This window comes from Tardiphaga sp. GW822-FHT04G09 (genome assembly GCF_058800725.1).
The window spans coordinates 1-56,456 of sequence record NZ_JBXAMO010000002.1 but is presented as its reverse complement, the minus strand read 5'-3'; the positions used below and the strand labels follow the sequence as shown (position 1 = coordinate 56,456).

General features: G+C 62.7%; 54 protein-coding genes and 1 rRNA gene (1 of these 55 running past the window's edge). 28 read left to right on the top strand and 27 right to left on the bottom strand.

The window, feature by feature from the left end; all coding sequences use genetic code 11:
• A protein-coding gene (gene hutC / locus AC1RLZ_RS04020) for a histidine utilization transcriptional repressor HutC (RefSeq protein WP_493187576.1) crosses the window boundary here: on the bottom strand, positions 1–387 show its 5' portion. 381 nt of this gene lie to the left of the window's left edge; the window shows 387 of its 768 coding nt (coding positions 1–387); it begins with the start codon at positions 385–387; its stop codon lies beyond the left edge, outside the window.
• Entirely contained in the window at positions 387–1,784 is a 1,398-nt protein-coding gene (locus AC1RLZ_RS04015; RefSeq protein WP_493187575.1) for a formimidoylglutamate deiminase, read from the bottom strand. The genes hutC and AC1RLZ_RS04015 overlap by 1 nt, the downstream gene beginning before the upstream one ends.
• A 101-nt stretch (positions 1,785–1,885) precedes the next feature.
• On the opposite strand from AC1RLZ_RS04015, the gene hutI reads away from it, so the two are divergent.
• The 6 genes from hutI to AC1RLZ_RS03985 all read left to right on the top strand — a co-directional run bounded on the left by hutI (position 1,886) and on the right by AC1RLZ_RS03985 (position 6,587).
• Entirely contained in the window at positions 1,886–3,112 is a 1,227-nt protein-coding gene (gene hutI, locus AC1RLZ_RS04010) for an imidazolonepropionase (RefSeq protein ID WP_493187574.1), read from the top strand.
• Positions 3,113–3,123: 11 nt separating this feature from the next.
• On the top strand, positions 3,124–4,797 hold the full coding sequence (hutU, locus tag AC1RLZ_RS04005; RefSeq protein ID WP_493187573.1) for a urocanate hydratase: 1,674 nt from the start codon (positions 3,124–3,126) through the stop codon (positions 4,795–4,797).
• A gap of 9 nt (positions 4,798–4,806) precedes the next feature.
• Complete coding sequence (locus tag AC1RLZ_RS04000) at positions 4,807–5,103, top strand: HutD/Ves family protein (protein WP_493187572.1); 297 nt, start codon at positions 4,807–4,809, stop codon at positions 5,101–5,103.
• On the top strand, positions 5,040–5,399 hold the full coding sequence (locus AC1RLZ_RS03995) for a HutD family protein (RefSeq protein WP_493187571.1): 360 nt from the start codon (positions 5,040–5,042) through the stop codon (positions 5,397–5,399). The genes AC1RLZ_RS04000 and AC1RLZ_RS03995 overlap by 64 nt, the downstream gene beginning before the upstream one ends.
• A gap of 131 nt (positions 5,400–5,530) precedes the next feature.
• Entirely contained in the window at positions 5,531–6,412 is an 882-nt protein-coding gene (locus tag AC1RLZ_RS03990) for a LysR family transcriptional regulator (protein ID WP_493187570.1), read from the top strand.
• On the top strand, positions 6,405–6,587 hold the full coding sequence (locus AC1RLZ_RS03985; protein WP_493187569.1) for a hypothetical protein: 183 nt from the start codon (positions 6,405–6,407) through the stop codon (positions 6,585–6,587). Before AC1RLZ_RS03990 ends, AC1RLZ_RS03985 begins: the two co-directional genes overlap by 8 nt.
• Positions 6,588–6,615: 28 nt before the next feature.
• Here the strand turns inward: AC1RLZ_RS03985 and AC1RLZ_RS03980 are convergent, their stop codons facing one another.
• On the bottom strand, positions 6,616–7,959 hold the full coding sequence (locus AC1RLZ_RS03980) for a TAXI family TRAP transporter solute-binding subunit (protein ID WP_493187568.1): 1,344 nt from the start codon (positions 7,957–7,959) through the stop codon (positions 6,616–6,618).
• A 301-nt stretch (positions 7,960–8,260) separates the two neighbouring features.
• On the opposite strand from AC1RLZ_RS03980, the gene AC1RLZ_RS03975 reads away from it, so the two are divergent.
• Complete coding sequence (locus tag AC1RLZ_RS03975; protein WP_493187567.1) at positions 8,261–8,548, top strand: FeoA family protein; 288 nt, start codon at positions 8,261–8,263, stop codon at positions 8,546–8,548.
• Positions 8,545–10,431: a ferrous iron transporter B gene (gene feoB / locus AC1RLZ_RS03970; protein WP_493187566.1), complete on the top strand. Its 1,887-nt coding sequence runs from the start codon at positions 8,545–8,547 to the stop codon at positions 10,429–10,431. The genes AC1RLZ_RS03975 and feoB overlap by 4 nt, the downstream gene beginning before the upstream one ends.
• A 20-nt stretch (positions 10,432–10,451) precedes the next feature.
• On the opposite strand, the gene AC1RLZ_RS03965 is transcribed toward feoB, so the two are convergent.
• Both AC1RLZ_RS03965 and AC1RLZ_RS03960 read right to left on the bottom strand, forming a co-directional pair.
• Positions 10,452–12,044, bottom strand: a complete 1,593-nt coding sequence (locus tag AC1RLZ_RS03965) for a gamma-glutamyltransferase family protein (RefSeq protein WP_493187565.1) — start codon at positions 12,042–12,044, stop codon at positions 10,452–10,454.
• Positions 12,045–12,233: 189 nt separating this feature from the next.
• The gene (locus AC1RLZ_RS03960; RefSeq protein WP_493187564.1) at positions 12,234–13,487 is read right to left on the bottom strand and encodes an acetyl-CoA C-acetyltransferase; all 1,254 of its coding nucleotides are present in this window, start codon (positions 13,485–13,487) and stop codon (positions 12,234–12,236) included.
• A gap of 430 nt (positions 13,488–13,917) precedes the next feature.
• Here AC1RLZ_RS03960 and AC1RLZ_RS03955 point away from each other — a divergent pair, with 430 nt between their 5' ends.
• Entirely contained in the window at positions 13,918–14,832 is a 915-nt protein-coding gene (locus tag AC1RLZ_RS03955) for a 3'-5' exonuclease (RefSeq protein WP_493187563.1), read from the top strand.
• Positions 14,833–14,964: 132 nt separating this feature from the next.
• On the opposite strand, the gene AC1RLZ_RS03950 is transcribed toward AC1RLZ_RS03955, so the two are convergent.
• Positions 14,965–15,954, bottom strand: a complete 990-nt coding sequence (locus AC1RLZ_RS03950) for a Bug family tripartite tricarboxylate transporter substrate binding protein (RefSeq protein WP_493187562.1) — start codon at positions 15,952–15,954, stop codon at positions 14,965–14,967.
• A gap of 233 nt (positions 15,955–16,187) precedes the next feature.
• Here AC1RLZ_RS03950 and AC1RLZ_RS03945 point away from each other — a divergent pair, with 233 nt between their 5' ends.
• The gene (locus tag AC1RLZ_RS03945) at positions 16,188–17,246 is read left to right on the top strand and encodes a ketopantoate reductase family protein (RefSeq protein WP_371420293.1); all 1,059 of its coding nucleotides are present in this window, start codon (positions 16,188–16,190) and stop codon (positions 17,244–17,246) included.
• Positions 17,247–17,336: 90 nt separating this feature from the next.
• Here the strand turns inward: AC1RLZ_RS03945 and greA are convergent, their stop codons facing one another.
• The gene (greA, locus tag AC1RLZ_RS03940) at positions 17,337–17,819 is read right to left on the bottom strand and encodes a transcription elongation factor GreA (RefSeq protein ID WP_493187561.1); all 483 of its coding nucleotides are present in this window, start codon (positions 17,817–17,819) and stop codon (positions 17,337–17,339) included.
• A gap of 354 nt (positions 17,820–18,173) precedes the next feature.
• Here greA and AC1RLZ_RS03935 point away from each other — a divergent pair, with 354 nt between their 5' ends.
• Positions 18,174–20,042: a dihydroxy-acid dehydratase domain-containing protein gene (locus tag AC1RLZ_RS03935; protein ID WP_493187560.1), complete on the top strand. Its 1,869-nt coding sequence runs from the start codon at positions 18,174–18,176 to the stop codon at positions 20,040–20,042.
• A gap of 59 nt (positions 20,043–20,101) precedes the next feature.
• On the opposite strand, the gene AC1RLZ_RS03930 is transcribed toward AC1RLZ_RS03935, so the two are convergent.
• The gene (locus tag AC1RLZ_RS03930) at positions 20,102–20,527 is read right to left on the bottom strand and encodes a hypothetical protein (RefSeq protein WP_493187559.1); all 426 of its coding nucleotides are present in this window, start codon (positions 20,525–20,527) and stop codon (positions 20,102–20,104) included.
• Between the two features lie 451 nt (positions 20,528–20,978).
• On the opposite strand from AC1RLZ_RS03930, the gene AC1RLZ_RS03925 reads away from it, so the two are divergent.
• The 7 genes from AC1RLZ_RS03925 to AC1RLZ_RS03895 all read left to right on the top strand — a co-directional run bounded on the left by AC1RLZ_RS03925 (position 20,979) and on the right by AC1RLZ_RS03895 (position 31,901).
• Positions 20,979–21,692 (top strand): outer membrane protein, encoded by a 714-nt coding sequence (locus tag AC1RLZ_RS03925; RefSeq protein ID WP_493187558.1) that lies wholly within the window; start codon positions 20,979–20,981, stop codon positions 21,690–21,692.
• Between the two features lie 190 nt (positions 21,693–21,882).
• Positions 21,883–24,030, top strand: a complete 2,148-nt coding sequence (locus tag AC1RLZ_RS03920) for a methyl-accepting chemotaxis protein (protein ID WP_493187557.1) — start codon at positions 21,883–21,885, stop codon at positions 24,028–24,030.
• A 119-nt stretch (positions 24,031–24,149) separates the two neighbouring features.
• Positions 24,150–25,202, top strand: coding sequence for a biotin synthase BioB (bioB, locus tag AC1RLZ_RS03915; RefSeq protein WP_493187556.1), 1,053 nt, complete (start codon positions 24,150–24,152; stop codon positions 25,200–25,202).
• Between the two features lie 87 nt (positions 25,203–25,289).
• The gene (locus AC1RLZ_RS03910; RefSeq protein ID WP_493187555.1) at positions 25,290–26,369 is read left to right on the top strand and encodes an MBL fold metallo-hydrolase; all 1,080 of its coding nucleotides are present in this window, start codon (positions 25,290–25,292) and stop codon (positions 26,367–26,369) included.
• Positions 26,370–26,530: 161 nt separating this feature from the next.
• Complete coding sequence (hemA, locus tag AC1RLZ_RS03905) at positions 26,531–27,760, top strand: 5-aminolevulinate synthase (RefSeq protein ID WP_371420285.1); 1,230 nt, start codon at positions 26,531–26,533, stop codon at positions 27,758–27,760.
• A 179-nt stretch (positions 27,761–27,939) separates the two neighbouring features.
• Positions 27,940–28,269 (top strand): GlpM family protein, encoded by a 330-nt coding sequence (locus tag AC1RLZ_RS03900; protein WP_371420284.1) that lies wholly within the window; start codon positions 27,940–27,942, stop codon positions 28,267–28,269.
• Positions 28,270–28,382: 113 nt separating this feature from the next.
• The gene (locus AC1RLZ_RS03895; protein WP_493187554.1) at positions 28,383–31,901 is read left to right on the top strand and encodes a NahK/ErcS family hybrid sensor histidine kinase/response regulator; all 3,519 of its coding nucleotides are present in this window, start codon (positions 28,383–28,385) and stop codon (positions 31,899–31,901) included.
• Between the two features lie 5 nt (positions 31,902–31,906).
• Here AC1RLZ_RS03895 and AC1RLZ_RS03890 read toward each other — a convergent pair whose 3' ends face one another.
• Positions 31,907–32,584: a response regulator gene (locus tag AC1RLZ_RS03890; protein ID WP_493187553.1), complete on the bottom strand. Its 678-nt coding sequence runs from the start codon at positions 32,582–32,584 to the stop codon at positions 31,907–31,909.
• 412 nt (positions 32,585–32,996) lie between these two features.
• Here AC1RLZ_RS03890 and AC1RLZ_RS03885 point away from each other — a divergent pair, with 412 nt between their 5' ends.
• On the top strand, positions 32,997–34,646 hold the full coding sequence (locus AC1RLZ_RS03885) for an MFS transporter (protein ID WP_493187983.1): 1,650 nt from the start codon (positions 32,997–32,999) through the stop codon (positions 34,644–34,646).
• Positions 34,647–34,814: 168 nt separating this feature from the next.
• Here AC1RLZ_RS03885 and AC1RLZ_RS03880 read toward each other — a convergent pair whose 3' ends face one another.
• The gene (locus tag AC1RLZ_RS03880; RefSeq protein WP_493187552.1) at positions 34,815–35,288 is read right to left on the bottom strand and encodes a secondary thiamine-phosphate synthase enzyme YjbQ; all 474 of its coding nucleotides are present in this window, start codon (positions 35,286–35,288) and stop codon (positions 34,815–34,817) included.
• Between the two features lie 94 nt (positions 35,289–35,382).
• Between AC1RLZ_RS03880 and AC1RLZ_RS03875 the strand changes: the two genes are divergently transcribed.
• Entirely contained in the window at positions 35,383–35,544 is a 162-nt protein-coding gene (locus AC1RLZ_RS03875) for a hypothetical protein (protein ID WP_493187551.1), read from the top strand.
• A 15-nt stretch (positions 35,545–35,559) separates the two neighbouring features.
• Here the strand turns inward: AC1RLZ_RS03875 and AC1RLZ_RS03870 are convergent, their stop codons facing one another.
• The 3 genes from AC1RLZ_RS03870 to AC1RLZ_RS03860 form a co-directional block, all read right to left on the bottom strand.
• Positions 35,560–35,781, bottom strand: coding sequence for a DUF6894 family protein (locus AC1RLZ_RS03870; RefSeq protein ID WP_493187550.1), 222 nt, complete (start codon positions 35,779–35,781; stop codon positions 35,560–35,562).
• 74 nt (positions 35,782–35,855) lie between these two features.
• The gene (locus tag AC1RLZ_RS03865; protein ID WP_493187982.1) at positions 35,856–36,350 is read right to left on the bottom strand and encodes a hypothetical protein; all 495 of its coding nucleotides are present in this window, start codon (positions 36,348–36,350) and stop codon (positions 35,856–35,858) included.
• A 98-nt stretch (positions 36,351–36,448) separates the two neighbouring features.
• Positions 36,449–37,072, bottom strand: a complete 624-nt coding sequence (locus AC1RLZ_RS03860) for a 2-hydroxychromene-2-carboxylate isomerase (RefSeq protein ID WP_493187549.1) — start codon at positions 37,070–37,072, stop codon at positions 36,449–36,451.
• Positions 37,073–37,347: 275 nt separating this feature from the next.
• Here AC1RLZ_RS03860 and AC1RLZ_RS03855 point away from each other — a divergent pair, with 275 nt between their 5' ends.
• From AC1RLZ_RS03855 to AC1RLZ_RS03835, 5 genes are all read left to right on the top strand, one after another.
• Positions 37,348–37,725 (top strand): AtpZ/AtpI family protein, encoded by a 378-nt coding sequence (locus AC1RLZ_RS03855; RefSeq protein WP_371420003.1) that lies wholly within the window; start codon positions 37,348–37,350, stop codon positions 37,723–37,725.
• Positions 37,726–37,829: 104 nt separating this feature from the next.
• Positions 37,830–38,579 (top strand): F0F1 ATP synthase subunit A, encoded by a 750-nt coding sequence (locus tag AC1RLZ_RS03850; RefSeq protein ID WP_371420002.1) that lies wholly within the window; start codon positions 37,830–37,832, stop codon positions 38,577–38,579.
• Positions 38,580–38,652: 73 nt separating this feature from the next.
• Entirely contained in the window at positions 38,653–38,880 is a 228-nt protein-coding gene (locus tag AC1RLZ_RS03845) for a F0F1 ATP synthase subunit C (RefSeq protein ID WP_068732626.1), read from the top strand.
• Between the two features lie 63 nt (positions 38,881–38,943).
• Complete coding sequence (locus AC1RLZ_RS03840) at positions 38,944–39,513, top strand: F0F1 ATP synthase subunit B family protein (RefSeq protein ID WP_371420001.1); 570 nt, start codon at positions 38,944–38,946, stop codon at positions 39,511–39,513.
• A 3-nt stretch (positions 39,514–39,516) separates the two neighbouring features.
• The gene (locus AC1RLZ_RS03835) at positions 39,517–40,005 is read left to right on the top strand and encodes a F0F1 ATP synthase subunit B family protein (protein WP_493187548.1); all 489 of its coding nucleotides are present in this window, start codon (positions 39,517–39,519) and stop codon (positions 40,003–40,005) included.
• A 68-nt stretch (positions 40,006–40,073) separates the two neighbouring features.
• On the opposite strand, the gene AC1RLZ_RS03830 is transcribed toward AC1RLZ_RS03835, so the two are convergent.
• From AC1RLZ_RS03830 to coxB, 12 genes are all read right to left on the bottom strand, one after another.
• Positions 40,074–40,757 carry a hypothetical protein gene (locus AC1RLZ_RS03830; RefSeq protein ID WP_493187547.1) on the bottom strand — a complete coding sequence of 228 codons (684 nt, stop codon included), beginning with the start codon at positions 40,755–40,757 and terminating at the stop codon, positions 40,074–40,076.
• Between the two features lie 166 nt (positions 40,758–40,923).
• Positions 40,924–41,511, bottom strand: a complete 588-nt coding sequence (locus tag AC1RLZ_RS03825; protein ID WP_493187546.1) for a GNAT family N-acetyltransferase — start codon at positions 41,509–41,511, stop codon at positions 40,924–40,926.
• A gap of 33 nt (positions 41,512–41,544) precedes the next feature.
• On the bottom strand, positions 41,545–42,834 hold the full coding sequence (locus tag AC1RLZ_RS03820) for a M16 family metallopeptidase (RefSeq protein ID WP_371419997.1): 1,290 nt from the start codon (positions 42,832–42,834) through the stop codon (positions 41,545–41,547).
• Entirely contained in the window at positions 42,834–44,249 is a 1,416-nt protein-coding gene (gene thrC / locus AC1RLZ_RS03815; RefSeq protein ID WP_493187545.1) for a threonine synthase, read from the bottom strand. The genes AC1RLZ_RS03820 and thrC overlap by 1 nt, the downstream gene beginning before the upstream one ends.
• Before the next feature lie 127 nt (positions 44,250–44,376).
• The gene (locus tag AC1RLZ_RS03810) at positions 44,377–45,132 is read right to left on the bottom strand and encodes an SURF1 family protein (protein WP_493187544.1); all 756 of its coding nucleotides are present in this window, start codon (positions 45,130–45,132) and stop codon (positions 44,377–44,379) included.
• The gene (locus AC1RLZ_RS03805; RefSeq protein ID WP_493187543.1) at positions 45,129–45,524 is read right to left on the bottom strand and encodes a DUF983 domain-containing protein; all 396 of its coding nucleotides are present in this window, start codon (positions 45,522–45,524) and stop codon (positions 45,129–45,131) included. The genes AC1RLZ_RS03810 and AC1RLZ_RS03805 overlap by 4 nt, the downstream gene beginning before the upstream one ends.
• An 81-nt stretch (positions 45,525–45,605) precedes the next feature.
• Positions 45,606–46,463: a cytochrome c oxidase subunit 3 gene (locus tag AC1RLZ_RS03800; RefSeq protein ID WP_371419993.1), complete on the bottom strand. Its 858-nt coding sequence runs from the start codon at positions 46,461–46,463 to the stop codon at positions 45,606–45,608.
• Between the two features lie 102 nt (positions 46,464–46,565).
• A complete protein-coding gene (locus AC1RLZ_RS03795) occupies positions 46,566–47,216 on the bottom strand; it encodes a cytochrome c oxidase assembly protein (protein WP_371419992.1) in 651 nt (216 codons plus the stop codon).
• 18 nt (positions 47,217–47,234) lie between these two features.
• Positions 47,235–47,408, bottom strand: coding sequence for a cytochrome c oxidase system small membrane protein (locus tag AC1RLZ_RS03790; protein WP_089266830.1), 174 nt, complete (start codon positions 47,406–47,408; stop codon positions 47,235–47,237).
• Between the two features lie 16 nt (positions 47,409–47,424).
• Positions 47,425–48,366: a heme o synthase gene (locus AC1RLZ_RS03785; RefSeq protein WP_493187542.1), complete on the bottom strand. Its 942-nt coding sequence runs from the start codon at positions 48,364–48,366 to the stop codon at positions 47,425–47,427.
• A gap of 97 nt (positions 48,367–48,463) precedes the next feature.
• Positions 48,464–50,083, bottom strand: coding sequence for a cytochrome c oxidase subunit I (gene ctaD, locus AC1RLZ_RS03780; protein WP_371419990.1), 1,620 nt, complete (start codon positions 50,081–50,083; stop codon positions 48,464–48,466).
• 104 nt (positions 50,084–50,187) lie between these two features.
• Positions 50,188–51,033: a cytochrome c oxidase subunit II gene (coxB, locus tag AC1RLZ_RS03775; protein ID WP_371419989.1), complete on the bottom strand. Its 846-nt coding sequence runs from the start codon at positions 51,031–51,033 to the stop codon at positions 50,188–50,190.
• A gap of 483 nt (positions 51,034–51,516) precedes the next feature.
• Between coxB and AC1RLZ_RS03770 the strand changes: the two genes are divergently transcribed.
• Positions 51,517–52,077 carry an invasion associated locus B family protein gene (locus AC1RLZ_RS03770; RefSeq protein ID WP_493187541.1) on the top strand — a complete coding sequence of 187 codons (561 nt, stop codon included), beginning with the start codon at positions 51,517–51,519 and terminating at the stop codon, positions 52,075–52,077.
• Between the two features lie 16 nt (positions 52,078–52,093).
• Here the strand turns inward: AC1RLZ_RS03770 and AC1RLZ_RS03765 are convergent, their stop codons facing one another.
• Positions 52,094–53,296: a PepSY-associated TM helix domain-containing protein gene (locus AC1RLZ_RS03765; RefSeq protein WP_493187540.1), complete on the bottom strand. Its 1,203-nt coding sequence runs from the start codon at positions 53,294–53,296 to the stop codon at positions 52,094–52,096.
• A 345-nt stretch (positions 53,297–53,641) separates the two neighbouring features.
• Here AC1RLZ_RS03765 and tldD point away from each other — a divergent pair, with 345 nt between their 5' ends.
• Entirely contained in the window at positions 53,642–55,069 is a 1,428-nt protein-coding gene (gene tldD / locus AC1RLZ_RS03760; protein WP_371419986.1) for a metalloprotease TldD, read from the top strand.
• Entirely contained in the window at positions 55,066–55,842 is a 777-nt protein-coding gene (lepB, locus tag AC1RLZ_RS03755; protein WP_493187539.1) for a signal peptidase I, read from the top strand. Before tldD ends, lepB begins: the two co-directional genes overlap by 4 nt.
• A gap of 281 nt (positions 55,843–56,123) precedes the next feature.
• Here lepB and rrf read toward each other — a convergent pair.
• Positions 56,124–56,238, bottom strand: a 5S ribosomal RNA gene (gene rrf, locus AC1RLZ_RS03750).
• Positions 56,239–56,456: the final 218 nt, after the last annotated feature.

Sequence of the window (56,456 nt, the reverse complement as noted above, 5' to 3'; positions counted from 1 at the left end):
ACGATCGAGATCGTCCCTGGTCGCCTTGCGGCGCTTGCGCGACAGCAGCTCATAACCATAGGCCTCGCCGCGCTTGGCGATCTCGGCCTGGATATCCGGAATATGCAGCACCGCGGACTGCACCAGCGGCTTGGCGACAAAACTGCCGACGCGGCGCTTGCGTTCGATGACGCCGGCCGCTGCGAGGCCTGACAGCACCTTGTTCACCGTCATCCGCGAGCAATTATAGCTCTCGACCAGTTCATGTTCGAACGGGATGCGATAGCCGGGCGGCCACCGGCCGGACATGATCTTGTCTTCGAGATCGGCGCGGATGCGCTGATACAGCGCCTGCGGCGCCACCTGCGCTTTGCCATTCCCCGCCTTCGACGCCCGCACAGCTGCCATCAGAGAGTCGCCAGTCGCTGCACGACGCGCCGATAACGCTCGGTAATGGATGCACGCTTGAGATGACGGCCGTTTTCGACGACATGCCGGCCACCGACAAAGACATCTGCTATCGCCGATTTGCCGGCCACGAAGGTCATGGCATCGAGCCAGCGATCACCCGTAACCGCGCAAAGATCGGGATGCGCGCTGTCCAGCACGACGATGTCCGCACGCTTGCCCACCGCAAGCGCACCGATGGCACGGCCCGATGCCTGCGCGCCACCGACCAGCGCATGTTCATAAAGCGCACGACCGGTGGACTCGCCTTCATGGCGCGCCACGGCGTTGCGAACGCGATAGGCCAGACGCTGGCTGTATTCGAGCTGTTTCAACTCGCCCGGCGCCGTGATCTCGATATTGGAATCGCTGCCGACGCCGAACACGCCACCCGCATCGATGAAGCGCGGGCCCTCGAAAATGCCGTCGCCGAGGCTGGCTTCGGTGAGCGGACACAGGCCGATGACGGCACCTGCCTCGGCCACGCCCGCGGTCTCGTCATCCGTCATATGGGTCGCATGGATCAGCACCCAGCGCCTGTCGACCGGCATGTGATCCAGCAACCACGCCACCGGGCGCTGACCGGACCAGGTGATGCAGTCATCGACTTCCCTGGTCTGCTCGGCCACGTGGATATGGACGGGACCATCAGGCACCGCCTTGAGGACATCCTTCAGTGTTTCGGGGGTGATCGCGCGCAGCGAGTGCGGCGCAATGCCGATGGCGGCGCCATCCAGTCCTCGAATGGCGGCGCGCGACTTTTCCAGCAGCGCCAGGAAGCGCGCGGGATCGTTGATGAAACGGCGCTGGCCGTGGATCGACGCTGCGCCACCGAAGCCGCTGAAATTGTAGAACGATGGCAGCAGCGTCAGGCCGATACCGGTCTCGCCGGCCGCTGCCGCGATGCGCGTACCCATCTCCGCGAGATCGGCATAGGGGGTGCCGGTCTCGTCGTGGTGCAGATAGTGAAACTCGGCGACGGAGGTGAAGCCGGCTTCCAGCATCTCCGCATAGGCGAAAGCCGCGATGGCCTCGACATCGTCAGGCGTCAGCGTATCGATGAAGCGATACATCAACTGCCGCCAGGTCCAGAAACTGTCCTGGGTCGCACCGCGAATTTCGGTGAGGCCGGCCATGCCGCGCTGGAAGGCGTGGCTGTGCAGATTGGGCAATCCCGGCAGCGCCACGCCGCTGATGATTTCCGCGTCAAGGCTGCTTGAATTGGCGGCAACGGCCGTGATCACACCATTCTCAACAGAGAGAATGACGTCGCGCGCCCAGCCTGACGGCAAGAGCGCGTGTGCGAAGAACAGCCTTTTTGCAGCACTTTCCGTGCCCATAGCGATTGCCTGTTGCATTCAAAAGACGCTCGACAATAAGCGAGGCCGCTGATTATGTATAGACATAGGACGTCCCGAATTTGCGGCAGCGCGCCAAGTTCCTGGAAGTGACCTTCGCCATGAGTTTCGATACCATCTGGATCAATGCACGCCTCGCGACCATGGCGCCCGGCAAGCCCGGTATCGGGATCGTGGAGAATGGCTGCATCGCAGCAAAGGACGGCCGGATCGCTTTCGTCGGACCCGCTTCGGAATTACCGACAGATATTGAAGCCAGGACGCGCATCGATTGCGAGGGCCGCTGGATCACGCCCGGCCTCGTCGATTGCCACACCCATCTGATCTATGGCGGCAACCGCGCCGCGGAATTCGCGATGCGGCTCGAGGGCGCGAGCTATGAGGATATCTCGCGCGCCGGCGGCGGCATCGCCTCCAGCATGAAGGCCACGCGCGCGGCCAGCGAGCAGCAGCTCGTCGCCAGCGGATTGAAGCGGCTCGACCACCTGCTCGCCGAAGGCGTCACCACCATCGAGATCAAGTCGGGCTACGGTCTCGACAAGGAAACCGAAATCCGCTGCCTCACGGCGGCACGCCAGCTCGGCAGGGAGCGTGACGTCTCCGTCGTAACGTCGTTTCTCGGCGCGCATGCGATGCCGCCGGAAGCGAATGGCGACAAGGACGCCTATATCGACAGTGTCATCGCCGGGATGCTGCCGGCGATCGCCGAGCTCAAACTCGCCGACGCCGTCGACGCGTTCTGCGAAGGCATCGCCTTCTCGCCGGAGCAGACGGCACGGGTGTTCGCCGCCGCCAAGGGCTATGGCCTGCCGGTGAAGCTGCATGCGGACCAGCTCTCCAACCTGCATGGCGCGAAGCTCGCAGCCGAGCATGGCGCGCTCTCCGCCGATCACCTCGAACATACCGACGAAGACGGCGTGATCGCGCTGACCAAGGCCGGCACTGTCGCCGTCGTCCTGCCCGGCGCCTATTACACGCTGCGTGAAACCCAGGCGCCGCCGATCGCCTTGTTCCGCAAGCACGGCACCCATGTGGCGCTCGCCACCGACAGCAATCCCGGCACGTCGCCGCTGACCTCGCTGCTGCTGACCATGAATATGGGCGCAACGCTGTTTCGCATGACGGTCGACGAATGCCTGCTCGGCGTGACGCGCGAAGGCGCACGCGCCCTGGGCAGACTCAAGGATGTCGGCACGCTGGAGCCAGGCAAGGCCTGCGACCTCGCCATCTGGGACATCGAACACCCCGCCGAGCTGGTTTACCGCGTCGGCTTCAATCCGCTTCACGCCCGCGTCTGGCATGGCCGGACCTCCGCGACATCCAAATAAGGATCGAGATCATGGATCGCAGCAAGAACAGCCGCATCGTACGTAGCCCGCGCGGCACCGAGCTTTCGGCCAAGGACTGGCTCACCGAAGCGCCGCTGCGCATGTTGATGAACAACCTTGATCCGGAAGTGGCCGAAAACCCGAACGAGCTGGTGGTCTATGGCGGCATCGGCCGTGCGGCGCGCAACTGGGAGGCGTTCGACCAGATCGCCAGGTCGCTGCGTGAACTCAACAGTGACGAGACGCTGCTGGTGCAATCCGGCAAGCCGGTCGGCGTATTCAAGACGCACGCCGATGCGCCGCGCGTGCTGATCGCCAATTCCAATCTGGTGCCGCGCTGGGCCACCTGGGAGCATTTCAACGAGCTCGATCGCAAGGGCCTGATGATGTACGGCCAGATGACGGCCGGCTCATGGATCTATATCGGCTCGCAGGGCATCGTGCAGGGCACCTATGAGACCTTCGTGGAGGCCGGACGGCAGCACTACAATGGCGACCTTTCCGGCCGCTGGATTCTCACCGCCGGCTTAGGGGGCATGGGCGGCGCGCAGACGCTGGCGGCGACCATGGCCGGCGCATCGTGCCTCGCCGTGGAATGCCAGCCGAGCCGTATCGAGATGCGTTTGAAGAGCCGTTACCTCGATGTGCAGGCGAAAGATCTCGACGACGCATTGGCGATCATCGAGAAGGCCAACAAGGAGAAGAAGCCGATCTCCGTCGGCGTGCTCGGCAATGCCGCCGATATCTTCCCTGAACTGGTGCGGCGCGGCGTCAGGCCGGACATCGTCACCGACCAGACCTCGGCGCATGATCCGGTCAACGGCTATCTGCCGAAGGGCTGGACGCTGTCCGAGTGGGAAGCCAAGCGCGCCAGCGATCCGCAGGCCGTCGAGAAGGCCTCGCGCAAATCCATGAGCGAACATGTCCGCGCGATGCTCGACTTTCACAAGATGGGCGTGCCGACGGTCGACTACGGCAACAACATCCGCCAGATGGCGAAGGAAGAAGGCGTCGACAACGCCTTCGACTTCCCTGGCTTCGTCCCCGCTTACATCCGCCCGCTGTTCTGCCGCGGCATCGGTCCATTCCGCTGGGCGGCCCTGTCCGGCGATCCAGAAGACATCTACAAGACCGACGCCAAGGTGAAAGAGATCCTCGGACACAACAAGGCGCTGGTGAACTGGCTCGACATGGCGCGCGAGCGCATCCAGTTTCAGGGCCTGCCGGCACGCATCTGCTGGGTCGGCCTCGGCGATCGCCATCGCCTCGGCCTGGCCTTCAACGAGATGGTGGCATCGGGTGAACTCAAGGCGCCGATCGTGATCGGCCGCGATCATCTCGACTCCGGCTCGGTGGCAAGCCCGAACCGCGAGACCGAAGCAATGAAGGACGGTTCCGACGCCGTGTCCGACTGGCCGTTGCTCAATGCGCTGCTCAACTGCGCATCTGGTGCAACCTGGGTGTCGCTGCATCATGGCGGCGGCGTCGGCATGGGCTTCTCGCAACATTCCGGCATGGTCATCGTCGCCGACGGCACACCGGAAGCGGCGAAGCGTCTTGAACGTGTCTTGTGGAATGACCCGGCCACCGGCGTGATGCGTCATGCGGATGCGGGCTATGAGGAAGCCATCGCCTGCGCCGAGCAACACGGCCTCAATCTGCCGTCGCTGCACGCCAAGAGCTGAGCGCGGCGCATGCAGATCCTGCGCGCCGCGAACTACAAGGTGATGCCGTGGAAGAACGGGGGCGGATCGACGACGGAGATCGCGATCTTCCCGGCACAGGCCGCATTCGACGATTTCGACTGGCGCGTCAGTATGGCCCTCGTAACGAGCGACGGACCGTTCTCGTCATTTCCCGGGATTGACCGCACACTTCTGGTCATCGATGGCGCCGGCATCGACCTCAGTGTCGACGGTGCGCATCCGTGCGCATTGATCGCAGCACGATCCATTCCTTTCCGGGCGATCAGCAAACGTCAGCGACACTGATCGACGGCTCCATTACAGACTTGAATGTGATGAGCAGGCGCGGGATCGTCTCACAGAGTGTGCGACGTATCAACGTCATGAAGCGTCAGGATTTTATAGTTTCTGCACAAACGATTCTGTTCGTTGAGCACGGCCCTGCGACCGTCCAGTCGGCATCCACCGTCGACAGCCTGTCGGCCCATGATGCACTGCTTGTGGAGCCGGGATCAGCACCTGTCACGATCGATTCTCGTGCGACGGCGCGTATCGTCATCATCGAGTTCGGTAGACAGCCGCTGCCACACCAGCGATTTTGATGGCTCCATAAATTCCCGAAACGCCATCCAAATCAAATATATAACCAAGAGTGATTACGCCTATATGATTGGTGCCGAATCGCTACACCACTCCGTCTGGGTCACGGCTTAACTGCGAGACTGGACATTCAATGCAGAAGCGGCATCTCAATATTCCAATTGAAATTGTTCGTACCGTCGTTGCTATTTCAGAAACAGGTAGTTTGACCAAGGCTGCGGAGCAACTGGGGTTGAGTCAGCCCGCAGTGAGTTCGCAGATCAAGCGCCTCGAACAACTTGTTGGCGGTTCACTGTTCAGCAAGACGCCGAACGGAAGTTGTCCGACCGATCTCGGCAAGCTGGTGCTTGCGCAGGCGCGCAAGATCATCGAGGCCAACGATCAGGTGCTCGCACTCGGCGGAACCGATGGTCATGTCGATCGGCTTCGTTTGGGCCTCACCGTCGCCATGGCACAGCGCTTCATGGCCCAGCAGAGCCTGAGCAATCTCGATGACATACATATCCATGCGGCAATGTCCGCCGAGATTGTGACAGCGTTGATCGAGGGCCATATCGACATCGCGTGTTTTTTCCAGCGGGGAGAAATCAGTACCGATCTGGCTCCGCTTGTTGTTGATGAAGCCGCGGATCAACTGGCATGGGTTCGCGCGAAATCATTCGTGCTCAGCCCCGGTGCGCCTATCCCGGTCATCACATGGACCAATGACGACTGGATGCTTCATGCGCTCACGCGACATGGCCTTTCCTATCGGATTGCCTTTAGCAGCCAGGACTACAGCGCAAAGAAAGCCGCCGTCGAAGCCGGCATCGGACTGACGGCTGTTCCCAGCCGGCTCATTCCGCCGGGACTGATTTGGGCCAAGGACGATTACTTGCCGGAGCTTTCAACCATCAAAGCCCTGCTCTGTATTCGCCCGGGCCTGACGTCGCTGCGTGTCATGGAAATCAAGGATCAGCTCTCGGCGATGTTCCTGCACCCCACGCTGCCCAAGGAAAACGACAAAGTTGCCTGACGAAGCGGCATATTTCAGAGAGCAGGCCGAGCGCTGCGAAAAGCTGGCGCGGGAGATGGACGACCCCGCGACTCGCGAGCGGCTGCTGAACCTGGCCAAGGAATATGCCCGCCGCGCGGAAAGGAAGCCTGCGCAGCCCAGAGCCCGGCAATCGCCGCGGCCGGACCGGCGTTGAGCGAATACGCGCGACGTTGCAGGCACAACTACGTCTCTGACTTGATGCTTGAATCCGGCGCGACGGGCGACGAGGCCCGTGCCAACGCCGATCGGCGATGATGAATGAGATTGTCGAGGCGCTGCGCCGCCGAGACCAGCGTCGCCATTTCCAGGGCGTCTTCCTCGTCGCGCATGGTCTTCACCAGTTGCGCACCGAAGATGTCGTCGACTTCCTGTTCGATGGCACACAGTTCCGCATCATCGGGCGCCGCCCGAATCCGGCGCGGTAATACATGCAGAGCATTGAGCGTCGCCTCCCGGTGATCGGGCGGACGAATGCCCAGGAATTTCCAGGCGGCGGCGAGTATCGAGGCCAGACCGCCAAGGAGCATGGGCGCGAGAAAGATGTCGTTGCCGTATTTATCCATGAAGCTCTGCTCGGTGCCGTTGTAGTAGGCGGCGGCACCGGGATGGATGGGGATATAGGCATCGGGATCGGTGTCAGCGGCAGCGATGCCCGCCAGTTGCGGCTGCCCGGCGATCAGATCGCGGCGCGCGGCGATCACCATCTCGGTCAGACGCGCGATCAGGTTCGAATGGAGCTTCTTGTTCGCCACCAGATAATAGCCGACCCGCAACGTTGTCACGTCATCATCCGGAACCGGCGGTGCGCCGCGGAGTGAGCCCTTCGGGATATCGAAGCTTTCATAGGCACCGTTGGCATCAGCGATGGCGCCCGCGGCGTCGATCGGGATCAGCACCGGCGCACCGGTCTTGAACAGCCCGCGCACGAAACTCAGATACTTCTCCGTCAGCGGGATCACCACCAGCAACGCGCCGACTTCCCTGGCCTCCACTGCATGGCGGGTGTCGCTGACTTCGAGATTCCTGAATGAGACCCTGGCGCTCGTCAGGTCATATTGCTTGGTCAGCGCATCGACGAGCCTGCGATTGGCCTCGCCGCCGACGACACCGACCGTGCGGCCGCGCAGACCCTCGACGCTGGTGATCTTCGAGCCGGGCGGCGCGATCAGCATAACCACCGCCTTGGCCATCACGGCGACAGCGCGCGCCTCCGAGAGATCGCCGACATCGGCCCGGACCACAGCGAGATCGACCTTGCCCGAGGAGAACGCCTTGGCGGTATCGACTGCGCTGCCGAAGGTCTCGAAATTCAGCCGGATCGGCGATTGTTTGTTGGCGAAATGGCTGGCGATGATCGACGCCGTCATGCCGGCCTCGCCGTCGATCGAACCGACCGCCAGCTTGAGCACGGTCGGACGCTGGATGTAGCGCCAGGTGAGAAGGCCACCGCCGAGCACCAGACCGAAAATGCCGGCCAGCAGAAGCACCCTGCCCCAGAACGGGAAAGCAATGGATCGCACGTGCATGTTCGGTCCTGCGCGGCCACAAGAATGGACTGACGACATTACCCGCAATCACCTTGCTCACACGTTCATCGGATGTCCATCTGTACGGACGACAGGCAAACTCCACCGACCGGACCGGCCCCCTGAGCAGCGGTGTGGGAGAGCAAGCGGTAGGAGGCAGCCGCTGTGCCTCGGCGGCCAAGTGCCATCCCCGCAAAGCCGGAACGACCAAAACGGTGCCGGGGCGCCTTTTTATAATGATTCTAATAACATACGCGCGTATGTCTTGACCTTGTCAGGACGCTGCTCGACAAGGTCGGGCATGACCGTCCACCAGACTGCATCTGAAACATCCGCACACGAATTGCGCCTCGGCAATGCGCCGCGTGGATTCATCGGAACCATTGTGGCGTTGCAGCCCGATATTGCAGGCGCCGCCGAGAGCGGCCACGAGCTCGAACGGCATCTGCTGGAAATGGGCTTCACTGAAGGCGCGCGCGTCGAGATCCTGCATCAGGGCGCCATCCAGCGCGATCCGATCGCCGTTCGCGTCAACAATATCACGATCGCCGTCCGCCGGCGCGAAGCCATGGCAGTTATTGTGAAATGACCCATACAGACGTGACCACCGAGCGCTTTCATCTCGCGCTGGTGGGAGCCCCCAATAGCGGCAAGACCTCGCTGTTCAATGCGCTGACCGGCAGCCGCCAGAAGGTGGCCAACTATGCGGGCGTCACCGTCGAGCGCAAGGCCGGCGCCTTCGTGACGCCGGCCGGCCGTCAGGTGACGCTGCTCGACCTGCCCGGCACCTATTCGCTGCGCGGCCGCAGCCCGGACGAAGAGATCACCCGCGATGTCGTGCTCGGCAAGCGCCCCGGCGAAGCCGCGCCCGATCTGGTGCTGTGCATCGCCGACGCGACCAATCTGCGCCTCACGCTGCGGCTGATCCTCGAGCTCAAGCGCACCGGTCGCCCACTGCTGGTGGTGCTCAACATGTTCGACATCGCGCAGCGCCGCGGCGTCAGCATCGATGTCGACGCGATGTCCGCAGCGCTCGGCGTGCCTGTGATCACCTCCATCGCGGTGAAGAAGGCCGGCGTCGAGGAACTGCGTCACCGCACCGATGCGTTTGCCGCCAACATGCCGGCGGTCGCCGCGGGCGATGACTGGATGCCGCTCGGCCTGTCCGAGATGAAGGCGCTGCAGCGCGAGGCCGACCGCATCATCCGCGACACCGTCAAGATGCCGAGCAAGCCGGACACGCTGACGACACGCGTCGATGCCGTGGTGCTGCATCCCGTCGCGGGCCTCGCCATCCTTGCACTCATTCTGTTCGTGATGTTCCAGGCGGTGTTCTCCTGGGCGCAGCCGCTGATGGAGCTGCTGTCCGATTCCTTCGGCGCGCTGGGCACGCTGGTGGCGCAGGTGTTGCCCGAAGGCATCTTTCAGAGCTTCCTGCAGAACGGGTTGATTGCCGGCGTCGGCAGCGTGCTCGTGTTTCTCCCGCAGATCATCATCATCTTCCTGTTCATCCTGCTGCTGGAAGATTTCGGCTATATGGCGCGCGCCGCATTCCTGATGGACCGCGTCATGGGCGGCGCCGGACTGCATGGCCGCGCCTTCATCCCGCTGCTGTCGAGTTTCGCCTGCGCCATCCCCGGCATCATGGCGACGCGCGTGATCGATAATCGCCGCGACCGCCTCACCACCATCCTGATCGCGCCATTGATGACCTGCTCGGCGCGCATCCCGGTCTATACGCTGATCATCTCCGCCTTCATCCCGGCCGAAACGGTGTGGGGCTGGGTCAATCTGCAGGGCCTGGTGATGTTCGGACTCTATGTGGCCGGCATCACCAGCGCGCTTGCGGTGTCTTTCGTCATCAAGTTCTTCATGTGGCGCGACTACCAGCCGGCGCCGTTCATGCTGGAATTGCCGGACTACAAATTGCCGCGCCTCAAGAGCATCGCCATCGGCGTCTATACCCGCGCCAAGATGTTCCTGCAGCGTGCCGGCACGACGATCCTGTCGATGATGATCCTGATCTGGTTCCTCGCCTCGTTCCCGCAGGCTTCGGCCGGCGCCGAAGGTCCGGCGATCAATTACAGCCTTGCGGCCATCATCGGACATGCGCTGGAGCCGTTCTTCGCGCCGCTCGGCTTCAACTGGCAGATCGCGGTGGCGCTGATCCCCGGCATGGCGGCGCGTGAAGTCGCGGTCGGCGCGCTCGGCACCGTCTATGCCATCGAAGGCGGCAAGGAAGCGGCCGACGCCATCGGCCAGGCGCTGGCCAGCAAATGGAGCCTGGCCACCGCATTGTCGTTCCTGGCCTGGTTCATCTTCGCCCCGCAATGCGCCTCGACGCTGGCGGTGATCCGCCGCGAGACCGGCAGCACCAAGTGGATGGTGGTGACGTTCCTCTACATGTTCGCGCTGGCCTATGTGGCCAGCCTGATCACCTACACCGTCGCGAAGGCGGCCGGGCTCGGTTAACCTGGCCGCAGTTGCATTGCCTAGTAGCCCGCAGCGAGGCCATCCTTGCGCGGGTCGGAGCCGGCGACATAGCCGCCATCGATTTTGCGCACGAGCTGTGCACCACCGAAACCGAACGCGGAATCCGGCGGCTCGCGCTCGATGACATGACCGCGGCTGGCGAGATCTGCCGCGACATGGTCCGGCACCGCCGTCTCGATCGCGACTTTCAGCCCGGCCACATAGCGCCAGCGCGGCGCATCTGCCGCCGTCTGCGGATCCTGATTCCAGAGCTGCATGCGCAGCATCATCTGCAGGTGGCCCTGCGCCTGCATCGGGCCGCCCATCAGGCCGAAGGCCATCAGCGGCTCTTTGCCCTTCATGACGAAGCCGGGAATGATGGTCTGGAACGGCCGCTTGCGCGGGCCGACCTGATTGGGATGTCCTTCGGTCAGCACGAAGCCGAAGCCACGATTCTGCAGGCTGATGCCGGTGCCGGGCACGACCACGCCGGAGCCGAAGCCCGAATAGTTCGACTGGATATAGGACACCATCATGCCCGAGGCGTCGCCGGTGGACAGGCACACCGTGCCGCCGGTCTTCGGCGCACCGGCGCCAAAGTCCTGCGCGCGGCTGCGATCGATCAGCCTGGCGCGCGAGGCGAGATAGGCAGGATTGAGCAGATGCGCGACGGTGACGTCGCGCATGTAATAGAGATCGGCCGCATAGGCGTAGACATCGGCGAAGGCGAGTTTTGTCGCTTCGATCTGCAGATGGAACGCGTCGCCGCTGTCCAGCACCAGGCCGTCGGTGCCGTAGGCGCGCATGATGCCGAGCGCCATCAGCGCGGCGATGCCCTGCCCGTTCGGCGGGATTTCATGCAGCGAGGCATCGCCGAAATCCTGATGGATGGTGCCGCACCAGTCATTGCGATGCTCGGCCATATCCGCGGCAGTGAGAACGGCGCCATGTTCGCGCGCGAAGGCTGCGATACGCTCAGCAAGTTCGCCGCGATAGAATGCTTCGCCTTTGGTCTCGGCGATCAGCTTGAGCGAATAGGCATGGCCCGGCGCCTTGAAGAGTTCACCCGCCGCAGGCGCACGGCCGTTCGGCATGAAGGCCTCGGCGAAACCCGGCTGGTTCTTCAATTCATCCGCGCCGCGGCGCCACAGTTCTGCAATCACGGGCGAGACGTGGAAGCCATTCTCCGCATAGGCAATCGCGGGCTCGAACAGGTCTGCAAAGGGAAGCTTGCCGAAACGCTCGGACAGATCGACCCAGGCTGAGACGGCGCCGGGCACCGTGACGCTTTCCCAGCCGCGATGCGGGAATGTCTTGTGCTTGGCAAAGCGCTCCGGCGTCCATCCCGCCGGCGAGCGGCCGGAGGCGTTGAGGCCGTGCAGCTCCTTGCCGTCCCACAGGATGCAATAGGCGTCCGAGCCGATACCGTTGCCGGTGGGCTCGACCACGGTGAGCGTGATCGCTGCCGCCAGCGCCGCATCCAGCGCATTGCCGCCGCGTTCCAGCATCCGCAGCCCGGCCTGTGTCGCCAGCGGCTGCGACGCCGCCACCACATTGCGCGCCATGACCGGCGAACGGCGGGAGGCATAGAGTCCATCGTGTCTGTATTGCATGGTGCGGCTTTCGGATACGCAGTGGATTCAGCAATGACCGTGGTTTTAAGGCTTCGCATCGCGGAGCGATAGGTGGGGCGAGCGATGATGAGCTCCTCCAACGCAAAAGGAGCACAGATGCGTGGCACCTGTGCTCCTGCGAAGAATCAGTATCCCCGGGGGATCAGAAACGTTGAGTGATGCGCGCGCCTACACGCGTTCGATGATGATGGCCGGTGCCATGCCGCCGGCGGCGCACATGGTGACGAGGCCGCGCTTCAGGTTACGACGCTCGAGTTCATCGAGGATCGTCCCGATCAGGATGGCGCCGGTGGCGCCGATCGGATGGCCGAGCGCGATCGAGCCGCCATTGACGTTGACCTTGCTGCGATCGAGATCGAGGTCGCGCATGAACTTCTCGGCGACCACGGCGAAGGCCTCGTTGATCTCCCACAGATCGATGTCTTCCTTCTTGAGACCGGCCTTTTCCAGCACCTTCTTCGCAGCCGGCACCGGCGCATTGAGCATCAGCGTCGGATCGTCGCCGATATTGGCCATGGCCACGATGCGTGCACGCGGCTTCAGGCCATGCTTGTCGGCATAGGACTTCGAGGTCAGCAGCAGGGCTGCGGCACCATCGACCACGCCCGATGAATTGCCGGCGTGATGGAAGTGCTCGATCTTGAGATCCGGATATTTCTGGTTGATCTGCTTGCGATAGGTCATGCCGCTTTCATCCAGCGGATGGTCGGCCATCGCAGCGAAAGCCGGCTTCAGACCGGCGAGGCCTTCGGCAGTGGTTTCCGGACGGGGATATTCGTCCTTGGCGAGCACGATGTTGCCCTCGTCATCCTTGACCGGGACAATACTCTTGTCGAAGCGGCCTTCCTTGATGGCAATGGCGGCGCGGCGCTGGCTTTCCAGCCCGAGCGCATCGAGTGCCTCACGGCTGATGCCTTCCATCGAGGCAATCGCGTCGCCGCAGATGCCCTGATGCGACTGCGGATGCAGCTTGGCGAGACGCTTGTTGCCCGAGCCCATACCCAGCGGCGGCTTGCCGGCGGCCATATCCTCGGCGGCCATCGCACCGGTCAGCGACATCATCTCGGTGCCGCCGGCGATGACGACGTCTTCCATGCCCGACATGATCTGCGCCGCTGCGAAATTCACGGCGGTGATGCCGCCGCCGCAGAAACGGTCCAGCGTGGTGCCGGAGGCCTTGATGTCATAGCCGGCATCGAGCGCGGCCATGCGGCCGAGATCGCCGCCCTGCTTGCCGCGCTGGGTCGAGGTCGACCAGATCACGTCGTCGACGTCGGCAGTGTTGAGCTTGTTGCGCTCGGCAATCGCCCTGAGCACGGTGGCGGCGAGATGCTGCGGATGCTGTTCGGCGAGCTTGCCCTTGCCCACTTTGCCGATGCCACGGGGCGTGCGGACTGCGTCGATGATATAGGCCTCTGCCATGCTCTTCTCCCAAGCGTTTTGAAGTGTTTTTCTGATCGCGAGATTGGCCAAGCCACGGGTGAAGTCAAGGCAGGCGGCAGCATGTGCGCCCCGCGGAAAATGGCAGGTCGCGTTGCGGCTCCCGAAAATGGCACCTGCCACGCAATCAGGAGCTTCGCCGTCTTCAACCTTGAAGCGCAGACACTGCCGCAACAACAGGCAGTCATTCCGCGCCGTGATATGCACATGGTAATATAATGATGAACTCCGTCATTACAGGCGTGCGCGGAACGATGCCCATGCAGGCAACGCTTTCCCTCGAACTCGGCTGCGTGACCGGCGCGCAGCGGGACGCAGCTGTGTCTATCGTCGGCAAGCATGTTGCCCCGATTCAACGAACGCCATAGTCATGGCTGAACAACGCTGCGCCTGAAGAACTGCCCGGAATCAGATGCTCCAAGACGATCTTAGCCTGCAGGACGATCCCGGCCTTGCCGCCATGGCGGACACGCTCGCCAGATCGAGCGACTATCGCGTTCTTCGTCGACTGATCCCGCGCACCGAGTTTGCGCCGGCCAATGGCCAGCCGACCCGCTCCGGTATCCTCCTCGATGTCGAGACCACGGGCCTCGATCAGGTGCGCGACGAAGTCATCGAGCTTGCGATGATCAAGTTCGACTATCTGCCGGACGGCAGCATCACGCGCGTCGCGGATGTCTTCACCGCGCTCAACGAACCGTCGCGGCCGATCCCGCCGGAGATCACCGAACTGACCGGCATTACGGATGAGACCGTTGCGGGACATCGCATCGATCCCGATGCCGTCGCCGCATTCGCCGACAACGCCGTCATCGTCATTGCGCATAATGCGAGTTTCGATCGCAAATTTGCCGAGCGCTACTGGCCCGTGTTCCAGCACAAGGCCTGGGGATGCTCCGCCACGGAAGTGGACTGGCGCAAACACGGCTTCGACGGATCGCGGCTGGGCTATCTGCTCGCCGGCGCCGGCTTCTTTCACCAGGCCCACCGGGCGATCGACGACTGCCACGCGCTGCTGGAGATTCTCGCTTACGAATTGCCCGACCTCGGCGAGCCGGCACTTGCCGTTCTGCTGGAGCGCGCCCGCAAGAAAACGATGCGGGTCTGGGCAGAGCAGTCGCCGTTCGATCTCAAGGACGAGTTGAAGCGGCGCGGCTATCGCTGGAGCGACGGCTCCGACGGCCGGCCGAAGTCCTGGTACATCGACGTCGAGGAAAGCAAGGAAGCGAGCGAAATCGAATTCCTGCGCAAGACGATCTACATGCGCGACGTCGAGCCTCGCGTGCAGGCGCTCAACGCGCTGAGCCGGTTTTCAGTGCGCGCCTGATCAAGCCGGCGGCCGTGCGCAGGATGGGGAGAGCGTCTTCGCGAAACCCGTCACCTTGTTGCGCACGACCGATGGGTTTCGCTTCGGCGCCATGCGCCTTCGCTCCACCCATCCTACAGGCCGCGCGCTTTTTCAGACCGGCTGCAGGCCGAGTGCCTGTGCCGCCTCGATCCAGACCGGCAATTCCTTCTGATACAGCGCATTGGTGTCCTTGAAGCCGAGCGCCGGTTCGAGCACGAAGGTCTTCAGCACTTCCTTCACCTTCGGATCGCCGTTGGCCGCGACGCAGATTTGCGCCAGGCGGTCGACGATCGGCTGCGGCGTCGCCTTGGGCACGGCCCAGCCGGTGAAGCCGCTCACGGTGAAGAACTTCGACGTCGCGCCCTGCTCGGGCAGCGTTTTCACATTCGGGATCGCATCGACCTTCTTCGAATGCACGGCAAAGACAACCCCGCGATCGCTCTGCAGCACAGTTTGCGCAGCCGTGTAGCTGCCCATCGCGAAATCGATCGAGCCTTCCGCCAGCCCCGTCCACATCGGCGCTTCGCCGCGATAATGAATCGGCTCGATCTTGAGCCCATACTGCTTGTTGAGCTCGTTGATCGTCATATGCGGCGCCGAGCCGACGCTATAGGTGCCGAAGTTCACCTTGTCGTTCTTGCGTGCGAAGGCGACGAAGTCCTCCAGCGTCTTGACGCCGGATTTCGGACTGGCGACCAGCAGCAAGCCGGCGCCGGGAATGACACTGACCAGCGTCAGGTCCTTGTCCATGTCGTAGCCGGGCGTCTTCAGCATCACCCGGTTCATCACATAGGTGGTCGAGATCGAGCAGAGAATCGTGTGACCATCGGGCTCGGCGCGCGCGACTTCCGCCGTGCCGATGGCGCCGGATGCGCCGGCCTTGTTTTCGATGACGACGGTCTGACCGACCTGCTTGGAGATGTATTCGCCGAAGGCCCGCGCCAGCAGATCGGTCTGCCCGCCGGCCGGATAGCTGCAGATCATGCGTATCTGCCGCGACGGCCACGCGGCTTGCGCCGAAGCCCCCCGCGCGACGAACGGCATGGCGGCGGCTGCAGTGCCGGCAGCCATGAAGTGACGACGATTGATGATCGCAGACATGTTTTCCTCCCTGGTTTTTTGAGACGGTAACTGATCGCCCCGCCATCCGCCACGACGATAGGCAGGACAGATTGGCGCATCGGAAAAGCAAATCGTTTTTAGCTCCGCGGGGCTGCACGTATCGGCACGCGGCATCTGGATCACAGCGCGTCGGTGCATTACTGTCCGCGCCAACTAAAAATGCCGGACCGTTCGGATCTGGCGCGCACGCATCACTTGAGGGACGAAACACTATGGCGCGAAATATTCTGATTCTCGGAGCTTCCTACGGCTCGTTGCTGGCCACGAAGCTGCTGATGGCCGGTCACAACGTGACTCTCGTCTGCCGCAAGAAGACCGCAGAACTCATCAACCGCGACGGCACCGAAGTGCGCATCAAGCTGCGCGACGAGCCGAACCACCGCGCCATCTTCTCACGCGACCTGCCGGGCAAGCTGGATGCGACCTCGCCGGATCAGGTCGACCTGTCGCGCTACGATCTGGTCGGCCTTGCGATGCAGGAGCCGCAATACACCAATCACACGATCCGCGTGCTGATGATCAAGATCGCCGCGGCAAAGCTGCCGTGTCTGTCGATCATGAACATGCCGCCGCTGCCCTATCTCAAGCGCATTCCGGGGCTGGCCGACATGAGCCTCGAAGAGGCCTATACCAATGCCCAGGTATGGGAGCGCTTCGAGCCGGGCCTGGTGACGCTGTGCTCGCCCGATCCGCAGGCCTTCCGGCCGCCGGAAGAAGCCGCGAATGTCCTTCACGTGGGCCTGCCGACGAATTTCAAGGCATCGGCCTTTGCCGATCCGGCTCACAACAAGCTGCTGCGCGAGCTCGAAGCCGACATCGACGCGGTGAAGCTCGACGGCCAGGACGTACCGGTGAAGCTGAAAGTATTCGACTCGCTGTTCGTGCCGCTGGCGAAGTGGTCGATGCTCCTGACCGGCAACTATCGCTGCATCACGCCGGAGGAGCCGCAGTCGATCCGCGATGCCGTTCACGGCGACCTGAAAGTGTCGCAGTCGATTTACGAGCATGTGGATGCCGTGGCGCGGCGTCTCGGCGCCGACCCGCAGGATCAGGTGCCCTTCGCCAAATACGCCAAGGCGGCAGAGAGCCTGCTCAAGCCGTCATCGGCAGCGCGCGCAGTCGCAGCCGGTGCCCCCTTCATCGAGCGAGTCGATCTGCTGGTGAAGCTGATTTCGCATCAGCTCGGCATGACCAATGCGAATATCGACCGCACGGTCGAGGTGGTCGATCAGAAGCTCAACGAGCGGCTGGAGTCCGGCGCAGGAATTTAGTGCGCTGGTCCGGCACTTTGTAACGAGACGGACATCGACTTCGCGGTTGGCATCAGCCGCGAAGCTGATGCCAAGGAGGTCATGCGCAGGTCAAGCGATGGCCATGATCTCGAGCTCCTGGGCACCCGTACCGACGACATCGCCGACAGCCTTGCCCATCAGCGACTTCGCCACCGGGGATACGAAGGAAATCGAACCGGCTTTGGGGTCCGCCTCGTCCTCGCCCACGATCCGATAGGTCTGCACCCGTCCGTCGCTGCGGCTGAAGGTCACCGTGCTCCCGAAGGCGACGGTATCCGTCGATGTCGGGGCCGGCATGAGCTGGGCCGCACGCAGGCGGGCCGCGAAATAGCGCATGTCCCGCAGGGGGATCGCCGCCTGACGCCGCCGCTCGTTCACGTCGTCGATCAGGTTTGCAGCATCATACGCCTCGCGCGCTGCCTGAAGCTGCGCCTCCAGCGCCTTCAAACCGGCCTCCGTCACCAGGTTGGGGTGAGGCGAAACAGGGCGATCGGGCAACTGGGTTTCCGCAGCCGTTTCGGCACTTTCTTCCTTGGTGAAGGCAACGCTCAATCTGAACTCCCTATCGGCGCATCGCGCCTTGACGGCATCAGGGGCGATTACCCCATCTGTTTGTCAAAACCATGCATAGCAGGGCGGCCGCGTAAACGCCCCCGCCTCCTTATTTGCTGCTTTGCGGCACCGACGGCGACAAGGCAGCCCTGTTCCAGCGGAGGGGGCAATCCGATTGTGTTTGCGATGTGAGGGAGTTATGCACGGGGCGCGCCAACCGGGGCGTCGGTCAGGATGCCGTAGCACCTGCGCAGCATCCAACCGATGCGCCCCGAACCGGATGCTCTGACTGATTGTCAAAGACGCATCCTGTATAGAGTCGATAAAAAGAGCTGCCGCTGGAAGGAACTCGCTGTGACCAAATCGCCCGTCGTGACCATTGACAATCACCCAGGCCGCTCCGCGCAGACCATCGGGATTGCGCGCGTGCTCGGCACCGATGAAACGCTCATCCATGAGCCGTCGGTGGGCGTGGTCGGCACCAAGGGCGACAGCCAGTGCTATATGGGCGTGATGTCCAAGGTGGACGCGATCCATGAGAGCCTGAAGCGCCGGATCGGCCGCGGTGAGGGCCAGCTGCCGCTGCGCCTTGTGCAGCCGGAATATACCATCGCCACCTCGGACGGCATCCGCAACGGCACGCGCGAGATGCGCTATTCGCTGATCGGCCGCGAGGTGACCAACGATGCGCTCTCCGAGCATCTGAGCGCCACCGGCCTTGCCGGTACGATTGCCGTCGTCGCCTGCGACAAGCCGCCGGTCGGTACGCTGGCTGCGCTGCTTGAGCATAACGAGCCGGCGATCATCATGTCGGACGGATCGATCCATCCGGGCGAGGATCCGAAGACCGGCGAGAAGCTGGACATCGTCAGCGCCTATCAGGTCGCCGGCAATCCGGACGCCGAATATCGCCATCACATCGCCTGCCACGCCTGCCCGGGCATCGGCAGCTGCGGCGGCGTCTTCACCTACAACACCATGCAGACCTTCATCGGCGTGGTCGGCATGCAGCCGCTGCACATGGTGGCGCCGCCGTCCGACGATCCGCGCCGCCTCAAGGAATTCCCGGAGCAGCTGGTCGAATATCTCGCGCAGATGATCGCCAAGGGCCTGAAGCCGCGCGACATCGTGAGCCGTGACTCGATCCGCAATGCCGTCATCGTCTCGATGGCGATCGGCGGTTCGACGAACGTCACGCTGCACGCGCCGGAGATCGCGCGCGCCGCCGGCTTCGCCGACTTCTGGAAAGACGTCATGACGCCGGCAGAGTTCAACTATCTGTCGCAATACATCGTGCCAGTGCTCACCGACGCCCGCCCCTATGGCAAATATTCGATGGTGGACATCGATGCCGTCGGCGGCGTGCAGGTGATCGTCCGCGAGCTGATGGAAGCCGGCCTGATCAATGGCGACGTCATGACCTGCACCGGCGAGACGCTGGCCCAGCAGATCAAGCGCCTCGAAACCAAGCCGGCTGACGGCAAGGTGGTCTACACGGTTGCCAAGCCCTACAAGCCGACCGGCGGCCTGCGCGTGCTCGGCGGCAACCTGTCGCCGGAATTCTCGGCGATCCTCAAGCTCGCCGGCGTCGAGGGCGGCCTCGAGGACAACCTGTTCCGCGGCACCGCGCGCGTGTTTGAGGGCGAGCGCGGCCTGCTCGCGGCGCTCGACAAGCACCCGGAGCGTTTCCAGAACCACGACATGGTCATCGTGCGCTACGACGGCCCGGTCGGCGCGCCCGGCATGCCAGAAATGCTCGATCCGACCTCGCGCATCACCACTTTGTGCCGCGAGCGAAATATCGTGGTGGGACTGATGACCGATGCGCGGTTCTCCGGCGGTTCAGTCGGCCTTGTCATCGGCCATGTCGGCCCCGAAGCCGCGCTGGGCGGCGCCATCGCGCTGATCGAGGATGGTGACGAGATCGTTGCCGATCTCAATGTCAACGAACTCAACTGCACGCAGCTCAAGGATCCCGCGGTCTACAAGCAGCGCAAGGCGGCGTGGGACAAGGTGGTCGCCGACAATGGCGGCATCCATCCGAATTGCGGCGACGCCGACACGCGCCTGTTGCATCGCGCGCGCACGAGCGCCGTGCCCGCCACCCGCGGCGCCGGCCTGCATCCGAACCGCGAGGTCTGGGTACGCTATCCCCGCGAAGCCACGCGCTCAGGATTTACGCCGAAGAACAAGCACCGGCCGGAAGCCAACAAGGCGTTCTAGACCTGCGGATTTGCGGTCAGGGCCGGGTTGCTGCGAGGCTCCCGGCCCGCTGATCCGCACTACCGTTTGCGCTTCCCGTGGTCGCCGAGCGATTTCTTTTCATCCTCCATCGGCTGTCCCAAGGCGGCTGGACGGATATCCGCCCCCTCTCCCGCTTCGAGCATCGCGAGCGCCTCCCGGTTATCGGCGGCGCGCGCATCATCGATATAGGCGACGAGCAACCGGTTGATGGCGATCGGATCAAGCAGCCTGAATTCGCTGGGTCTGATCCAGCCGTCGAAATAGCGGTCGATATAACCGATGCGGCTATCGCGTTCCTCCACCCAGTTCGGCCCGATCAGGCCCTGGGGGCGCAATTCCCAGTAGCAGGAAATGAGATGGCCGCCCTGGGCAGAGTGGCCAAGGATCCGCTGACCGTCGCGTGGCGCCTCACCCATCGGCCGAAGGAAGTGGCCGTATTCACGTAAAACCCGCTCAACCTGCATGCAACGCGATTCCATTCACGGAGGCGCCGACGGGCACCGCGCAAACATTTAACGGGTCGCGCGTTTTTTGTTTCCACTGTCAGATGGGGCGGCTTGTTGCCGGCGTTTGCATCGCGTTTTTGAGACATTCCGAACGTGGCGCGAGAAGCTGCAACCGACGCAGACGGGGCGCTGTGGTTCAGGTGATCACAATAATGCGATCTGGAGCAAAACCAAACTGCTGCGGGTTAGGCGAGCAGGTATTTTGGTCCGCTAACCCCCTGCAGATTAAGGCATCTTTCAGCTTTCATTAAGCCGTCGATAAGCATGTCGCCGCGCCAATCCGGATCGTGTCGGGTTGTCGATTGCTGTGGCGAATGGGTGACAGCATTTTACGCAAAAGCTGTCTAAGTCCACGCCATAGACGGAGCGAACGCGCTCTCGCTCTAAAATGGTTTTCTGGAGAAGAAAAATGAAGAACTTCCTGATGGGCACCGTTGCCCTCATCGCTCTGGGCGCTTCGGTTCCGGCAATGGCCGCTGACCTGGCCGCTCGTCCCTACACCAAGGCTCCGGCTTACGTCGCCGCCCCGATCTACAACTGGACCGGTTTCTACATCGGCGGTCACGTCGGCGGCGCTTTCGGTGGCAACAACGGCTTCGCCGGCGTTGCATCGAACAACAACGATGGCGTGTTCATGGGCGGTGTGCAGGGTGGTTACGACTACCAGTTCGCCCCTAACTGGGTGTTCGGTATCGAAGCCAACTACAGCTGGACCGGCAACAGCTCGAACAACGTTGTTCTCGGCACGACCGGCTACACCTACAACAGCAACCTGAAGGGCCTCGGCTCGGTCACCGGCCGCGTCGGCTACACCTGGGGTCCGGCTCTGCTGTACGTCAAGGGCGGCTACGGCTTCGCCGACCTGAACCAGTCGCTGGTTGGCGTTCCCGCCATCGGCGTCAACACCAGCAAGGACGGCTACACCGTTGGCGCCGGCCTCGAATACCTGTTCACCCAGAACTGGTCGGGCAAGGTCGAGTACCAGTACTACGACTTCGGCAAGACCACCTTCTCGGCAGCTCCGCTGGTTGCCTTCGGTTCGTCCCGCAACGACGAGCACACCGTCAAGGCCGGCCTGAACTACCGCTTCAACTGGGGTGGCCCGGTCGTCGCGAAGTACTGAGCTTCGCGCCTGATTTCAGGCTCTTAACTACGGAAAGGCCGGCGGAAACGCCGGCCTTTTTCGTTTTACCCCTCGGTAACCTCATAAGCGCTGCGACAGCCAGGGGTTGCCGATTTACCCGAATATTAACTCGGTACCAGCATACTCTCCGCGCGATCCGCCACCAGGACGGTGGACGCGGGGGGAATCAATGGCACTGACGTCATTCATCGGAAAATTTGGACGATTTCGTTTCTCGCGGCTCCGTTGGGGCATCCGCGGCAACCTGTTCGCCGCCTTTGCGGTTATCGCAGGCATGGCGATCCTCATCAGTGCAGGCGCCGGCATGATTCTCGGTCAGCTCGGCGGCATGATGACGGACCTGAACGGCCGGGCCATTCCGAAACTGACCGCCAGCCTTGAACTCGCCACTGCCAGCGAAAGCCTCGCCAGCCAGGGCCCGATGCTACTCGCCTCCTCCACCGCCGACATTCTGAAAGAGCGCACGCAGCGCATGCGCGACACCCACAAGGTGGCGACGGAGAAGCTCGAAGCCATCACCCGGCTCGGCGCCGACAAGGCGGTGGTCACCGCGCTCGGCGAGAGCGTGAAGAATATCGAGGACACGATCCGCAGTCTGGGCGCCGCGACGCAGGAAAAGATCGACGCCGCCGTCCAGCACGAGAAGCTCTACAACGCCATCCGCGCCGCCGCGGATAACTTTGTCAGGAAGGCCGCCCCGGCGATTACCGACGCACAGGGCGGCATGGACGCCACCCTGCGTGCCGTCGTGTTTTCCGCCGAGGATGCCGGCGAAGCCTCCCGCATCATCGTGCAGATCGGCAGCGTGGTCGCCGACACCAACCTGATCTCCTCCGACCTGATGGCCGCCTTGTCCGCCGGTACCGGTGACGCGCTCTCCCCCATCGAGGAGGGTTTCAAGACAGCGCAGGAACGCGTGCAGGGAAATCTCATCGCCCTCGACGGCGCCATCAGCAGCATCCCGGATCTGCGCAAGGCCGCCGAACAGCTACTCGCTTTGGGCAACGGCAAGAACAGCGTCTTCAAGGTGCGCCAGAAAGAGATAGACACTGTCGAATACGGCGAACTCATCCTCGACGAGACGCGCAAGCTCAATCTCGGCCTCGGTATGAGTGTCAAGCAACTGGTCGACAAGGTGCGCAGCGAAACCGACGCCGCCACGACGCAGGCACAGACGACAATCACGCTGGCCACGCAGGTGATGCTCGGCCTCGGCGCGCTGACGCTGATCGGATCGGCACTGTTCGTCTGGCTCTATGTCGGCCGCAGCATTCTGCGCCGCCTCGCGCAATTGCAGCGCGCGATGCAGCGGCTGTCCAGCGGCGATCTCGACACCGAGATCGCCCGCAGCCGCCAGCAGGATGAAATCGCGGCGATGGCGGGCACGCTCGAAGTGTTCCGCGACAGCATGATCAACGCGCGCACGCTCAGCGCGGAGCAGGATCAGGACCGCATCGCCAAGGGCGAACGCACCTCGCGCATCGAAGCCCGCATCGTCGACTTCGAGAGCAAGGTCCGCACCGCTTTGGAGAAGCTGCAGACCTCGGCCGATTCCATGCAATCGACCGCGCAGAGCATGTCGGCCTCCGCCGATCGCTCCAGCGTACTGGTCAGCGCCGTGGCGTCAGCCGCGGAGGAAACCTCGGTGAACGTCCAGACGGTGTCGGCCGGGACCGAACAGCTGTCGTCGTCGATCAACGAGATCAGCCGCCAGGTCGTCACATCTGCTGAAATTGCCGCAAAGGCCGTCAGCGAGGCCGGCGAAACCGACGCAACGATGCAGGGCCTGGCCGATAATGCTAACCGCATCAGCGTGGTGATCGACCTGATCCAGACCATTGCCTCGCAGACCAACCTTCTGGCGCTCAATGCGACCATCGAGGCTGCACGCGCCGGCGATGCTGGCCGTGGCTTCGCCGTGGTGGCATCGGAAGTGAAGAGCCTTGCCGATCAGACGGCAAAGGCCACCGACGAGATTCGCACGCAGATCGTCTCGATGCAGCAGGTCACCTCCACCGCCGTCGGTGCGATCCGCAACATCGGGCAGACCATCGCCGAGATCAACAATGTGAGCGCTGCCATCGCCACGGCCGTCGAACAACAGGGTGCGGCGACGCGCGAGATCGCGCGCAACATCCAGCACGCTGCCGGCGGCACCAGCGAAGTGTCGAGCAACATCATCGGCGTCAGCGATGCATCGACGCAGGCCGGCACGGCTGCCAACGACGTGCTCGGCGCCTCGGGTGAACTGCGCCGCGAGGCCGACGTTCTTCGCGGTGAAATCGACGAATTCCTGTCGAGCATCCGCGCGGCCTAAGGCGACAATCCAGCGCATGGCTGCACCCGGCCAGCGTTATTGCTCCGACCCTTAAAATCATGGACTGCTCTCACAGCAGCCCATGATCGGCGGCTGCGCAGGCTATAAGGATTGCGTGAATGCCCCCATCAACCAATGCATGGACGTCGACCGAACTGCGCCACGACTGGCAGCGTCATGAAGCCCAGGCCCTGTATGATTTGCCGTTTGCGGACCTGATTTTCCAGGCGCAGAGCATCCACCGCAGCAATTTCGATCCGAATCACGTCGAAACCGCGAGCCTGCTCAGCATCAAGACCGGCGGCTGCGCGGAAGACTGCGGTTACTGCTCGCAGAGCGCCCACTACAACACCGACGTCAAGGCGACCAAGCTGATGGATCGCGACGCCGTGGTCGCCACGGCGCAGCGCGCCAAGGATGCCGGTGCGAGCCGTTTCTGCATGGCCGCAGCCTGGCGCAATCCCAAGGACAAGGATCTCGACCACGTCTGCGACATGGTCAGCGCGGTGAAGGATCTCGGCCTCGAGACCTGCGCGACGCTGGGCATGCTCACGGAAGATCAGGCCAAACGCCTGCAGGACGCCGGTCTCGATTTCTACAATCACAATGTCGACACCTCGCCGGAATTCTACGGCAAGATCATCACCACGCGCACGATGGAAGATCGCATCGAGACATTGGCGCGGGCGCGCCATGCCGGCCTCAAGACCTGTTGCGGCGGTATCATTGGCATGGGCGAGCAGGTCGAGGATCGTCTGGGTATGTTGATGCTGCTGGCGAACCTGCCGCATCATCCGGACAGCGTGCCGATCAATATGTGGAACGAGGTGAAGGGCGTGCCGGTCAACGACACTGCCGAGCGCCCGGATCCGATCGCGCTGGTCCGCATGATTGCCGTGGCGCGTATCATGATGCCGAAGAGCGTGGTGCGGCTTTCCGCCGGACGGCAATATATGACCGACGAACTGCAGGCGCTGTGCTTTGTCGCCGGTGCCAATTCGATCTTCATCGGCGACGTGCTGCTGACCACGAAGAACCCGCAGACCGACCGTGACGCCAACCTGCTGGACCGGCTCGGCATGACGTCGCGGCTCGACGAGGTGAGCGGAAAGAACACGCCAGCTCTGCCAAATACCGCTTCGGCTCAGGCCGATATGCGCGCCAGCGCATAAACCCATGCCCTGCGCCAGCCGAATTTGTGCTGGCGCAGGGGTCCTTGGCCCGCTAAGCCGGATGAAAAGGACATTGTGACAGAACCGATGCATTCGAAAACAGACGCCAGCACAAAGCCAGCCCAAGCCTTTTCAGGTACGGACCTCCGCTATCCCTGGGAGAACCATCCCGGGACCGATCAGGTGGTCGAAATCGCCCCGGGCGTTCTCTGGATCCGGCTCGACCTGCCATTCCGCCTCAACCACGTGAACATCTATCTGCTCGCCGACGGCGACGGCTGGGCCATGGTGGATACCGGCATCGGCAATGACGCGACCATCGCTGCATGGACGAAGCTGTTCGAAGGTCCGCTGAAAGGCAAACCGATCAGCAAGGTGATCGTCACCCACGCGCATCCCGATCATGTCGGCCAGGCCGGCTGGATGGTGCAGCGGTTCGACTGCCCCTTCTATATGTCGCAGGTCGAATATCTGCAGGGCGTCTATCACCAGAACCGCCGCACCGAAGAGCGCGTCGTCAATATGCGGCAGTTCTTCCATCGCCACGGCATGGATGCAGATATCACCGAGCAATTGCTCGGCCGCGGCCAGGAGTATCTGAAAAAGACGGTGCCGTTGCCGGCCGCCTATCGCCGGCTGTCCGATGGCGACGATCTCGTGATCGGCACGCGCACCTTCCGTGTACTCACCGGCGCCGGCCATTCACCGGATCAGGTGATGCTGTATTGCGAAGCCGAGAAGCTGTTCCTGTCAGCCGATCAGGTGCTGAGCAAGATCTCGCCGAATGTCAGCGTCTGGGCGCATGAGCCCGACGAAAATTCACTCGGCTCCTATCTGCGCTCGCTGAAGCGTCTCGCCGATACGCTGCCCGACGATGTGCTTGTGCTCCCCGGCCACGGCGTGCCGTTTCACGGCCTCAAGATCCGCATCAAGCAACTCGCAGACCATCACGAAGAGCGCTGCCAGATGATCGCCGCCGCGTGCAAGGACACCGGCAAGACATCAGCCCAACTGGTGCCGGTGGTGTTTCACAAGCACAAGCTGGACGCCCATCAGACCGGATTTGCCGCCGGCGAATTGATCGCCCACGTCAATCACATGCTGGCGCAGAAGCGGCTCACCTCGACACTGGGCGCCGACGGCATGCTGCGGTTCAAATCGACGTAACTGCAGCGCAGCAAAATTCGTGAATGCCCTCAGGCTCTTGATGCACATCAAAAGCCACGGCAGGTGGTCAAATTGACCAATTGCGCCTCGACAGCCAAGCTGGAAAAGCTCTAAAACGCAACCTGACGCAGGGTTCGGGTTCCGTTTTTGGGTCTTTTGCGATGGATTACAGCAAGTTCTTCAGTGACGCGCTCAATCGTTTGCATGACGAGCGCCGCTATCGCGTCTTCGCCGATCTCGAGCGCATTGCCGGTCGGTTCCCGCATGCCGTATGGCACGCGCCGCAAGGCCCGCGGAATGTCGTGATCTGGTGCTCCAACGACTATCTCGGCATGGGCCAGCATCCGAAAGTGGTCGGCGCCATGGTCGAGACGGCGACCCGCGTCGGCACCGGTGCCGGCGGCACCCGCAATATCGCAGGCACCCATCATCCGCTGGTGCAGCTCGAGGAAGAACTCGCTGACCTCCACGGCAAGCAGGCCGCGCTGCTGTTCACCTCGGGCTATGTGTCGAACCAGACCGGCATTTCAACGCTCGCCAAGCTGATGCCGAATTGCCTGATCCTGTCGGACGCGCTCAACCACAATTCGATGATCGAAGGCATCCGGCAGGCCGGCTGCGACCGCGTCGTATTCCGCCATAACGATGTCGCCCATCTCGAGGAACTGCTGAAGGCCGCCGATCCCGCGCGGCCGAAGCTGATCGCCTGCGAGAGCCTGTATTCGATGGACGGCGACGTCGCCCCGCTGGCTGCGATCTGCGATCTCGCCGAACGCTATGGCGCCATGACCTATGTGGACGAGGTCCATGCCGTCGGCATGTACGGCCCGCGCGGCGGCGGCATTGCCGAGCGCGACGGCGTGATGCATCGCATCGACGTGCTCGAAGGCACGCTCGCCAAAGCCTTTGGCTGCCTCGGTGGCTATATCGCCGCCAGCAAGGACATCGTCGATGCTGTGCGGTCCTATGCGCCGGGCTTTATCTTCACCACCGCGCTGCCGCCTGCGATCTGTTCGGCCGCGACCGCGGCGATCAAGCACCTGAAGAGCTCGAACTGGGAGCGCGAGCGTCACCAGGATCGCGCCGCGCGGCTCAAGGCCATTCTCACCGCCGCCGGCATTCCCGTGATGTCCACCGACACCCATATCGTGCCGGTCTTCGTCGGCGATGCCGAGCTCTGCAAAAAGGCCTGCGATCTGCTGCTTGAAGATCACGGCATCTACATCCAGCCGATCAACTACCCGACCGTCGCCAAGGGCGCCGAGCGCCTGCGCATCACGCCGTCGCCCTATCACGACGACGTGCTAATCGACCACCTCGCAGAATCGCTGCTGCAGGTGTGGGATGAACTCGGCCTGCCGCTGCGCACCAAGGCGCTGGCGGCGGAGTAATCCTTGCCCTCCCCTGGAGGGGGAGGGTCGGCGAACATCACGCGAAGCGTGATGCGAGACGGGGTGGGGTGGGGTGAAACCACACACGCCATCGCCTGCGGCTTCACCCCACCCCGATGTGCGCTTTGCGCCCATCGCCCCTCCCCCTTCAGGGGAGGGTGAAACAAAGGCGATCCATCGTGGACATCATCTGGAAGGGCATTCTCGGCGGACTGCTCACCGCCCTGATTGCCTGGCTGTCCAAACGGGGCAATACGCTGCCGGGCATTCTGCCGCTGTTTCCGACCTTCGCGATCATTGCGCTGCTCATCGTCGGCGCCAAAGGCGACAGCGCGGGCTTCCGGGAAGCCTGCATGGCCGGGGCCAGGACCATCCCTGCCTATCTCGCTTTTCTCGGCATCTGCTACCTCACGGTCGGCACGTTCGATTACCGCCTCGCTTTGCTGGCCGGCGTGACCGCGTGGCTGTTCATTATCCTGGTCGCGTTTTTCGGCCCGCGCTGGATTTAACGACGATCCGGCATTCCCTGGCGTCCGGCCAAATCCCTGTCGCCTGCACCGGCGCAACGGGCTAGATTTTCGCCCGACGGACGGGCTTCGGCCCGCCAAAGGGAGCACGCACGATGCTGCACGACTGGGGCGTGATTGTTGCCGCCCTCAGCTACATCGGATTTCTGTTTTGCGTCGCCAGCTATGGCGACCGGATCGCGCTGTTCCAGAGCGGCCGCGCCAAAGCCTTCATCTATCCCCTGTCGCTGGCGATCTATTGCACGTCATGGACGTTCTTCGGCTCGGTCGGCGTGGCCAGCCGGACCAGCGTGGATTTCCTCGCCATCTATGTCGGCCCGATCCTGTTCTTTGCCTTCTTCTCGCCCGTGCTGCGGCGCGTGATCCATCTCGCCAAGACCCAGAACATCACCTCGATCGCCGACTTCATCGCCGCACGTTACGGCAAGAGCCAGGCCGTCGCCGCCACCGTCGCGGTCATCGCCATCATCGGCTCGGTGCCCTATATCGCGCTTCAATTGAAGGCCGTGGCGTCGTCGCTGGAAACGATCCTCGGCGACGACAAGGCCATTGCCGGCGTTCCCATTGTCGGCGACATGGCACTGGTCGTAACGCTCGCAATGGCGATGTTTGCCGTGCTGTTCGGCACAAGGCAGACCAATGCGACCGAGCATCAGCACGGCTTGATGCTCGCCGTGGCCACCGAATCCATCATCAAGCTGGTGGTGTTCATCACCGCCGGCGCCTTCGTGACATTCTGGATGTTCGGCCCCTCGGAGCTGTTCGAGCGCGCCATGAAGACACCCGAGGCGATGCGCGCCATCAACTATGTGCCGTCGTTCGGCAATTTCCTCACGATGGTGCTGCTGTCGTTCTGCGCCATCGTGCTGCTGCCCCGGCAGTTCCATGTCAGCGTCGTCGAGAATTCCAGCGACTCCGAAGTGAGCCGCGCGCGCTGGATATTTCCCACCTATCTGATCGCCATCAACCTGTTCGTGATTCCGATCGCCCTTGCCGGCCTCGTGACCTTTCCGTTCGGCGCCGTCGACAACGACATGTATGTGCTGGCGCTGCCCATCGAGGCCGGGTCCAGCGCGCTCAGCATGGCGGTGTTCATCGGCGGCTTGTCGGCTGCCACCGCGATGGTGATCGTCGAATGCGTTGCGCTGGCCATCATGGTGTCGAACGACATCGTGTTGCCTCTGGTCTTGCGGCGCGGACCGCAGACGCAGAATGAGCGGACCGACTTCGGCAACTTCCTGCTCAAGGCAAGGCGCTTCTCGATCTTCGCCATCATGGTGATGGCCTATTTCTATTTCCGCGCGCTCGGCAATACGCAACTGGCCGCCATCGGCCTGCTGTCATTTGCCGCCATCGCACAACTCGCTCCGGCTTTCTTCGGCGGGCTGATCTGGCGACGCGCCACTGCCCGCGGCGCCATGGGCGGCATGGTGGTCGGTTTCATCGTCTGGGCCTATACGCTGTTCATCCCGAGCTTTCTGGAAGGCAGCACCGCGGGTGTCCTGTTCCTGCAGCACGGCCCGTTCGGTATCGAGGCGTTGCGGCCGCAGGACCTGCTGGGCACCGAGCTGCCGCCGCTCCTGCACGGCACTCTGTGGAGTCTGTCGCTCAATATCCTGACCTATATCGTGCTCTCGCTGATGCGGGCGCCGTCGTCGATCGAACGACTGCAGGCCGATGTTTTTGTGCCGAACACGCTGGCGCCGATCACACCGGCATTCCGGCGCTGGCGGACCACGGTGACGGTGCAGGATATCCTCAGCACCGTGACCCAGTATCTCGGTCCGGACCGCGCGCGTGAATCCTTCGATGCTTTCGCCACGCGTCGCCGTGTCGATCTCGATCCGGCTGCGCCGGCGGATTTCGAACTGCTGCAGCACGCGGAGTATCTCATCGCTTCATCGATCGGTGCAGCCTCGTCCCGCGTGGTGATGTCGCTGCTGCTGCGCAAGCGCACGGTCTCGGCCAAAGCTGCCCTGAAACTGCTCGACGATTCCCATGCGGCGCTGCATTTCAATCGCGAAATCCTGCAGACCGCACTCAACCACGTCCGCCAGGGCATCGCGGTCTTCAATCCTGACCTGCAGCTCATCGTCTCGAACCGGCAGTTCGGTGAGCTGCTCGGCCTGCCGCCGCAGATCGTCCAGATCGGCATTCCCCTTCGCGAGATTCTGGAGTTCATCGGCATCCAGAACGCATCGCCTTACAGCGACAACGAAGCGCTGACCCAGGCGCGGCTGGCCGCCTACACGACCGAGGGCGAGCCCTATCTGGAGCGTCTCCAGGACCGCCAGATCGTCATCGAGGTGCGCACCAACAAGATGCCGGATGGCGGGCTCGTGCTCACCTTCTCCGACGTTACGCCCAGCTTCGAGGCAGCAGAAGCGCTGGAGCGCGCCAATGCGACGCTGGAAAAGCGGGTCCGCGACCGCACCGAAGAACTCACGCGACTGAACTCCGAACTGGCGCTCGCCAAAAGCACCGCGGAAGACGCCAACATCTCCAAGACCCGCTTTCTGGCCGCCGCCAGCCACGACATTCTCCAGCCGCTCAATGCCGCCCGTCTCTATGTCACCAGCCTGGTCGAACGAAAGAGTGGCGGCGAGGACGCGCGGCTGGTTGAGAATATCGACGACTCGCTGGAGGCCATCGAGGAAATCCTCGGCGCCCTGCTCGACATCTCGCGCCTGGATGCGGGCGCCATGAGCCCTGCGATCTCCAGCTTCCGCATCGGCGACCTGATGCGCTCGCTCGAGATCGAATATGCCCCGATTGCGCGTGCCCGCGGCGTCAAGCTCTCTTTCGTGCCGTGCTCGCTGCCGGTCGAATCCGACCGCCTGATGCTGCGGCGCCTGCTGCAGAACCTGATCTCGAACGCGATCAAATACACGCCGCATGGCCGCGTGCTGGTCGGCTGCCGGCGCCGCGGCAAGGCCTTGCAGATCGGCATTTACGATACCGGCGTCGGCATTCCGATTCTCAAGCGCGGCGAGATCTTCAAGGAATTCCACCGGCTCGAACAGGGCGCGCGGATCGCGCGTGGCCTCGGGCTCGGCCTGTCGATCGTCAAGCGCCTCGCGCATGTGCTCAATCACGGCATCGCGCTGGATTCCAACCGTAGCGGCGGCTCGTTCTTCTCGGTGACGGTGCCCGTCGCCAAGGCGATCAATCACACCACCGCGGTTACCAGTGCGACGCCACTGTCGAAGTCGCCGATGTCGGGCACGCTCGTCGTCTGCATCGAGAACGACGCGGCGATCCTCGACGGCATGAAGACGCTGCTGCAAGCCTGGGGAGCCGAGGTCGTCGCAGTCCCTGATCCGGAAGCCGCGATGAATGCCATCGCCGAAATCCAGGGCTCAGGCCGCCGCCTCACGGGCTTGCTGGTCGATTACCATCTCGACCGCGGCAACGGCGTCGCCGCGATCCGGGAAATCCGCAACCGTTTCGGCAAGGACATCCCGGCCATCCTGATCACCGCAGACCGCAGCCCGCATGTGCAATCCGCTGCCCGACAGGACAAGATCGCGGTGCTGAACAAGCCGGTGAAGCCGGCGTCGCTGCGCGCACTGCTCGGGCAGTGGCGCACGCAGCAGATGATCGCGGCGGAATAGTCCGATTATTGCGGGGCCTGCTCGCCCTGACGCCACTGGCCGCCGGCGATCTTCGCGGCAGCTATCACGGCCTGGGTGCGGCTCTCGACGCCGAGCTTCTGCAGAATCGCCGAGACATGCGCCTTGATGGTCGCCTCGGACACGCCAAGCTCATAGGCAATCTGCTTGTTGAGCAGTCCTTGCGACAGCATCATCAGCACGCGCACCTGCTGCGGCGTCAGCGTCACCAAGCGATCGCGCAGCTTGCTCATTTCCGGATCGGCTGCGGCGGACATATCGACATCCGGCGGAACCCAGACGTCGCCATCCATCACCTTCACGATGGCATCGCGCAACGTATCGACGCCGAACCGCTTCGGAATGAAGCCTGACGCGCCGAAGTCCAGCGATTGCCGTATCGTGCCGACATCGTCGCTGGCCGACACGATGACCACCGGGATCGCGGGGTATTGCGCACGGAGGTAAATCAGTCCGGAGAACCCTGATATCCCCGGCATCGACAGATCGAGCAGGATCAGATCGACGTCGGAATCCTGTTCCAGCAGTTTGGTCAGATCCTCGAACGTACCGGTTTCATCGACCGTGGTGGTCGGCAGCACGCTACTGACCGCCTGCCGCAATGCACCGCGGAACAACGGATGATCGTCGGCAATAATGAGGCGCGAGGGAGCGATAACGGTCATCAAAATCCATGCAAAAATCTTGCGGCAAACCAGCGACCGCGTTGAGGCGACGCGCAAAAGCGCATTTCGCCACAAGTGTCTCCCGCGCGACAACGTCTTGCAAGCACCCAATACTGCTACGCGGTAAATTGGTGAACGCGGACCATTGTGCGGCGCAATAAACTATATGCATACGCATGTTCGCCAGCGCATTTGTGTCGCCGCGACGTCTGCGCACAGCCCCCTTGCGCACGGCCTAAAGTCGTATTGGGTCGCATTTCTCCGCAATGCTACCTTTTGCATCGAAGTTCTCTGCATTGAGCCGACCGACGTTCGGCGCAGCGAGCGAGAAGCCACAATAAATTTTGCAACGGATTCGGGGAGCGATTCAAACATGTCCACCATCGCAGCAACATCGGCGAAAGCCCAAGGGATGACGAAGGACGAACGCTTCGTCATCTTCGCGTCATCGCTCGGCACTGTTTTCGAGTGGTATGACTTCTACCTGTTCGGCTCGCTGGCCGGCATCATCGGCGCACAATTCTTCGGCGTGATCGATCCCGCCACCAAGCTGCCGATGTTCAATCAGGCCACGCGCGACATCTTCGCACTGCTGGCCTTCGCCGCGGGCTTCATCGTTCGTCCGTTTGGCGCCATCGTGTTCGGACGCGTCGGCGACATCGTCGGCCGCAAGTACACCTTCCTCGTCACCATCCTCATCATGGGCCTGTCGACCTTCATCGTCGGCATCCTGCCTAACGCAGCGACCATCGGCATCGCGGCTCCGATCATCCTGATCGGCCTGCGCCTGCTGCAGGGCCTTGCGCTCGGCGGCGAGTATGGCGGTGCGGCGACCTACGTGGCGGAACATTCGCCGCCCGGCAAGCGCGGCTACTACACATCGTTCATTCAGACCACCGCGACGCTCGGCCTGTTTCTGTCGCTGCTGGTGATCCTGTTCACCCGTACGATCCTCGGCGAACCCGAATTCGCCGCCTGGGGCTGGCGCGTGCCATTCCTGGTCTCAGTGGTGCTGCTCGGCGTTTCCGTCTGGATCCGTCTGCGGCTGAATGAATCGCCCGTGTTCCAGAAGATGAAGGACGAAGGCAAGGGCTCCAAGGCCCCGCTGACTGAAGCTTTCGGCAACTGGAGCAACGCCAAGATCGTCCTGATCGCCCTGCTCGGCGGCGTGATGGGCCAGGGCGTCGTCTGGTACACCGGCCAGTTCTACGCACTGTTCTTCATGCAATCGATCCTCAAGGTCGACGGCTACACCGCGAACCTCCTGATCGCGTGGTCGCTGCTGCTCGGCACCGGCTTCTTCGTGTTCTGGGGCGCCCTGTCCGACAAGATCGGCCGCAAGCCGATCATTCTGGCAGGCTGCCTGATCGCGGCGCTGACCTTCTTCCCGATCTTCCGGATGATCACCACCAACGCCAACCCGACGCTGGAAAAGGCGATCGAGAGCGTGAAGGTGGAAGTCGTTTCAGACCCCGCGCTGTGCGGCGATCTGTTCAACCCGGTCGGCACCCGCGTGTTCTCCACGCCTTGCGACACGGCCCGCGCCTATCTCGCTTCATCATCGGTCAAATACTCGACCTCCTATGGTGCAGCAGGCTCGGGCGTGAAGGTCGTCGTCAACGGCAAGGACGTGCCCTACACCGCGGCTGCGTCGAACCCGCAGGTTCTCGCAGCGGTTCAGGCGGCGGGCTACCCCAAGGCGGGCGACGCGCAGATCGTGAAGATGGCGCACCCCTTCGACATCTTCCGTCCGCAGGTTGCGGCGGTGATCGGACTGCTGTTCGTCCTGGTGCTGTTCGTGACCATGGTCTACGGACCGATCGCGGCGATGCTGGTCGAACTGTTCCCGACCAAGATCCGCTACACGTCGATGTCGCTACCCTACCACATCGGCAACGGCTGGTTCGGCGGGCTTCTCCCGGCGACCGCCTTCGCCATCGTGGCTTCGACCGGCGATATCTATGCCGGCCTCTGGTATCCCGTCATCTTCGCGGCAATCACCGTGGTGATCGGCATCTTCTTCCTGCCGGAAACCAAGGACGTCGATATCGGCGCGAACTGATCGCGCACGTCCGGCAGCCCAGGCTGCCGGCTGAAGCGACAATAACAAACCGGCCGCGGAGCAATCCGCGGCCGGTTTTTTGTCCGGCATGCACCTCGACCATTCCTTAGATAGTCAGAATGACGATTCCCGTTGTGAACCTGCTGGCCGCGCCAACGCTAGGATCGATCAATCCGCCGCCCCCACGAACTGCAGCACCACCTCACGGTGGTGCGGACGGGTGCGATGCTCGATCAGATAAATCCCCTGCCAGGTGCCGAGCGCGAATTCGCCGGACAGCACCGGCACATGCAGCGAGGTCGCGGTCAGCATGGTGCGCACATGGGCCGGCATGTCGTCGGGTCCCTCCGTATCATGCGTCCACTTGAAATCCTGAGGGGCCAGACGATCGAGCGTTGTCATGAGATCGACCAGCACGGCTGGATCGGCGTTTTCCTGGATGGTGAGCGACGCTGAGGTGTGGCGGATGAACAGCGTCAACGCACCTTCCCGGGCGCCGATCTCGCTCAGGAATTTGCCGACCTCGCGGGTGATATCGATGAAGCCGGCACCTGATGTCTGCACCGTCAGCAGCGACGACATCACGGTCCCGACACGAACTGAAGACGGCGCGCTGCGCGTGATGGATCTGGCAGATGTCATGAAGTCCACCTCTTGGCCAATTACACCTTGACTGATGAACCAAAACGCCGAGTTGGCGTTCCCACTTCAACCAAAATCGACAAGGGAAAACGCCGTGACGCCTAAAACATCAAGAGACATTCCGGGGCCCGGCCCACGCAAGGACAAAGAGCGCGCGCAGGAGAAAGCTGTCATCAAGGACGCGGACAAGACCGATCAAACCTCTCGCGACACCATCCATGGCGACGGCGACGATATCGGGCTCGACCGCAAATAAGCGCTGCGCCCTGGGTTAATCGTCGGGGCCGATCACGTCTGCGCGGTGAATTTCGTTGCCCTCCTCGTTGCGGACGGAAATGACGAAGTGCTTGCCGCGGAGTTCAGGCCTGACCTTGTAGATATCGCCAGCGAGCTTGTCCGCGACCTCCGCGGCCAGCAATTGATCCCGCAACACCTGCCCGGAAGTGTCGGGCACCGTCGTGCCGTCGACCAGATCGAAATAAAATCTCGGCATCAAGCGCTCCTCTCTGGGCGAATCATACCAATCAATTAAGTGAGCACGGCCATTCGCAGCGAAACCGCCTGCGTTCAGATTTTTCCGCTTGAATCGCGCTGGATGCGGCCGGCCATTTCGACAAGGCGTCGCCACGCATTTTCGACAAAGGTCATCACCCGATCGACGTCGCGTTCGCTGGGCAGCGGAATCTCGATCTTTCTCTCGCCATCCGCAATCCCCGGCTTCCCGGGCTTCAGCGAATCCTGCTTCGGGTGCGCTTCATCGGTCTTGCCGGCGACGGCTGGACCACGCTGCGCAAGCTCCGCCTTCAGCTTGTCGTTGTCCTTCTGCAGCCGCCCTATCTCGGTATCGAGCGCGGCACGTTCATCCGGCAAGACATAGCAGGCCCAGCCGGATCCCTTATCCGTGCATGTCGAAACCGTGCCGGTGCGGGTATCCAGGCGAATGACGCCTTCGGCGATCGGCGACAGCGCATAACGGCCATTCTCGATGTCCGGGAGGGTCTGCGCAGATGCACTGACGATCCCGGCCATCAGAACCGCGCCGACCCGCGCGGCATACCGCATGGGCTGTCCGGGGGAGGCAAAACGCACCACAGCATTCTTCATGAAGATGCTCCGCGTTGCGAGTTCGGGGCGATAGCCGCCTTTACTCTCAAATGTGCTCAGATCTGAGATTTGAAAGGCGCCCGCTTGGCTTTCAACGCATCAGCCAGCAATTCGAGCCGGTCCTGGCCCCAAAATACTTCGCCATTGAGCACATAGGCGGGCGAGCCGAACACGTCGGACGCAATCGCGTCCTGACGGTTCTGTTCGTATTTGGCGGCCACATCGCTCGACGCCGCGCGCTCCACCAGTTTCGCGCCCGGCAGTCCCGAATCATCTGCCAATTTGGTCAGCACTGCAGCATCGCCGAGATTGAGCTGATCTTCCCAGACCGCAGGAAATGCCCGGCGCAGGAACGGGTCGGGATCGTACCCGGCTTCGAGCGCCGCAATCACCAGACCATCGGCGAGTCGGCCATCGAATGGCCAGTTCTTCGGCTGCAGATGAAAATCGAGACCGCGCTTGTCGCGCCAGCGCTGCAATTCAAGCATCCGGTAGCGCTGCCGCACCGGATGACGCTTGCCGAGCGGCAGGCCGCCGGTTTCCGAGAACAACTCGCCGAGAAAGACCGGTTTGTGATTCACCTTGAGATCGTAAGTACTTACGAGATCGCGAAACGGCGCGTGGCCGATATAGGCCCAGGGCGATGGCATCGAAAAATAGTAGTCGATCTCTTGAGACATTCCGGGCTCCGGCAGAGGCGTTTTCAAAGTCTACGACACTCCAACAGAGCGCCCTGCGCCGTGCAAGATAGATCACCTCGAAAGTCATTCTTGCGCTGCGGCGATCCCGCGCAGCGGGATTCGAATTTCACCAATAAAATCAAGTGAATCAAAGGACTAACAGGCGATCAGCGAATCTTGACTTGGCAAGATGCGCTAAGTATGGTCCGCCCGGCTTTGAAGGGTGACGGGGCGTTATTTCCAGCATTTGCAGCGTTATTTCGAGTGTCGCAAGCATGACAAACGGCACACGGGACGATGACAGTGGACGCGGACGTGATGGCAAATCGTCTCCCGATGAGGCTGCGCTTTCCGCAAGGCTCGGAAGTCTGAATCAGCGTCTGTCCAAACTTCAGGATGAGCGCAAACTCCAGACTGACCAATCCGAAACTGGAAGCGGAAACGCGCAGTCCAGGGCATCGGCCATGGCGGTGGGTCTCCGTCTTTCTTCGGAACTGGTCGCGGGCGTCGTCGTCGGAACGATTCTGGGCTGGGGCTTCGATCGTTTGCTGTCGACATCGCCGTGGGGGCTGATCGTTTTCATGCTGCTTGGCTTCGTCGCCGGCGTGATGAACGTGATGCGCTCGGCTGGCGTCGGGAAAAAAGCGGAATAAGAAATTCGCGCCCAAGACCTCTGCGTCCTTGGCGCAGTATTTGAGTGCCGGCTGTCCGGCAAGGAAACGCCGGACATTCCGGCCGAATTGAAAGACCGACGTGGATGGCCGATCCGATCCATCAATTTGAGATCCACAAGATCTTCACCCTGGGCCATATCGGCAATCAGGAAATCGCCTTCACCAACTCGTCGGCCTATATGTTCGGCGCCGTCGCCGTCGTGTCGCTGCTGATGCTGGGTGGCAGCGCCGGTCGCGCGCTGATCCCGAGCCGTTTCCAGTCGGTCGCCGAACTGTCCTTCGAATTCGTGTCGGATACGGTGCGCAGTAGCATCGGCGAAGAGGGCATGAAGTTCTTCCCGTTCGTGTTCTCGCTGTTCATGTTCATCCTCACGGCGAACATGATCGGCATCATTCCCTATACATTCACCGTCACCAGCCATCTGATCGTCGCCGTTGCGCTGGCATTGATGGTGTTCCTGACCGTGCTGCTCTACGGCCTCTACAAGAACGGTCTCGGCTTCTTCAAGCTGTTCGTGCCGCACGGCATTCCGATTTACATCCTGCCGCTGGTCACGGTGATCGAGGTGATCTCGTTCCTGTCCCGCCCGGTGTCGCATTCGGTTCGTCTGTTCGCCAACATGCTGGCCGGCCACATCACGCTCAAGGTTTTCGCCGGCTTCGTGACATCGCTCAGCGCGCTCGGTGCCGTGGGTGTTTTCGGTTCGGTGCTGCCGCTGGCCATGACCACGGCGCTGACCGCGCTGGAAATACTGGTCGCCTTCCTGCAGGCCTACGTGTTCACGATCCTGACCTGCATCTATCTCAACGACGCACTTCATCCGGGCCACTAACCATCGCTTCTTAGTGTCCTGGCGGAATTCACCCTCAACCGTCTAAATCCCTATCCCAAGAAGGAGTTTTACTATGGATCCCATCGCAGCGAAGTACATCGGCGCCGGCATTGCTTGTCTCGGCATGGGTGGCGCTGGCATCGGCGTCGGCATGATCTTCAGCCAGTTCCTCAACGGTGCGCTCCGCAATCCGTCGGCTTCCCAGGGCCAGTTCGCTAACCTGATCTTCGGCTTCGCCGTGACTGAAGCGCTCGGCATCTTCTCGCTGCTGATCGCGCTGCTGCTGCTGTTCGCCGTCTAAGCTGAAAACAGATCCGGTTGCCGCTCCATCGAGGGCGTGCTTCCGATCGATAAGGAGACTGCTGTGGCTGAAGGTCAGGGCAAATCCAAGGGCGCCGATCACGGAACTGCCGCGCACACCGCGGCAGATGGTGGTCACAAGGCGTCGTTTCCGCCGTTCGAGAGCAGCACCTTCGCTTCACAGCTGGTGTCGTTCGCGATCGCGTTCGGCTTGCTCTATCTGATCGTGTCGCGTCTGGCGCTGCCCCGCGTCGGCGGCGTGCTTGCTGCGCGTCAGCAGGTTCTCGATACGGACCTGAACGAAGCCGCCAAGCTCAAGGCCGATTCCGACGCCGCATTGAAGGCTTACGAAACCGAACTCGCCAATGCCCGCGCCAAGGCGCAGTCGATGGCGACCGAAGTTCGTGAGAAGCTCAATACGGAACAGGAAGCAGCCAAGGCGAAGCTCGAAGAGAGTCTTGCCACCAAGCTTGCGGCAGCGGAGCAGACCATCGCCGCCACCCGCGCAACGGCGATGGGCAATGTGCGCAGCATCGCTGCGGACACGGCCTCGGCGATCGTCGAACGCCTGACGGGCATGAACCCGGATGCAGGCGCCGTCAACGCCGCGCTCGACGCGTCGCTGAAAGGATAAACGATGTTCGGACTTCAAGCTGAATTCTGGGTCGCCGTCGCTTTCGTTCTGTTGATGGCCGTGTTCGGCTGGTTCGGCATTCACCGCACCATCCTGAAGGCCCTCGACAACCGCAGCGTCCGCATCAAGCACGAACTCGACGACGCCCGTCGTCTGCGTGATGAAGCTGCTGCGCTGCTCGTCGACTACAAGAAGCGTCATGCAGCGGCCGAGCGCGAAGCTCAGGACATCATCACCTCCGCCAAGGAAGAGGCCGAGCGCATTGCCGCCGAAGCCAAGACCAAGATGGAAGATTTTGTCGCTCGCCGCACCAAGAGCGCAGAAGGCAAGATCGCACTGGCGGAAGCCCAGGCTATCGCAGACGTTCGCGCAGCCGCAGCCGATGCCGCAGTGAATGCCGCCGCCTCGGTGCTGTCGCAGTCGGTGAAAGGCTCGGTGGCCGACGACCTGATCGCCAAGGGTATCGGCGAGGTTCGCTCCAAGCTGAACTAAGCGAAACACTTCAAACTGAAAAAGCCGGCGCGAGATGATCGCGCCGGCTTTTTTGTTGGCTGCGAGCCCTAGCGCTTCTTGCGCGCCCGTGGCTCCGGCTTCAGGGCCTGCGGATCGAAGCCGATATAGAAGATGTAGGAGTCGCCTGCAGTGCCTGTCGGCGCGGGATAGACGAGATCCTCGCCGACCAGGCTGAACGGCACGCTGGTCTCGCTGCCGATCTGCACATTGGTCTGGAATACCTTGGTGGCAATGGTCTTCGGCGTTACGCCTTCCTGCACCACGGCGACACGCAGCGGCACATCCACCGCTGCCGGCGCGCCGGCCGGCCCGACGATGACGCGGCCCTGGATGCCGATCTTGACCGAGATCTGACCGGCATTGAGATCGCAGGAGCGCGCCGTCCGGGTGATGGTGGCCTGGAAAGCCAGATCGTTGCCGACCGCGGGCTTGCCCGCAGCGCCGACCGCGTAGGTCGATGCGCCCGGCCGGATGCTGACGCTCGGACAGGTCAGGTCGTTCTCGTCGGTCTGCGGCGACTGCGGCGCGCCGACCTCGGTGGACTTGCCCGAAAACAACTGGGTGAAGCGATCGGTCATCGACGGACTGCCGCCGCCGCTGCTTGGCGAACCACCGCCGAACATGCTGCCGCCGCCGCAGCCGGCCAGTGAAAGGCTAGCCGCAGTGATCACCAGCATGCTGCGGAGCGCGCCGGTGCGGCCGCTGATCGGCATCGAACGAATGTTGCGCATTATGAAGATATCCCCGGAAATTCAGTCGTTTGCGCTGCCCCGCCCAAGGCGTGCGCAGGGCCTTATAACAGCGCAATGGCGGCGAACCCAAGGCGCTTAACGAGGCGCTTGAGACAGGACAGATGCGCGCCATTGCGCCACACCCGGACATCGCGCTGCACCAAGACTACCCGCGGAAGCCCTCATGCAGCATGCCGTAGAGCAGGTGATCCTGCCAGATGCCATTGATGCAGAGATAACGCCGCGCCAGTCCCTCGCGCGTGAAGCCACATTTCTCCAGTACCCGCACCGACGGCAGATTGGTGGGAATACAGGCGGCCTCGATGCGATGCAGGTTCAATTCGCCGAACAAGGTCGGCAGCAGCACCCGCAGCGCCGCCGTCATCACGCCCTGCCCGCTATAGGGCTGGCCGACCCAGTAACCGATGGTGCCGGCCTGGACGATGCCCCGACGCACATTGGCCAGCGTCACGCCACCCAGCAGCGTGCCGTCGGATTCGCGAAACACCAGGAACGGATAGGCGCGGTCGGCGGACGCATCGTCGGCATAGCGGCGCAGCCGGCGGCGGAAGCCGGAGCGCGTCAGGTCGTCGGACGGCCAGATCGGCTCCCACGGCGTGAGATAGCCACGGCTCTGCTCACGCAGATCGGCCCATTGCGGAAAATCGCTCATCACGGGCGCGCGCAATGCGACGCCGTACCCGCGCGGCGCCAGCGCCGCCGGCATGCTCGATGGCAAACGAAACAGGGCCATAGGTCGCTCCCTGATACCTCGGACCTCGCCTGCCTAGTGGAGCAGGCTCTTGTCCTTGGTGCGGGTCAATCCTTCCGCAAAAGCCACTGCCGTGTCCAGCCCCCGGCCGCTGCCGAGCGCCGCCACGGCCGGGCGGCTGCGCGTCAGCAGGCCACGGGCGACATCGCGGGTGGATTCCACGCTGACATCGTCGATGCGCTGGACGAGCTCTTCCACGGTGAGCGGACGGCCATAGGCCAGCATATGCCGCGCCAGCTGTTCGGCGCGCGAACTGCAGCTCTCCAGCGCCATCAGCAGGCCGGCCTTCATCTGCGCCTTGGCGCGCGCGATCTCGGCGTCGGTCAGTGTCTCCACCGATTCGTTGATGACATCGACAATGACTTCCATCATCTCAGGTGCGTCGGCGGGATCGGTGCCGGTATAGAGCCCGAAGAAGCCGGTGTCGGTATAGGGCGCGTGGAAGGTGTAGATCGAATAGCAGAGACCGCGCTTCTCACGCACTTCCTGGAACAGCCGCGAGGACATGCCGCCGCCGAGAATGTTGGTGAAGACCTGCAGGCTGAACAGGGACAGGTCCGATTGCGGCAGGCCTTCCAGCGCCAGCGTCAGATGCGCCTGTTCAAGATCGCGATTGACCACGCGCGAGCCGCCTTTGCCGAACATCGCCGGCTGCGGCTTCGGTGCGGCGGTGCCTTCGAAGCTGGAAAAGCGATCGGCGGCTTCATGCACGACCTGGCGATGATTCACGGCGCCAGCCGCAGCCACCACCATGTCCGGCCCGCGATAATGCGTGGACAGATAATTCTGCAGCATGTCGCGATCGAACCCCTTCAGCGTCTTGGCGGTGCCCAGAAGCGAACGGCCCATCGGCTGGTCGGGATAGCAGAGCTCATTGAGATGTTCGAACACGACATCATCGGGCGTGTCCTGCGCCGCACCGATCTCCTGCACAATCACGCTCTTCTCGCGCTCCAGCTCGTCCGGCACGAAAGTGGGATTGGCGAGAATGTCGGAGAGCACATCGAGTGCGAGCGGCACATCGGCCTTCATCACGCGAGCGTAATAGGCCGTGGTTTCGGTCGAGGTCGCGGCATTGAGATCGCCGCCGACCGCCTCGATCTCCTCGACGATTTCGCGGGACGAGCGCTTCTTGGTGCCTTTAAAGGCCATATGTTCGAGCAGATGCGAGATGCCGTGCTCGTTGGACTTCTCATCGCGACCGCCGACACCGGTCCAGACGCCGAGTGCTGCGGTTTCCAGATGCGGCATGGTATCGGTGATGACCGTCAGGCCCGAAGGCAGCTTGGTAACTTCGACGGTCATCAGGACACTCCTTGCTTCGCAGCGCGGCTGACCGACAGCACGAACTGCTCAATATCGCTCTGGTCATTCTTCATGACCTTAATGTGCTCGGGCTTCGTCATCAGCCCTTCCAGATAGGCCGGCAATGCCGGCCGCACGCCGCAGGCGGCTTCCACCGCGTCGGGGAATTTCGCTGCATGTGCCGTCGACAGCACGACGTTGGGCACGTGCATCTCGGTGGTGTCGCGGTCGGCCACAGCCAGCGCCACGGCAGTATGCGGATCGATCAGGTCGCCGGTTTCGCGCCACGCCGCGCGAATCGCCGCAAAGGTCTCGTCTTCATCGGCGCGGCCGGATTCGAAATCGGCCCGGATCGCGGTCAGCACCTTCTCCGGCAGCACGAAGCGGCCGGACTGCTTCAGCGAGTCCATCAGGCCGCGCACCAGCACCGCATCGCGGCCGGAGGCTTCGAACAGCAGGCGTTCGAAATTCGACGACACCTGAATGTCCATCGAGGGGGACGACGAGGCGTGAACTTCGCGTACCTCATAGATGCCGGTCTTGAGCGTGCGATCGAGGATGTCGTTGACATTGGCGGCGACGCGCAGCTTGCGCACCGGCAGACCCATGCGCTTGGCCACGTAGCCCGCAAAGATGTCGCCGAAATTGCCGGTGGGCACGGTGAAATCCACCGATCGCGTCGGCGCACCAACAGCGACGGCCGAGGTGAAGTAGTAAACCACCTGCGCGACGATACGCGCCCAGTTGATCGAGTTCACACCCGAGAGCGAGACGGCATCGCGGAAGCTGTGATGATTGAACAGACCTTTCACGATTGCCTGGCAATCGTCGAAATGGCCCTCGACGGCGAGCGCATGGACGTTCGACGCGCCGGTTGTGGTCATCATGCGGCGCTGGACGTCGGAAATGCGACCGTTCGGAAACAGCACCACGAGATCGACATTGTCGCGGCCGGCAAAGGCATCGACGGCGGCGCCGCCGGTGTCGCCCGAGGTCGCGACCACGATCGTGGTGCGCTGGTTGCGCTTGGCCAGGACATGATCCATCAGCCGCGCGATCAGCTGCATGGCGACGTCCTTGAACGCCAGCGTCGGGCCGTGAAACAGCTCGAGCACGAACTGGTTCGGCGCGGTCTGGTCAAGCGGCACCACAGCGGGATGGCGGAAGGTGGCATAGGCCTCATTGGCCATGCGGCCGAGATCCTCGTCGGAAATCTCGCCGGCCACGAATGGCCGGAGCACCTCGACGGCGACTTCCCAATAGGGCCGGCCGAACAGCGACGCGATGGTCTCGGCCGAGAGCTGTGGCCAGACCTCGGGAATGTAGAGACCGCCGTCGCGGGCAAGCCCGGTCAGCATGACATCGCAAAAGCCGAGGGTCGGGGCCTCTCCCCGCGTCGAGATATAGGTCGTCAAGGCGTCCTCCAAAGGCGCGGAAACCGCCAAGCCTTTGATAATAATGGGGTTAAAACTTCACGCCGCGTGAAATCAGAGGGCACCATAATGGGTTTCGCCGGGCGAGGAAACCAACAATGGCCGGGGTTCAGGCCCGCCGCTGGCCCCGAATCCAGACCCCGAAGGCAATCGCCACGGCGGCCGCGAGGCCAAACCAGGTGATGGCATATTGCATGTGGTCGTCCTTGAGATGGATTTCGAGCGGGCCGGGCCTGGGGATGGCGTTGGCCGGCACGGGCGTTTCCAGATCCACATAGAACGGCGCGACAGGGCCCCAGCCGAGCGCCTGCGCCATGGCGCGCTGGTCACGATTGAACCAGAGGCGCTTGTTGACGTCGTCATGGGGCGTCAACGTGCCCGCGGTTTCCGGAAAGCGCAGATAGCCGGTCATGACCACCGGCGCACCGGTGATGAGTTTCTGCACGGCACGGTCCTGCTGGGCGCGGTCCTGCATCGTATTCTGCACGAAGCCGGCATTGATCACGACCGTCTCGCCGGTCGGCAGTTGCGCCGGCAGAAACGCCCAGGTCACCGGGCCCGGCACATCCGGCCGCACGCCGGAGCCGGAGCTGTAGACCATGCCATCGGGGACCGGCTTGTAGACCGCCGAAAAACTGACGCGGCGGAATTCATCCTTGGCCGGGGTCAGCGCACCCCATGTGAACGGCAATGGCAGCGCACCGGGCGCGCCCGCAAGGCGCTCGGTGAGTGCCGCAATCAGTGCATGTTTCTCGGTGCGGCGCTGCAACTGCCAGAATCCGAGGCTGAGGAGCACACCAACGATGATGAGCGTGACGATGCCGAGACCGGTGATACTGCGCCGGCGCGCTGCAACCGTGTTCATTTCGGCGCGCGATCGATCAACTGGCCTTCCGAGGCCTTGTGGTGAAATTGCAGGGCGATCAACAGCGACTTCATGGAGCGCAAGGGCAGCAGCGTGGTTACCAGGATCAGCGGCAGCCATAGGGCGGCGTGCAGCCAGAATGGCGGCTGGTACTTCACTTCGACAATGAGCGCCGCTCCGACAACGATGGCCCCTGCGATCATGATGATGAAGATCGCCGGACCATCGCCGGTGTCGATGAAGGCGTAGTCCAGTTCGCAACGCTCGCAGCGCGGCGCCAGATTGATGAAGCCCGCATAGAGCTTGCCCTCGCCGCAGCGCGGGCATTTGCAGGTCAGGCCGCGGACGATGGTCTGGCCAAGCGTAACGGGGGCAGCGAGTTGATCGGGCATCGCGTCAATTTCTTTCACAGCCGCAGAGGCCAACGAAAAAGGGCGGCCCTGCGGCCGCCCTCTTGTAGCACCCGAATGCGGTCAGTGCGCGGCCGCGCCGGCGACAACGCCGCCATAGCCCCAGACATAGATCGTGACGAACAGGAACAGCCAGACCACGTCCACGAAGTGCCAGTACCAGGCGGCGAATTCGAAACCGAGATGCTGCTTCGGCGTGAAGTGACCGGCATAGACGCGGAACAGGCAGACCAGCAGGAAGATGGTGCCCACCAGCACGTGGAAACCGTGGAAGCCGGTCGCCATGAAGAAGGTCGCGCCGTAGATGTTGCCCTTGAAGCCGAAAGCGGCGTGGGCGTATTCGAACGCCTGCACGCAGGAGAAGGCGGCGCCGAGCAGCACCGTGAGGATCAGCGCATATTTCACGGCCTTGCGGTCGCCTTCCAGCAGCGCGTGATGCGCCCAGGTGACGGTCGTGCCTGAAGTCAGCAGAATCAGCGTGTTGAGCAGCGGCAGATGCCAGGGATCGAAGGTCTGGATGCCCTTCGGCGGCCAGACGCCACCGAACAGCGCCTCGCGGGTGGCATGGACGGGATCGCCGGGGAACAGCGACGAATTGAAATAGGCCCAGAACCAGGCGACGAAGAACATCACTTCCGAGGCGATGAACAGGATCATGCCGTAACGGTGGCTGATCTGCACCACGCGGGTGTGATCACCCTTGTACTGGGCTTCACGGACCACGTCGGTCCACCAGCTTGCGAATACGTAGAGCACTCCGATGGTGCCGACACCGAACACGATGGGCGCCGCGGCATACATGTGATGCATCCAGCTGACCGCGCCAACCGCCATGATGAAGGCGAACAGCGAGCCTACCGCCGGCCACGGCGAGGGATCGACGAGGTGATAGTCGTGGTGCTTTGCTTGCGCCGTAGCCATTGCGGTTCTCTCCGTCAGCTGCGCCGGTTGAAGCCGGTGCGAGTTCTCTCAATTTTATAACGCGGAACGCTCCAGGATTTCTCCTGAAGGGTACCCTTTATCTCAGAGGTTACCCTTGCGCTTGTCGGTCTCCGTCGCCGCCAGAGGCTTCGGCGCCGGATCGCGCAGGGGGTAGAACGTGTAGGACAGTGTAATCGACTTCAGGCCGTCATTCTCGTTATCCGCGGCCAGCGCCGGATCGACATAGAATACGACAGGCATTTCGCGCTTCTCACCAGGCGCCAGGGTCTGTTCGGTGAAGCAGAAGCAATTGATCTTCTGGAAATACGCACCGACCGTGAGCGGCGCCACGTTATAGGCAGCCTGTGCGGAGGTGGTGCGGGCCGACTGGTTGGTGACAGTGTAGAAGACGGTCACCACCTCGCCGATCTTGACTTCGATCTCGCTCTGCTCCGGAACGAACTTCCACGGCAGGCCGCCCGACACATTGGCATCGAAGCGCACGGCGATCTTGCGCGCGATCGGGCCACTCGTGGGCGCTGAACTGGCCACCATCGTGGTGCCGTTGAAGCCGGTGGCGCGGCAGAACCAGTTATAGAGCGGCACGGCGGCGTAGGACGCGCCGACCATGAAGGCGACCAACAGACCGCACGCCGCAGCCACAGTCGCATCGCGGCCCAGACCGCGGCGCGCATTCTTATCGCTGCGCGGGCTGCTCACTTCGACTGGCTGGATCTGCGGCTGATCGGTCATGTCACTCAGCTTTTGTCATTACATGGGCCGGATGAGAACGGCCGGCCCCTTGACCATGGTGACGGCGAAGAACAGCACGACGAGAATGCCGAGCGCCCAGGCGATGGCCAGCGAGCGTTCGCGCCGGCTCTTCTTCTGTGCCTCGGTGAGGACGATGCCGTCCGGCTGTTCAGGCTTGTGCTCATTGTCCATCGGATCATGCGCCCCTCTACCAGACCAGCGGGAGGATGGCCTTCACGACCACCTCGAGCAGCAGAATGGCAAACAGTGCGAACAGATAGACAATCGAGAAAGCGAACAGCTTGCGCGTCGCGCGATTGGCAGGCGTGCCTTCGCGCAGACGATAGACCTCGACAGCGAGATACATCATGCCGGCGCCGAGGATCAGCGAAGCCACGCCGTAGATGGCGGAGAAATAGCCAAGCGGCCATGGAGCCACCGCGGTCGCGACGAGCACGACGGTGTAGAGCAGGATCTGCAGCCGGGTCGCATCGGGGCCGGCGACCACCGGCAGCATCGGCACGCCGGCGCGGGCGTAATCGTCGTTGCGGAACAGCGCGAGTGCCCAGAAATGCGGCGGGGTCCAGAAGAAGATGATCAGGAACAGCAGGACCGGTTCCATCGAGAGCGTTCCCGACGCCGCTGCCCAGGCGACGACCGGGGGCAGCGCGCCGGCTGCACCGCCGATGACGATGTTCTGCGCGGTCCTGCGCTTCAGACCGATGGTATAGATCACGACATAGAAGAAGATGGTGAAAGCGAGCAGCGCGCCGGCAAGCCAGTTGACGAGGATGCCGAGCGTCATCACCGAGAAGAACGCCAGCACCAGACCGAAGGTCAGCGCTTCCGGACGGGTGACGCGGCCGCGCGGGATCGGGCGATTGGCCGTACGCGACATCAGCGCGTCGATATCGCTTTCGTACCACATGTTCAGCGCGCCCGAGGCGCCGCCGCCGACAGCGATACAGAGGATCGAGGTGATCGCCAGCACGGGGTGATGATCGCCCGGCGCCAGGAAGTAACCGACCATGGCCGTGAACACGACCAGCGACATCACCCGCGGCTTGAGCAGCGCGATGTAGTCCGCAACACCCGCTTCGGAGATGCGGGGGGCGGACATGTCGATGGCGTGGTGGTCGAGAACGGACAAGATCAATCTCACTTTGTTACGCGCACTCCGCCGAAACCAGACTGGCCGCGGCGGAGGCATTCAGAGGCGCGGCGCCCGAAGGCGCCACGGATAGTTCTTACTTGATGCGCGGCAGCACTTCGAACTGATGGAAGGGCGGCGGCGAAGTCAGGGTCCATTCCAGCGTGGTCGCACCGGCACCCCACGGGTTGTTCGCGGCCTTTTCCTTGCGGACGAAAGCTTCGATCACACCGTAGATGAAGATCAGCACGGCAAAGCCGGAGATGTAGGAGCCGATCGACGAGACCAGGTTCCAGCCGGCAAAGGCATCCGGATAATCGACGTAGCGGCGCGGCATGCCCGACAGACCCAGGAAGTGCTGCGGGAAGAACACCAGGTTCACGCCGACGAAGGTGACCCAGAAATGCGCCTTGGCGATAGTTTCCGAATACATGTAGCCGAACATCTTCGGGAACCAGTAGTACCAGCCGGCGAAGATGGCGAACACGGCGCCGAGCGACAGCACGTAGTGGAAGTGCGCGACGACGTAGTAGGTGTCCTGCAGCACGCGATCGACGCCGGCATTGGCCAGCACGACGCCGGTGACGCCGCCGAGGGTGAACAGGAAGATGAAGCCCACGGCCCACAGCATCGGCGCCTTGAACTCGATGGAACCACCCCACATCGTGGCGATCCAGGAGAAGATCTTCACGCCGGTCGGTACCGCGATGACCATGGTGGCGGCGACGAAGTAGGCCTGCGTCGCCGACGACATGCCGACGGTGTACATGTGGTGCGCCCAGACGACGAAGCCGATGCCGCCGATGGCGACCATAGCGTAGGCCATGCCGAGATAGCCGAACACCGGCTTCTTCGAGAAGGTCGAGATGATCTGCGAGATCATGCCAAAGCCGGGCAGGATCAGGATGTACACTTCGGGGTGACCGAAGAACCAGAACAGATGCTGGAACAGGACCGGATCACCGCCGCCGTCTGCGGCGAAGAAGGTGGTGCCGAAGTTGCGATCCGTCAGCAGCATGGTGATGGCGCCTGCCAGAACCGGCAGCGACAGCAGCAGCAGGAACACGGTGACGAGGATCGACCACACGAACAGCGGCATCTTGTGCAGGGTCATGCCCGGCGCGCGCATGTTGAAGATGGTGGTGATGAAGTTGATGGCACCGAGGATCGACGATGCACCGGCGATGTGGAGTGCCAGGATCGCGAAGTCGACCGCAGGACCCGGATGGCCCGATGTCGACAGCGGCGCATACATGGTCCAGCCGGCACCGACACCGTTGGCACCCGGCTCGCCTTCCACGAAGGTGGAGATGATGAGCAGCGCAAAGGCGGCAGGCAGCAGCCAGAACGACACGTTGTTCATGCGCGGGAACGCCATGTCCGGCGCGCCGATCATCAGCGGCACCATCCAGTTGCCGAAACCGCCGATCATCGCGGGCATCACCATGAAGAAGATCATGATCAGGCCGTGCGAGGTGACGAAGACGTTGTAGGTGTGGCTTTCGTGGAAGATCTGGACGCCCGGATACATCAACTCGATGCGGATCAGGATCGACATGATGCCGCCGATGACGCCCGCCACGATCGCGAAGATAAGGTACATCGTGCCGATGTCCTTATGGTTCGTCGAATAGACGTAGCGCCGCCACCCCGTCGGATGCGCATGATCGTCGTGGGCGTGATCGTCGTGAGCCGGTGTTGCCGCGGTCGTTGCCATTTTCAAATCCTGCTTTGTCTTCTTCTGGCAGTCTCTCGGACCTTGCGGTCCCCTCGCCCTAATTTCTTACAGTGCGTGCGGAGCCTCGCGGCTCCGCCACCCGCTTACTGCGCCACAGCAGTTCCGGCCGAAGCGTAGGAATTCGCCGGATTGGACGCGAACTTCTTCTTCGCGGTCTCGACCCATGCGGTGAATTCCTGATCGCTGACGACGCGGATCGCGATCGGCATGAACGCATGATCCTTGCCGCACAGTTCCGAGCACTGGCCGTAGAACATGCCGGTCTTGGTGGCCTTGAACCAGGTCTCGTTCAGACGGCCCGGAACGGCGTCGATCTTGATGCCGAAGGACGGGATCGCGAAGGAATGGATGACGTCGGCGGCGGTCGTCTGCACGCGAACGACCTTGTTCACGGGAACGACGACTTCGTTATCGACGGCGAGCAGACGTGGCTGCTTGTCGGCAGCCATCAGCGAATCGAATTCGAACGGGCCGTTGTCCGGATAGGTATAGGTCCAGAACCACTGCTTGCCGGTCGCCTTGATGGTCAGGTCGGCTTTCGGAATGTCGAGCTCCAGGAACAGCAGGCGGAACGACGGCACAGCCACTGCGACCAGGATCAAAACCGGAATGATCGTCCACGCCACTTCAATCAGCGTGTTGTGGGTGGTCTTGGAGGCGACCGGGTTGGCCCTGGAGTTGAACTTCATCACCACGATGACGAGAAGCACAAGCACGAACAGTGTGATGGCGGTAATCAGCCAGAGCAGAAAATTATGAAACCAGGTGATGTTCTCCATCACCGGCGTGGCGGCTTCCTGCAGCTTGTATTCCCACGGCGCGGGCTGGCCCATCACCTCTGCGAATGCAGCACCGCCAAAAGCGAGCCCGGCCCCAACAACTGCTAACCCCAGCAACCGGCGGCCAATCTGGCCCCTCGACATCCTCATGCCGCTCGCGCTCCCATAATTTACTGTCGCATTTCGGCGTGTCGCCGAATTATGCCGCCCGATCCACTCCCTAACAATTTGCCAAAACGCCCAAGCTGTTGGCTTGGAGGCAGTTGTTAGAATGCGTCGAAATCTAGCCTCTCAAACCATAATTCGCGTCTTGTCGCAATGCAGGAGTGGCGCATCCCGTAATGCATTCGGAGGTATTGAACGAAGGTCGCAATTGCTGCATGAAATCAGGCACAAACAGGCGCGCGGCGGGTGAACGGCGCTTGACAGCGGAATTGTCCGTTGTACGCACAGATCAGGCGATCGGCAGGATGCTGATTCGTGCCCGCGCGTGTCTTCTTGGCTCCGTGGATGCCTTCAAGGCGCCGTCATTGCCGTATCATTCCGTGGTCTGGAAAATCCTCCGGACAGACAGCGTCAGGCGTGCTGCCCTGGACTACGACCACCACATCACCGCCTAAGGAATCGACCCGGATGGGGCACTCGAAGTTGCAGCATAAACCGACCCTGAACCGCCCGAGCCGCGGGATCGCAGGCTGGCGCCGGCTGGCACTCGGTTGCCTGGCCCTGGCAGCGATCGCTGCGGTCCCGGGTACCGCCAGCGCCCAGGGCGCGGTGCGCTCGGTTCATGGCGACTGGCAGATCCGCTGCGACACCCCGCCCGGCGCCCAGGCCGAACAATGTGCCCTGATCCAGAGCGTGGTGGCGGAAGACCGCTCCAATGCCGGCCTGACCGTGATCGTATTGAAGACCGCCGACCAGAAGAGCAAGCTGATGCGCGTGGTGGCGCCGCTCGGCGTGCTGCTGCCGTCCGGCCTCGGCCTCAAGCTCGACAATCAGGATGTCGGCCGCGCCGGCTTCGTGCGCTGCCTGCCCAATGGCTGCGTTGCCGAAGTCGTGATGGACGACAAGCTGCTCGCCCAGCTGCGCACCGCCAAGACTGCCACTTTCATCATCTTCGAGACCCCCGAAGAAGGCATCGGCTTCCCGCTCAGCCTCAACGGCATCGGCGAGGGGTACGACAAGCTGCCCTGATCGGCAGCATTGCATCCTACTCTCCCGGCACCAGTTCAGGAGCACCGCGATCGCGACGGCTTGGTCGCGACGCTGCTCGCAGACGGCGGCGCGAGAAATACAGGATGAAGCCCGTCACGGTGAACAGCGGCATCAAGGCCGCGGCCAGCAAGAACACGATGCGACCGGGCAGGCCCAGGAACGCACCTGTGTGGATGTGCAGCACCGCGGCCAGAACGCGCTCACCGAATGTCTTGTCGTTGTAGAGTTCCGCCGACACCATGCGGCCTGTCACGCCATCGATGCGGAAATCGTCGCGCGCCTCGTCGAATGACGCGTCCTTTGCCACCGAGCGGATACGCACGACACTGCCCGGTCCGTTCGGTACCTGCATGATCGCTATCGCATAGCGGCTGCCCTGCTCGGCCAGAAACGTCGACCAGACCTTGTCGAGCGACGGAACCGCAGGCGCATCAGAGGCAGATGCCTTGGCGCCCCGCTTTGCTCCACGCATTGCCGGCGCACTCGCAGCGGGCTTGCTCGACAGCAGCCAGGTGACACTGGCCTTGTACCAGTCGAACGACCACCAGAGGCCGGTGAGGATGGTCACCAGATAGACCGGCAGCAACCAGGTACCGACAACGCTGTGCAGCGACCAGTGAAACGGACGCCCTCGCATCGCCAGCTTCGGCTTCAGCCAAGTCTTGATACCATGCTTGATGCTACGGATTCGGCGCGGCCAGCGCAGCACCATCCCGGAGATCAGCAACACGAACAGGCCAAGCACGGCGACGCCGGTGATCAGACGGCCATAGCCATTGCCGTTGCCGGGCAGCAGCAGAAAGCGATGCAGGTTGCGCAGCGTCGCGAAGAAGCCCTCTCCCTGCATCGCCGAGACGACGCGGCCGTCATAAGGATCGACATAGACCGACGAGCGCTCCCCAGTCTCGCTGCGGGCAAAGCGCATCCGTACCGCCGCACCCGGTTCGCTCGAAAAAACAATGAGGCCGACCTTGCCTGCCCCAGGCAGCGCCTGAACCCGCGATACCAGCTCATCCGGTCCGAGCACCGGGGCCGGCCGCGGATCGACCTTCGCCACATCGCGATTGAGCGCCGCAACGATCTCGTCCTCGAAGCTCAGCATGGCGCCGGTCAGACCGATCAGGCCCAGGATCAGCGAGATCGCCAGGCCGATAATGGAATGGACTTGCAGGAATGCGGATTTGGTTCGAGAGGCCATGAAAAGCGATAACCGCCAGAAGAGATCGGTCCTGCAATGAATACCGTTCATGCAGGATGGTGCTCGGAGGGTCTACCGCACCGCAGCCTGAGGCGCATCGGAGTGCAGTTTGTAATAGCTCCAAGGTAACCGCGTCATGGCTGGCCCGGTTGCCCCCAGAGGATCTCGCCCCGGCGATGTGCGGGCCTCCCTTTTTGTCAGAACAGCACCTATCTTGTGTTCCAATCGCCTGTTTCGCCGCAGGTTACGCCATTGTAAGGCGACCCATCCCCGGGTTGTCGCTACAAATTGAAATCGCGGTCCCGCGCCTGGCGCCGGGGCCGCGCTGCTGACATTGGAGCCTGCATGACCAGCCCAGCCACCACCTCCCTGATCGACCGCGCCAATCTGGACCGCGACGAAGTTCGCCGCGAGCTCATGCGGGGGCTACAGGGAGCTGACGATGGCGAGCTGTTTCTCGAATACAGCCAGTCCGAGGCGCTTGGTTTCGACAATGGCCGGCTGAAGCAGGCGACTTATGACACAGCCCAGGGTTTTGGCCTCCGCGCCGTCAAGGACGATGCAGTCGGCTACGCGCATTCCTCCGACGTTTCGATACCGGCGCTGATCCGTGCGGCTGATGCGGTCAATGCGGTCCGTGGCGGCTATGCCGGCACTTTCGCGGCGGCGCCTTCGCACACCAATGTGCGGCTCTATGGTGACGACAATCCGCTGGATGCGCCGGGTTTCGAGGCCAAGGTCAAGCTGCTGGCCGAAATCGACGCCTATGTGCGCGACAAGGATCCGCGCGTGCGGCAGGTCTCGGTGTCGCTCGGCGCCACCTGGCAGGTGGTCGAGATCCTGCGTCCGGACGGCGAGAGCTATCGCGACATCCGTCCGCTGGTGCGCGTGAACATCTCCGTCGTCGCCGGTCAGGGCGATCGTCAGGAAAGCGGCTCCAAGGGCTATGGCGGCCGTGAGGGCTATGCGCGCTTCATCGAGAGCGGATCGTGGCGCACGGCAGCCGACGGCGCCCTGCGCGAGGCGCTGGTGAATCTTGAATCGATTCCTGCGCCAGCTGGCGAAATGGATGTGGTGCTCGGCCCCGGCTGGCCCGGCGTGATGCTGCATGAAGCCGTCGGCCACGGGCTCGAAGGCGATTTCAACCGCAAACAGACTTCGGCCTTTGCCGGCCTGATGGGTCAGCAGGTCGCCGCCAAGGGTGTGACTGTCGTCGATGACGGCACCATCTCGTCGCGCCGCGGCTCGCTGTCCATCGACGATGAAGGCACGCCGACCAATCGCACCACGCTGATCGAGGACGGCATCCTCGTCGGCTACATGCAGGACCGCCAGAACGCTCGCCTGATGGGCATGAAGCCGACCGGCAACGGCCGCCGTCAGGGCTATGCCCATGTGCCGATGCCGCGCATGACCAATACCTACATGCTCGCCGGCCAGCGCGACCCCGCCGAAATTCTCGCCTCCGTGAAGAACGGTATCTACGCCGTGAACTTCGGCGGCGGCCAGGTCGACATAACCTCCGGCAAATACGTGTTTCAGTGCACCGAGGCCTACAGAATCGAGAACGGCAAGATCGGCGCGCCGCTGAAGGGGGCGATGATGATCGGCAACGGTCCGACCGACCTGCACCGCATCAGCATGATCGGCAACGACCTCGCGCTCGATGACGGTATCGGCACTTGCGGCAAGCACGGCCAGGGCGTGCCGGTCGGTGTCGGCCAGCCGACGCTGCGCATGGACAGAGTGACCATCGGAGGAACGGGCCAGTGACCACTGATACGGAAACGACAACGGTCGCATCGACCGCAAAACGCTGGTCCGGTCAACTGGCGCAGATCGCCGCGATCGTCGGCATCGTGTTCGTTGCGAAGGGCGCGCTCGCCGAGCCGTTCTATGTGCCGTCAGCCTCGATGGAGCCGACATTGCTGATCGGCGATGCGCTGCTGGCGACGAAATTTCCCTACGGCTATTCGACAGCTTCGCTGCCGATCCATGTCTCCCTTCCCGAGACCGGTCGCGTCTTCGCGTCCACACCGAAGCGCGGCGATGTCGTGGTATTTCGCTGGCCCGGCGATCGCTCCCAGGTCTGGGTCAAGCGCGTCATCGGCCTGCCCGGCGACCGCGTCGAGTTGCGCGGCGGCCAGGTCTGGCTCAACGGCGTCGCGACGACGATCAAGGCCGATGGCATTGGCGCAGCCGAAGACGACAGCGGCGGCTCCGAACCGGCGCATCGCTATGTGGAGACGCTGCCCGGCGGCGTGGCGCATCCGATCTTCAAGCTGCGTGACAATGGCCGCCTCGACAACACGCCGGAAATCGTCATCCCCTCCGACCATCTGTTCGTGATGGGCGACAATCGCGACAACTCCGCCGACAGCCGCGTGCCGGTCAGCCAAGGCGGCGTCGGGCTGCTCCCGATGGATAATCTCGTCGGCCGCGTCGATGCCATCGTCGGCTCATGGGATCTCGGCGTGCGCAGCCAGCCGGTTGCCAACTGGCTGTCGGGTTTCCGCATGGCGCGGTTCTTTACGGGCGTGCACTGAACGCAGCACGGCAGCCTCGGCGGTGGGCTGATTTCATCTCCGCCGTGATGCGAAATCCGGTCAACGCAGCGCTGCTCGGCGAGATTGGTCGACTCGCGCTTCCTGATTGCTGGATTGTCGCCGGCTGCCTGACGCAGACGAGTCGGTGCGAGAGCTGTAACTGCTCTGATCGCGATCGACAGCGCGCATTTGCGCGTAGAAACGCAAAACGCCGCCTCCCGGGAGGGAAGCGGCGTTTTGTGTTGAGATATCGTAATTGAGGAATACTTTGTCCTTTGCAGGCCTGGCAGCGACCTACTCTCCCAGGGCTTAAGCCATAGTACCATTGGCGCTGAGGAGTTTAACGGCCGAGTTCGGGATGGGATCGGGTTGAAGCTCCTCGCTAGAACCACCAGGCCGGCGAAGGACAAAGATACGAAGCAAACTGTTTTTTGGGGCGAATGGTGAGTAGCGAATGGCGAATGGAACAAGTTCTATTCGCCACTCCCACTTCGCTATTCGCGGTCTTTCCGTCATCATTTTCCAAGTGTCATGGACACTGAAAATGAGAGCAATCAAGCCAATCGAACGATTAGTACCGGTAAGCTACATGCGTTGCCGCACTTCCACACCCG

Excerpts from the sequence above, each read along its gene's own strand:
- feoB (WP_493187566.1), top strand. The coding sequence starts at position 8,545 with ATGACCCATACAGACGTGACCACCGAGCGCTTTCATCTCGCGCTGGTG.
- AC1RLZ_RS03980 (WP_493187568.1), bottom strand. The coding sequence starts at position 7,959 with ATGCACGTGCGATCCATTGCTTTCCCGTTCTGGGGCAGGGTGCTTCTG.
- AC1RLZ_RS03890 (WP_493187553.1), bottom strand. The coding sequence starts at position 32,584 with ATGACCGTTATCGCTCCCTCGCGCCTCATTATTGCCGACGATCATCCG.
- AC1RLZ_RS03965 (WP_493187565.1), bottom strand. The coding sequence starts at position 12,044 with ATGCAATACAGACACGATGGACTCTATGCCTCCCGCCGTTCGCCGGTC.
- AC1RLZ_RS03930 (WP_493187559.1), bottom strand. The coding sequence starts at position 20,527 with ATGCAGGTTGAGCGGGTTTTACGTGAATACGGCCACTTCCTTCGGCCG.
- AC1RLZ_RS03810 (WP_493187544.1), bottom strand. The coding sequence starts at position 45,132 with ATGAACACGGTTGCAGCGCGCCGGCGCAGTATCACCGGTCTCGGCATC.
- AC1RLZ_RS03765 (WP_493187540.1), bottom strand. The coding sequence starts at position 53,296 with ATGGCCTCTCGAACCAAATCCGCATTCCTGCAAGTCCATTCCATTATC.
- AC1RLZ_RS03800 (WP_371419993.1), bottom strand. The coding sequence starts at position 46,463 with ATGGCTACGGCGCAAGCAAAGCACCACGACTATCACCTCGTCGATCCC.
- hutI (WP_493187574.1), top strand. The coding sequence starts at position 1,886 with ATGAGTTTCGATACCATCTGGATCAATGCACGCCTCGCGACCATGGCG.
- AC1RLZ_RS03950 (WP_493187562.1), bottom strand. The coding sequence starts at position 15,954 with ATGTCTGCGATCATCAATCGTCGTCACTTCATGGCTGCCGGCACTGCA.
- AC1RLZ_RS03845 (WP_068732626.1), top strand. The coding sequence starts at position 38,653 with ATGGATCCCATCGCAGCGAAGTACATCGGCGCCGGCATTGCTTGTCTC.
- coxB (WP_371419989.1), bottom strand. The coding sequence starts at position 51,033 with ATGAGGATGTCGAGGGGCCAGATTGGCCGCCGGTTGCTGGGGTTAGCA.
- AC1RLZ_RS04015 (WP_493187575.1), bottom strand. The coding sequence starts at position 1,784 with ATGCAACAGGCAATCGCTATGGGCACGGAAAGTGCTGCAAAAAGGCTG.
- bioB (WP_493187556.1), top strand. The coding sequence starts at position 24,150 with ATGCCCCCATCAACCAATGCATGGACGTCGACCGAACTGCGCCACGAC.
- AC1RLZ_RS03945 (WP_371420293.1), top strand. The coding sequence starts at position 16,188 with ATGGCGCGAAATATTCTGATTCTCGGAGCTTCCTACGGCTCGTTGCTG.
- AC1RLZ_RS03870 (WP_493187550.1), bottom strand. The coding sequence starts at position 35,781 with ATGCCGAGATTTTATTTCGATCTGGTCGACGGCACGACGGTGCCCGAC.
- AC1RLZ_RS03825 (WP_493187546.1), bottom strand. The coding sequence starts at position 41,511 with ATGGCCCTGTTTCGTTTGCCATCGAGCATGCCGGCGGCGCTGGCGCCG.
- AC1RLZ_RS03910 (WP_493187555.1), top strand. The coding sequence starts at position 25,290 with ATGCATTCGAAAACAGACGCCAGCACAAAGCCAGCCCAAGCCTTTTCA.
- AC1RLZ_RS03955 (WP_493187563.1), top strand. The coding sequence starts at position 13,918 with ATGCTCCAAGACGATCTTAGCCTGCAGGACGATCCCGGCCTTGCCGCC.
- AC1RLZ_RS03770 (WP_493187541.1), top strand. The coding sequence starts at position 51,517 with ATGGGGCACTCGAAGTTGCAGCATAAACCGACCCTGAACCGCCCGAGC.
- hutU (WP_493187573.1), top strand. The coding sequence starts at position 3,124 with ATGGATCGCAGCAAGAACAGCCGCATCGTACGTAGCCCGCGCGGCACC.
- AC1RLZ_RS03920 (WP_493187557.1), top strand. The coding sequence starts at position 21,883 with ATGGCACTGACGTCATTCATCGGAAAATTTGGACGATTTCGTTTCTCG.
- AC1RLZ_RS03850 (WP_371420002.1), top strand. The coding sequence starts at position 37,830 with ATGGCCGATCCGATCCATCAATTTGAGATCCACAAGATCTTCACCCTG.
- AC1RLZ_RS03855 (WP_371420003.1), top strand. The coding sequence starts at position 37,348 with ATGACAAACGGCACACGGGACGATGACAGTGGACGCGGACGTGATGGC.
- AC1RLZ_RS03975 (WP_493187567.1), top strand. The coding sequence starts at position 8,261 with ATGACCGTCCACCAGACTGCATCTGAAACATCCGCACACGAATTGCGC.
- AC1RLZ_RS03830 (WP_493187547.1), bottom strand. The coding sequence starts at position 40,757 with ATGCGCAACATTCGTTCGATGCCGATCAGCGGCCGCACCGGCGCGCTC.
- AC1RLZ_RS03795 (WP_371419992.1), bottom strand. The coding sequence starts at position 47,216 with ATGACCGATCAGCCGCAGATCCAGCCAGTCGAAGTGAGCAGCCCGCGC.
- AC1RLZ_RS03805 (WP_493187543.1), bottom strand. The coding sequence starts at position 45,524 with ATGCCCGATCAACTCGCTGCCCCCGTTACGCTTGGCCAGACCATCGTC.
- AC1RLZ_RS03860 (WP_493187549.1), bottom strand. The coding sequence starts at position 37,072 with ATGTCTCAAGAGATCGACTACTATTTTTCGATGCCATCGCCCTGGGCC.
- AC1RLZ_RS03820 (WP_371419997.1), bottom strand. The coding sequence starts at position 42,834 with ATGACCGTCGAAGTTACCAAGCTGCCTTCGGGCCTGACGGTCATCACC.
- AC1RLZ_RS03895 (WP_493187554.1), top strand. The coding sequence starts at position 28,383 with ATGCTGCACGACTGGGGCGTGATTGTTGCCGCCCTCAGCTACATCGGA.
- hemA (WP_371420285.1), top strand. The coding sequence starts at position 26,531 with ATGGATTACAGCAAGTTCTTCAGTGACGCGCTCAATCGTTTGCATGAC.
- AC1RLZ_RS04000 (WP_493187572.1), top strand. The coding sequence starts at position 4,807 with ATGCAGATCCTGCGCGCCGCGAACTACAAGGTGATGCCGTGGAAGAAC.
- AC1RLZ_RS03880 (WP_493187552.1), bottom strand. The coding sequence starts at position 35,288 with ATGACATCTGCCAGATCCATCACGCGCAGCGCGCCGTCTTCAGTTCGT.
- ctaD (WP_371419990.1), bottom strand. The coding sequence starts at position 50,083 with ATGGCAACGACCGCGGCAACACCGGCTCACGACGATCACGCCCACGAC.
- AC1RLZ_RS03925 (WP_493187558.1), top strand. The coding sequence starts at position 20,979 with ATGAAGAACTTCCTGATGGGCACCGTTGCCCTCATCGCTCTGGGCGCT.
- tldD (WP_371419986.1), top strand. The coding sequence starts at position 53,642 with ATGACCAGCCCAGCCACCACCTCCCTGATCGACCGCGCCAATCTGGAC.
- AC1RLZ_RS03790 (WP_089266830.1), bottom strand. The coding sequence starts at position 47,408 with ATGGACAATGAGCACAAGCCTGAACAGCCGGACGGCATCGTCCTCACC.
- AC1RLZ_RS03990 (WP_493187570.1), top strand. The coding sequence starts at position 5,531 with ATGCAGAAGCGGCATCTCAATATTCCAATTGAAATTGTTCGTACCGTC.
- AC1RLZ_RS03865 (WP_493187982.1), bottom strand. The coding sequence starts at position 36,350 with ATGCGGTATGCCGCGCGGGTCGGCGCGGTTCTGATGGCCGGGATCGTC.
- AC1RLZ_RS03960 (WP_493187564.1), bottom strand. The coding sequence starts at position 13,487 with ATGGCAGAGGCCTATATCATCGACGCAGTCCGCACGCCCCGTGGCATC.
- AC1RLZ_RS03885 (WP_493187983.1), top strand. The coding sequence starts at position 32,997 with ATGACGAAGGACGAACGCTTCGTCATCTTCGCGTCATCGCTCGGCACT.
- AC1RLZ_RS03835 (WP_493187548.1), top strand. The coding sequence starts at position 39,517 with ATGTTCGGACTTCAAGCTGAATTCTGGGTCGCCGTCGCTTTCGTTCTG.